We start from the raw sequence: 57,671 nt of genomic DNA, 5'->3' as shown, positions 1-57,671 counted from the left end.
CGACCTCTGGCAGGACGATGCCGGGGTTCTTCGCATCAAGACCCAGCGCCGCACGCAACCGGTGAGGTTTTGGGTGGAGTTTTTTCAGGTCGCTGGCGGCTTTGTTGGTGCCGATAAACGCGAAGATGTCGATCTTGCCGCTGGCCATCAAGGCGCTGACCGTCTCGCGGCCGCTGCCGTAGATCACGTTGATCACCCCGGCCGGGAAGCTGTCGCGGAACGCTTCCAGCAACGGACGAATCAACAGCACGCCGAGTTTGGCCGGTTTGAACACCACGGTGTTGCCCATGATCAGCGCCGGAATCAGCGTGGTGAAGGTTTCGTTCAGCGGGTAGTTGTAGGGGCCCATGCACAGAGCCACGCCCATCGGGACGCGACGGATCTGGCCGAGAGTGTCCTGTTCCAGCTCGAAGCGGCTGGAGCGGCGGTCGAGTTCCTTCAAGGCATTGATGGTGTCGACGATGTAATCGCAGGTGCGGTCGAACTCTTTTTCCGAGTCCTTGAGGTTCTTGCCGATCTCCCACATCAGCAGCTTGACCACCGCCTCACGCTGTTGACGCATACGACCCAGAAAGGCTTCGACGTGCTGGATGCGTTCGGCCACGCGCATGGTCGGCCACAAGCCCTGGCCGCGGTCATAAGCACGGACGGCGGCGTCCAGCGCGGTCAGCGCAGTGTCGGCGTCCAGCAGCGGCGTGCTGCCGAGGATCACTTGCTCGTCGCCATTCGCGCCGGTCAGGTACACCGGGCTGCGGACCTGGGCGAGCGGCCCGTCCCAGGTTTTCAGTTCGCCATCGACCAGGTACTCGCGCTGCTCGGTCTGGCCATCGAGGCGGTACTTTTCCGGGATGTCGGCGAGGCTCGGAAACAGGTTGTCGAGAATGTTGGCTGTGGTCATATCGCTACCCCCTCTGAATTGGGTCATGCACTGATGAATCGTTTTAGCAGACCTCGGCCTCGCTTGTCATGACTCATCTCAGCGTTTTGTGCCGGTGCGTGATGGCGCGCGGATTTCATGGCGCAGCGGTCATGGCCTCAGAAGCCCCCCTTGTTGGCCCCCAATGCCCTCAACCCGCCCACGCCGGGTGCCTTAGTGTTGAGCTCTGTTGATCACAACAATAAACGGTGCACCCGGCTGACCGGGCACCCCATGAGAGGAACGCCATGCGGGCACGCCGATTCAGTGAAAAGCCTAGCCTCTGTTTTGCCCTGGTGGGGCTCGTGGTGTTGCTCGCAGGGTGTGGCGAAGAGCCGAAACCCCCGGCGACGCACATTGACGCGGCTATCGCCAGGCCCGCCGACACCGAGCTGGCGCAGGTCTACGACAACAGTTGCAAGCTCTGTCACGCCAACCCGGCGGCCGGGGCACCGCTGACCGGCGACAGCAAAGCCTGGGAGCCTCGGGTGATGCAGGGCGCCGACACGCTGCTCGATCACGCGATCAACGGCTACAACGGCATGCCACCGATGGGCCAGTGCGTGCAGTGTTCAGAGGAACAGTTCCTGGCGCTGATTAGCTTCATGTCCGGCCAGCACATCCCACAATAAGAACGACAGGGTGCGATTCATGACGATGGACTTAACACGGCGTCAGTTGTTGCAACGGGCGAGTGTCATTGGCGCCTTTACCGCGCTCGGCTCCACACCGGTGCTGGCCGAACTGCTGCGCGCGCCACGGCTGATCCCCTGGCGTAACTGGTCGGGTGGCCAGAGTTGCCTGCCGGCGGCGCGGTTGGCGCCGAAGAATCTGGACGAGCTGACCCAGGTTGTACGCCAGGCTCCCGGCAAGATTCGCCCGGTGGGTTCGGCGCATTCCTTCAGCGCGCTGGTGCCCACAGACGGCACATTGCTGTCCCTGAGCTATTTCACCGGGCTGCTCGATCACGACGCGAAAACCCTGCAAGCCGAGTTCGCCGCCGGCACGCCGATGTCGCGCATGGGCACACCGCTCAAAGATGTCGGCCAGGCCCTGCAAAACATGGCCGACATCGACTACCAGACCCTCGCCGGCGCCATTTCTACTTCGACCCACGGCACCGGCAAGAACTTCCAGTCCTATTCGGCCCACGTCTGCGGCCTGCAATTAGTGACGGCCACGGGCGAGGTGCTGGACTGCGACAGCACACGTCATCCTGAAGTCTTCAGCGCGGCACGGGTGTCCCTCGGCGCGCTCGGTGTGGCGACGAAAATCCGTCTGCAAAACCGCCCCGCGTATCGCTTGAGGGAACGGCAGTGGATCGCCAGGACCGAAGAGTTGCTGGAAGACCTCGACAAGAACACCCGGGACAACCAGCACTGGGAAATGCTCGTGGTGACCCATTCCGACTACGCCTTGTCGATCGCCCTCAACGAAACCACCGACCCTGCGACACCGCCGATTCCGGCGGATGAGGAGGGCGGTAACGAATTCGTGACCTTGATCGAGAAGATCGACAAGTACGGCAGCGACTTTCCGGACCTGCGCCGCACCCTGCTCAACAGCCTGCGCCACCTCGCCAGTTTCGACGACCGGGTGGGCGACTCGTTCGACATCTACGCCAACGTGCGCACGGTGCGTTTCAACGAAATGGAATATTCAGTGCCGGCCGAGCACGGCCCGGCGTGTCTGCGCGAAATTCTCAAGCTGATTCAGGACAAGGACCTGCGCACCTGGTTTCCGATTGAATACCGCTACGTCAAAGCCGACGACATTCCCCTGAGCATGTTCGAAGGCCGCGACAGTTGCTCGATCTCGGTCCACCAGCATTATCAGATGGACCATCACAACTTCTTCGCCGCCATAGAACCGATTTTCTGGAAGTACAACGGCCGGCCGCACTGGGGCAAGTTGCACACGCTCAACGCGAAAAGCCTGCAGCCGCTGTACCCGCGTTGGCAGGAATTTATCGAGGTGCGGCAAGCGCTGGACCCCAGCGGCAAGTTCCTCAATGCGCACTTGTCATCGATTCTGGGGGTGAGCTGATGGCGGTCAATCGACGCAATTTCCTGATGGGGGCCGCCGGCGTCAGCGTGTTGATGGCGGGTGTCGGGGCCTGGCTGCGGCCGGGTGATCGAGGCGCGCCGTACAGCGATTATTTCCATACGCTGAACCGCGAGCTCAAGGAACACGGGCCGATGCGGCCGGTGATGCTGATCGATCTTGATCGGCTGGATCACAACATCGATGCGGTGATGCTGTCGGTAAAACGCGGCGGCAAGCACCTGCGCCTGGTAGAGAAATCACTGCCGGCGCCGGGGCTGCTGACCTACATTGCAAAGCGCGCGGGCACGCAGCGCTTGATGTCGTTTCATCAGCCGTTTCTCAATCATGATGCGGTGCAGTTTCCCGAGTCCGACATCCTGTTAGGCAAACCGCTGCCGGTGCGTTCGGCCGAGTTGTTTTATCAGTCGCACAAAGGGCCTTTTGATCCCTCGAAGCAATTGCAATGGCTGCTTGATACGCCTGAACGACTTCAACAGTACCTCGCGCTGGCGCAGGGATTGGGTACGCGATTACGGGTGAACATTGAACTGGATGTCGGGCTGCATCGTGGAGGTGTCAGCGATGCGGGTGTGCTCGGACCGATGCTGGCACTGATCAGCAAAAATCCTCAGCACCTGGAGTTCGCCGGCTTCATGGGCTACGACCCGTTCGCGGGCATGGGCGTGCCGGGAATACTGGGCTCGCCCGAAGAACTGTTCGCCAAGGTGATGGTGATTTACAACCGCTGCGTCGACTTCACCCGTCAGCAATATCCCGGCCTGTGGCATCAAGGACTGACCCTCAACACCGCTGGCAGCCCGAGTTATCGCATGCACGAGCATGAACAGCTCAGCACGGAGGTTTCGGTGGGGACCGCGATGCTCAAGCCGACACACTATGATTTGCCGTCGCTGGTGGAACATGTGCCGGCGGCGTACATCGCTACGCCGGTGTTGAAGAGCACGGGGGCGGTGAACATTCCGGCGCTGGATGACAAGTCCCGGTTGTTTTCGTGGTGGGACACCAATCAGCGCGAGACGTTTTTCATCTATGGCGGTAACTGGATGGCGGAGTTTGAATCGCCATCGGGGTTGCAGAGCAACGGGGTGTATGGCCGCAGCTCGAATCAGGAAATGGTCAATGGTTCGGCGGCGGTGGGGCTGGGGGTTGAGGACCAGGTGTTTTTGCGGCCGACTCAGACGGAATCGGTGTTGTTGCAGTTTGGGGATTTGCTGGCGGTTCGGGGAGGGCAGATTGTTGATAGCTGGCCGGTGTATTCCTGATGATCGTTCCCATGCTCTGCGTGGGAGCGCCTCAACGGACGCTCTGGCTCTTGATGGGCTGCGGAGCGTCCCAGGCTGCATTCCCACGCAAAGCGTGGGAACGATCAATCGTCAGAACGCATAAGGGATACTGACCTTGGCCCACAGCATTTCCCCTTCAGGCCGGTTCTCCACATCAAACTCCTTGTCCCAGCGAATCTCTGCCGTGGCGTACTGCAAAAAGGTCAGGTGCAAGGCCGGACCAATCGCGAATACCTGTCCGCGAACCCCATCGTTCACGTCTTCGCCATTGAACTGCACGGTGTGGCCGAACTGTTTGTCGTCGGTGGTTTGCTTGAGGTAGTAGCCGTTCAACCCGAGCATCAGGTTGTCGGTGATTTTGTAACTGGCCGAATAGTCGAAGTGGAAAATCTGCCCCGACTTGTAATCGGTGTCTTTGTTTTTCTCGTTGAAGCTGTACGTCGTCTTCATCGACACCTCGGTTTTATCCGTCGGCAGCCAGGTGAAGGAGAACAGCGGTTTGTAGGTATAGAAATTGTTGCTGGTGTTGGCCAGGCGATCGACGCTGTATTCGCCGGTCGGCACAGTGATTTCCAGCGCGGCAGCCAGGGTCAGGTTCGGGCCCATGTCCCACAGAATGATCGGAGCGACAGTGGTGTCACCCATGCCTTCGCGGGTGTCGTGCAAGCCGAACACCGCCACTTCCTGCTTGAGCCACGGCTGCGCAATGTAGCCCGCAAACCGGCCACCGAACACCCGCAGGGGGCTGAGGTAATCCAGGCGTGGAATCACCGCTGTGGATTCGATATCGACATCCGGCACCTTGCCGCCGAGCGAACTGATGTTGAGCTTCGTGGAGGTGTAGTGGTTGTAGTAGAGGTTGAACGCAACCATGTTGTCCGGAAGGCTGTCGGGCGACAGCGGCAACATGAAGAAACCGTCGGTGCCTGGGCCGATGTTGTCCACGCCAGCCTCGGTGGCCAGTGCCGGATGAGTGGTGAAAATGCCGGCCAGGCTGATGACCAGTAGGGGGAATCTCGTGCGGGTCGGGATCATGGGGGTACTCATTATTATTGTTAGCGGGCTGTCCTGCGTCCATACGAGGGCCGCCACATAGAAATAAGCTGTCTGCGCGGTGCCAGGCAGGGTATTGGCGGCCATTTAGGGGGACTTCTGCGGACAGCCTTTGAACCCTGTGCTAACTTCTTTCGACATAACCGGTAACAAAAATAAGAATGCAGCTCGCCCCGGAATGTATGACCCCATGCAAATGAAAGTGATTGATCCCACCTTTGAACTGGCGCTGGTGTCGCCGTTTCTCCTGCAAACCCTCGCCGAAGTCGCGAAGCAAAAAGGCATCAACCCCGACAGCCTGTGCCGAGGGCTGGGTTTTACCTTTGAAGATCTTCAGGACCCGGCGCAGCGCATTTCCTATCGGCAGGCCGTGGCGATGATTCAGCGCGCGCTCAAAGCCTTGCCCAATCAGGGCCTGGGCTTGTGGGTCGGCGCGCAGAATGTGCTCGGTACGCTGGGGTTGCTGGGGCATGTGTTGTCGCTGTGCAAGACCCTGCGCGATGCCTTTGAGCTGGGCATTCGGCATCAGCACACTTCCGGCGGGATCGTGGTGTCGAGCGTGGAGGAGGCGGGGGACCGGGTGTTTGTCGACGTTGAATGCCGCTTGCCGTTCGCCGATGTGCAACTGTTTGCGGTGGAGGAGTTTTTCGCCAGTCTGCTGGTGTACGGCCGGGCGTTGGTCGGGGCGGATTTCAAGCCGATGGCGGTGGAGTTCATGCACGCTGCGCCGGATTATTTCGGCGAATATTCACGCGTGCTGGGGCCGGACGTGCGCTTCGGCTGCTTGCAGAATCGCATGGTGATCGCGGCGCATTGGCTGGATGTTCACTTGCCCAATCACCATTCCCTGGCCTTGCGTCAGGCGGTGAAACTGCTGGAGCTGGAAGCCGCGAAAGTGCATCAGAAAATGGACTTGATCCAGGCCGTGGAACGGGCCATTGCCCGTGACCTGACCGAGGGCAGTCACATCGAGAAAATTGCCGGCGACCTGAACATGAGCAGCCGCACCTTGCGCCGCCGCCTCACCGAACACGCGCTGACCTTCGAAACACTCCTGGAACAAGTGCGACAGGCCCGTACCATGAGCCTGCTGGCCAACCCGGACATGCCCATCGAACGCATCACCGAAGTAGTCGGCTACAGCGACGTGCGCAGCTTCCGCCGCGCCTTCAAACGCTGGACCGGCATGAGCCCGAGCGCATTCCGCAACGAATCCCCAACCCTCGATCCCCTGTAGCCGCTGATGCAGCCTCGCGCTGCTCGTCAGCTGCTACAAGGGGTGCACACAAACCGTCGTGCTCCGGTTAAACTCGGTGCTCTTTTTCAAGGAGTTCATATGAGCTATTACCAGCCGGGCATTCTCGCCACCCCTGTTCCGCCTCAAGCCCGCCATATGTTCTTCGCCCTCGAATCCGCCGAAGCCTTGCCCGTCGCGCTCGACAACTTGATGCAACTGGTGGACGGGAAATCGGCTGTTGTCGGCTTTGGCGAATCGCTGGTCAAGGCGTTGCATGCTCAGATCGATGGCCTGCGTGCCTTTCCGGCATTGACCGGTGTGGGCGTCGACAACCCGTCGACGCAACACGCACTCTGGTGCTGGCTGCACGGCATCGACCGCGGTGAATTGCTCAATCGCAGCCAGGCCATCGAAGCTGCGCTGGCGCCGGCCCTGCGCCTGGTGCAGATGAACGAAACCTTCCGCCACATGACCGGCCACGACCTGACCGGCTACGAAGACGGCACCGAAAACCCGCACGACGAAGCCGCCGTCGCCGCCGCACTGTTGAGCGAAGGCGCGGATGGCCTGGTCGGTGGCAGCTTTGCCGCGATCCAGCAGTGGCAGCATGACCTCAAGGGCTTCCACGCGCTGCCGCCCCATGAAAAAGACAACATCATGGGCCGTCGTTTGAGCGACAACGAAGAACTCGACGACGCGCCAGTCTCGGCCCACGTCAAGCGCACCGCCCAGGAAAGCTTCGCCCCCGAGGCGTTCGTGGTCCGTCGCTCGATGCCGTGGATCGAAGGGGATCGCGCCGGCCTGATGTTCCTCGCGTTCGGTTTTTCCCTCGACGCTTTCGAAGCGCAACTGCGGCGCATGAGTGGTCTGGAAGACGGCATCACCGACGGTTTGTACCGCATCAGCCGCCCGATCACCGGCGGCTACTACTGGTGCCCGCCGCTCAAGGACGGTCGCCTGGACCTGCGCGCCTTGCGCATCGGCTAACCCACAGGAGTTGAACATGGACGTGGTGCGGTGGGGCATGATCGGTTGTGGCAGCGTTGCCGAGCGCAAGAGCGGGCCAGCCTTTTACAAGGCGCCCGGTTCGGCACTGGTGGCGGTGATGGGGCGGCGTCTGGAGGCCGTGACGGATTACGCCACGCGCCATGGCATCGCCCGGGTGTACACCGACGCGCAAGCACTGATCAATGACCCCGAGGTGGACGCGGTGTACATCGCCACACCGCCCGACAGTCACCACGCCTACAGCCTGATGGTCGCCGCCGCCGGCAAACATTGCTGCGTCGAAAAACCGATGTCGCTGAATGCCGGGCAAAGCCGCGAGATGCGGCAGGTCTTTGCCGACGCCGGATTGCACCTGTTCGTTTCCTACTACCGACGTTCGCTGCCGCGCTTCCAGCAAGTGCGGCAGTGGCTGGAAGCCGGGCGGATCGGCGAGGTCCGGCACCTGACCTGGACCCTCACCAAGGCCCCGTCGCCCGTCGATCTGGGTGGCGCGCACAACTGGCGCACGGACCCGGACATTGCCGGCGGCGGTTACTTCGCCGACCTCGCCAGCCACGGGTTGGACCTGTTCCAGTACCTGCTCGGCGATATCACCGACGTCGCCGGTTTCACCGCGCGACAGGCCGGGCTGTATGCCGCCGAAGATGCGGTCAGTGCTACGTGGCGGTTTGCTTCGGGGGCGACCGGCATGGGCTGCTGGAATTTCGTGGCGGATCGCCGCGAGGATCGGGTCGAGGTGATTGGCAGCCAAGGCCGGATCAGCTTTTCGGTGTTCGATGAACACCCGGTGCAGCTTCAGGCGGATGAACAGCTCAGCCTGCACATCGACCATCACGAGCACATCCAGTGGCATCACGTGCTGGGCATGAATGCACACATTCGCGGTCAAGCGCAGCACCCGGCGGTGGCCGCGGAAGCGTTGAAAACCGACTGGGTGATGGACCAGATCCTCAAACGCCGCTGAACCATCAGATTCAACTCGATCCTGTGGGAGCGAGCTTGCTCCCACAGGGAATTGGTGTGGGTCAGAATGACTTGCTGACGCTCGCCACCACGGTGGCGCTGCACAGGTCGTCGTAGCCCCAGTTGCTGGTGCATTGGCTTTTCGACAGGTCGGTGTCGATGTAGCTCAGGCCCAGCATCACACCGGCCAGTTCGTGGGTCAGTTTGACTTCCCATTCGCGGTACGAGTCTTCGGCATGGCCCGAGCTCGAGTACAGGTGCGGGTCCTTGAAGTCCATGTTGCCGTAGCGCAGTTTCAGGCCGGTGTCATACGGCAATTGGGTTTCGTAACCGACATAGCTGTACAGCGAGTTCTGCTTGCTGTCGATGCCCGGTGCATCGTCGGAGTAATAGGCGCCGAGCTTCACCCCGTAGACGCTGAGAATGCCGTAGACCTCGCTCTGGTTGAACTGGCTTTCTTTCGGGTAAGTGTATTTGAGGTAACCGATGTCGAGGTTGACGTCCTCGGTCGCTTCCCAGAGCCAGCCGCCGTAGTAGTCGACTTCCTGACGGGTCTTCAGGCCGCCGCCGAAGTCGACGTTCGAACTCCAGGCACCCACGTACAACCCCGTGCTGTGAGCCAGGGTCACACCGGCCTGCACGGCGGGGTCATTGAGTGTTTGCGAAATACCACGGGTGCGGTAGTCGCTCGCCAGGGTCAGGTCCACCAATACGGAGAAGTCGTCATTCAAGACGATGGCCTGGCTGCTCAACGGCAGCAGACTCAAGGAACCAAGGGCGAGCAGGGTGAAAGCTTTCATGAATGCAGTCCCGATATTGTGATTGTTATGGGCAGTTTTTTTGGGCAAAGCTGCGCCGAACCCCGGTCTTGAACACGGGATCGGGCAGCGGGTTACAGCGGGTTTTTATTAGAGGGTCGGTGCGTAGACTTCGCGCCCGGCAAACCAGGTTTGCAGCACTTTTGTGTCGCTCAGGGCCTTGTTGTCGACGGTGAAGACATCACGGTCGAGCACGATGAAGTCCGCTTGCTTGCCAGGAACCAGCGAACCGATCTGCTTCTCCAGACCGATGGTTCGCGCGGCATTCGCGGTGTAGGCGTAGAACATCGTTTCCCGATCCACGGCTTCTTTAATGTTCAGCACGCCCATCGGGCCGACACGGGTGATGGCCTGGGCCATGGCATTCCACGGATTGGGCGACGACACCGGCCAGTCACTGGCCCCCGCGATGGTCGCGCCTTGCTTGAGCAGCGAATGCGCCGGGTATTGATAGCGGAAGGCGAGGGCGCTGACGTAAGGCTTGATCATGTCCGTGGTGTAGTCGTCGGCCGAGGCCCACAGCAGTTGCATCGAGGCGATGACGTTCAGCGGTTTGAACCGCGCAAATTCTTTCGGGTTGACGATTTGCAGGTGGGTGATCGAGTGCGTCACGCCGCTCTGGCGATCCTTGCGCGCCTGTTCGATGCCATTCAGCGACTCCCGCACCGCGCGGTCGCCGATGGCGTGGATGTGCACCAGCCAGCCGCGCTGGTCGATGGCGCTGACCAGTTCGCCGAAATGCTTCGGATCGATCAGCAATTCGCCCTGTTTGTGCGAGTTGTTGTAAGGGTCGATCATCGCCGCGCTCTGGGCCGGGAATTCGATCACGCCGTCGGCGAAGATCTTGACGCCGGGCAGGGTCAGGTTGGGGATGCCCTGAAATTGCTGGCGAACCTTGTCCAGCGTCTCGAGATCGGCCGGTAGGCTTTTCGGGTTGGCCACCAGCAGGGCGGCGACGTGGACGCTCATGTTGCCGGTTTCGGCCAGGGCTTTATAGGCCGGCAGCACGCCGACGGTTTTTTCCGTGGGCTTGAGCGCGAACAGCGGTTCACCTGGGGCGGCATTGGCGGCGGGGTCCATCCACGCCGTGATACCGAAGCTGTTGTTGTAGCGCACGGCCGATTGGGCGGCCTTGAGCATGTCGGCGGTGCTCGGCACGGGTATTTTCGAGGACACCCGGTCCCAACCGGCGTCCACCAGGAAACCGTTGGGGGTGCCGTCGGCACGTTGGCCGATGGTGTCCGCTTCGGCGGCGGGCAATGACTTGAGCAGCGCGGCATCAATCCCGGCGCGCTTGAGCATGAAATCGTTGGCCCAGGCCGTGTGGTGGTCGCTGCCGGTGAACACCACGGGCACGTTGGCCCATTCACCGTTGTTGAATATTTTGCCCAGTGCTTCGGCCTTGGCCCAATACACCGAACTCATGCCGGCGATGGTCAACACATCGCCGTGTTTGGCCTTGCCGTCGTCACGCCAGCCGCGCAGGCGTTTTTCCAGTTCGTCGAGCTCGACCACCTCGTCTTCCATGTTGGCCGAGACCATTTCCAGGCCACCGAAAATCGCGTGGGAATGAGTGTCGATCAGGCCTGGCATCAAGGTTTTACCGCCGAGGTCGACCACTTTGGTGTCGGGCGTGATCAAGGCTTTGATCTGCGCATCGCTGCCGACTTGCAGCACCTTGCCATCCTGTACCGCCAGCGCCTGTGCCTTCGGTTGGGCACGGTCGGCGGTGAAAATCTTGCCATTGATCAGCACCAGGTCGGTGGCTGCCATGGCTTCCATCGAGGCAAAACTAACAGCGGCCATCAAGAGATTCGGGATGAATCTTTTCATTGAATGTTTCCTTGTTATTGCGTCTGATGGCCAGATTAGTGGCTGCTGGTGCGCAGCAGAACGCCTTCCTCACGAAAAACGTTTTTGCCGGAATGGAAAAAGTATGGACAAGTTGGGTGCGTTGAAAATGTTCGTGGTCACGGCGCAACTGGGCAGCTTCAGCCGCGCCGCCGAGCAGTTGGGCAAGACCCCGTCGGCCCTGACCAAAGCGGTCAACCACCTGGAAGCCGAGCTTGGGGCGCGCCTGTTCGAGCGCAGTACCCGGCGGATTCTGCTGACCGAATCCGGGCGGCTCTATCTGGAAACCGCGCGCCAGGTATTGCAGCGGCTGGAGGAGGCCGGCGAGGAAATCGAACAGCTGCAGCATGGCCTGCGCGGCAACCTGAAAATCACCGCGCCATTGGCCTATGGGCAGGCGTTTCTCGATCAGGTGTGTGGTGGCTTTCTCGAGCAATACCCGCAGATCAATTTGCAGGTGGACCTGTGCGATGAGTTCGTCAATCTGCTGGAAAGCGGCTACGACCTGGCTCTGCGCGAAGGTCACGATGACTTGCCGGGGCTGATCGCCCGCGTGGTCGGCAGTAATCGCCTGGCGCTGTGCGCCAGCCCGGCCTATCTGGCGCGCAAGACTTTGCCGGTCACCCCGCAGACCCTCGATGACCACGAATGGCTGCTATACCGCCATCCGCTGCTCAGCCGCGAATTCTGGTGGGTCGAGCGTGACGGGCAACGCCTGAGCCTGCCGCAGCCGCCCAATCCGCGGTTGCGCAGCGACAATTACGATCTGCTGCTGGCCAATGCGCTGGCCGGGCGCGGTTTGTTGCACACACCATTGTGGAGCGCCGCGCCGTACATCGCCGATGGCCGCTTGGTGCAGCTGATGGCCGACTACGACATCGACCCGGACAGCTTTGGCCCGCATATTCTGGCGGTGTACCCAAGCCATCGACGGGCGACCGCGAAGGTGCTGGCGTTTATCGATTACATCGCAGGGTTTCTGGCGTCCCGTGGCTTGAGCTGATTGATCCCGCTGCCCCTGTAGCAGCTGTCGAGCAGCGCGAGGCAGCGTTCGGTGCGGGCCGCGTTCGGACGCAGCCGTCGCAAACCCGGCAACCGGGTTCTATCAGGCAAACTGCAGACGCAGCCTCGCGTTGCTCGACCGCTGCTACAAGTCCTTGCCAGTAAAATGCCAAAAGAGTACAAATGTACTCCATGACGACTTTAACTCCCCGCCGTACCGCCATCCTGACCTTTATCCGCGACCGAATCGCGGAGCACGGTCAGCCCCCGAGCCTCGCTGAAATCAGCGAAGCCTTTGGTTTTGCCTCCCGCAGCGTGGCACGCAAGCATGTGCTGGCGCTGACCGAAGCCGGTTTCATCGAGGTCAACCCGCATCAGGCCCGTGGCATTCGTCTGCTTGGGCAACCGGCGCGCCCCGAGTTGCTGGACATTCCGGTGCTCGGCCGGGTCGCGGCAGGGGCGCCGATCGGGGCCGATGCCGAGGTGCACAGCCGTTTGCTGCTGGACCCGTCGATCTTCTCGCGGGTGCCGGATTACATGCTGCGGGTGCAGGGCGACTCGATGATCGGGGACGGTATCCTCGATGGCGATCTGGTGGGCGTGCGACGCAACCCGGAAGCGGTCAATGGCCAGATCGTGGTGGCGCGACTGGACGGAGAGGTCACCATCAAGCGTTTCGAGCGGGCCGGCGACACGGTTCGCTTGTTGCCGCGCAACCCGGCGTATCAACCGATCATCGTGCAGCCCGGTCAGGACCTCGCCATCGAAGGGGTGTTCTGCGGGCTGGTGAGGCAAGGGTGATGGGCGCCGTCGTTGCGCTGGATACGCTGTTCAATGGCGGCCAGGTCTGGAAGGGCCGGCCTGCGCCACCGGCCGTCAGCCCGCAACCCACCGGGCATGCCGCGCTGGATGCGGCGTTGCCCACCGGGGGCTGGCCGGAAGCGGCGCTGACCGAAATTCTCCTCGCCGGGCAGGGCGTCGGCGAGTTGCAACTGGTGTGGCCGGCGCTGGCGCGGTTGTCGGCGGCGGGCGAGCGCATCGTGCTGGTGGCGCCCCCTTACGTGCCGTATCCCCTGGCGTGGCAAAACGCCGGGGTCGATCTGCGCCAGTTGTCGATCATTCAGGCCCGCGAGCGGGATGCCTTGTGGGCTGCGGAACAATGCCTGCGCTCGGGCAGTTGCGGCGCCGTGCTGTGCTGGCCGCACAAGGCCGATGACCGGGCGTTGCGCCGCTTGCAGGTGGCGGCGGAAACCGGTTCGACCCTGGCGTTCGCCTACCGCTCGATCCATGAAGCCGTCAATCCTTCGCCCGCCGCCCTGCGCATTGCCATCGACGCCAGGCCCGCGCAATTGCGCGTGCTCAAGTGCCGGGGCGGCCTTGCGCGTTCGACGCCGATTGCCTTCCCCGTGGGGCATTGAGGTTGCCATGCGCTGGGTTTGTATTCTTTTCCCGCAATTGGCGCTGGACGCGGTGCTGCGTCAGCGCCCCGATCCCGATGAGCCGCTGGCGCTGCTGACCGGCCCGGCGCAGCGCCGGGTGTTGCAGGCGGTCAATGCGTCGGCGCGGGCGCTGGGCTTGCGTCCGGGGCAGTCGATGACCGCCGCCCAGGCCTTGAGCAAAGGCTTTGCCACGGCGGAATACGACGCCGCCGAGATCGAACACTGGCAACAGTTCCTGGCCGCGTGGGCCTATCGCTTCAGCTCTCAGGTCAGCGTGCATTACCCGCGTGCCGTGGTGTTTGAAATCGAGTCCAGTCTGGGCTTGTTCGGGCCGTGGCCAACCTTCGAGGCACGGTTGCGTGCCGAGCTCGGCGAGCTGGGTTTTCGCCATCGGATCGTTGCGGCGCCCAACCCGGTGGCCGCGCGGGTGTTGACCAACGTCTATGACGGGCTGGTGGTGCCGGACAGCGACGCCTTGCACTACCATCTCGGGCAGTTGCCCGTCGACCGTATCGCGTTGGAGCCCAGCGTTGCCTCGGCGTTGTCGCGCATGGGCTTGCGCACCTTGAGTCAGGTCCAGGCGCTGCCACGACAGAGCCTGGCCCGACGTTTCGAAGCCCAGGTGCTCAAGCACCTGGACGCGTTGACGGGGGCGCGCCGACTGGCCCTGGCGTTCTACCTGCCGCCGGACCGTTTCGACGTGCGCATCGAGCTCAATTTCGACGTGCAGTCCCATCAGGCGCTGCTGTTTCCGCTGCGCCGCCTGACCGGCGACCTGTCGGCCTTTCTCTGCGGTCGGGACAGCGGCGTGCAGCGTTTCGACCTGCACCTGGAACACGCCGGCCTGCCGGACTCGGTGATCAAGGTCGGCCTGCTCAGCGCCGAGCGCGATCCGGCGATGCTCTTCGAACTGGCGCGAGGGCGACTGGAACAGGTACAGGTCGAAGCCCCGGTGCGCGGTTTTCGGCTGCGTGCCGAAGACTTGCCGACCTTCGTCCCGCAGTATCAGGAACTGTTCGACGACCGCCCGCAGCAATCCTTGCCCTGGGAGCAACTGCGCGAACGCTTGCGCGCGCGACTCGGCGATGAGGCGGTGCACGGCTTGCGCTTCCAGGCCGATCACCGCCCGGAGTGCGCATGGCAGGCGCGGGTCGACAGTCAACTGTGCGCGGGGTTGCCGGGTGTGCAGCGTCCGGGCTGGTTGCTGACGCAACCGCAGGCGATCCACGAAAGCTCGACACGCATCCTCATGGGCCCGGAGCGCATCGAATCCGGCTGGTGGGACGGCGCCGATGTGCGCCGGGATTACTACCTGGTCGAAACCCGCTCTGGCCAACAGGGCTGGGCGTATCGGGCGGTGGGTGAGGGCGGTCCGCTGTGGCTGCAAGGCTGGTTCGCATGAACATCGACTACGCCGAGTTGCACTGCCTGTCGAACTTCAGCTTCCAGCGCGGAGCCTCCAGCGCCCTGGAACTCTTTCAACGGGCGAAAAAGCACGGCTATCAGGCGCTGGCGATCACCGATGAATGCACCCTGGCCGGCATCGTCCGCGCCTGGCAAGCGGCCAAATCAGTGGAACTGCCACTGATCATCGGCAGCGAAATCCGCATCGAGAACGGCCCGAAGCTGGTGTTGCTGGTGGAGAACCTTGAGGGCTACCAGACCCTGTGCCGGCTGATCACCCGCGCGCGACGCCGCACGCAAAAAGGCCAGTATCAGGTGTTGCGCGAGGACTTCAGCGAGCCGATGCCGGGGCTGTTGGCGTTGTGGGTGCCGGACACGGTCGATGACGTCGAACAGGGCCACTGGTTGCAACAGACCTTTGCCGAACGCCTGTGGCTGAGCGTCCAGTTGCATTGTGGCCAGGACGATACCCGGCGCCTGGCGGCGCTGCTGACCCTGGCCCGGGAACTGCGTATTCCCGCCGTGGCCAGCGGCGATGTGCACATGCACACCCGCGGCCGGCGCGCCTTGCAGGACACCATGACCGCGATCCGTCATCACCTGCCGGTGGCCGAAGCCGGGCTGCGCCTTCATCCCAATGGCGAGCGGCATGTGCGCAGCCTGGAGGTTTTGCAATCGATCTATCCGCCAGCCTTGCTCGATGAAACGTTGGTCATTGCCCGGCGCTGCACCTTCGACCTCGGCCAGTTGCGTTATCAGTACCCACGGGAATTGGTGCCGCAAGGTCAGACCGCCACGTCCTGGCTACGTCATTTAACGGATGAGGGCATTGCATGGCGCTGGCCCAAAGGCCCGAAAACGGCGGTGCTGACGCAGATCGACAAAGAGCTCGAGCTGATCGCCGAACTGGGCTACGAAAGCTATTTCCTGACGGTGCACGACATTGTGCGGTTCGCCCGCGACCAGCACATTCTGTGTCAGGGGCGGGGTTCTGCGGCCAACTCGGCGGTGTGTTTTGCCTTGGGCATCACGGAAATCGACCCGGATCGCACCACGTTGCTGTTCGAACGGTTTCTCTCCAAGGAGCGCAACGAGCCGCCGGACATCGACGTCGATTTCGAACACGAGCGTCGCGAAGAGGTCCTGCAGTACGTGTTTCAGCGTTATGGCCGGACCCGCGCGGCATTGACGGCGGTGGTCAGCACTTATCACGCGGCCGGCGCGGTGCGTGACGTGGCCAAGGCGCTGGGTTTGCCGCCGGACCAGATCAATGCGCTGGCCGATTGCTGCGGCCACTGGAGTGATACCGCGCCGCCCGTGGAACGGCTGCTGGAAGGCGGCTTCGACCCCGAAAGCCCGGTGCTGCGTCGGGTCTTGAGCCTGACCCAACAGTTGATCGGCTTCCCTCGACACTTGTCGCAGCACCCCGGTGGCTTCGTGATTTCCGAGCAACCGCTGGACAGCCTGGTGCCGGTGGAAAACGCCGCCATGGCCGAGCGCACGATCATTCAGTGGGACAAGGACGACCTCGACGCGGTCGGTCTGCTCAAAGTCGATATTCTGGCCTTGGGCATGCTTAGCGCCATTCGCCGCTGTTTTGATCTGCTGCGTCGCCACCGCAACCTTGACCTGAGTCTGGCGACGATCCCGTCCGAAGATTCGGCCACCTACGACATGATTGGCCATGCCGACACCATCGGCGTGTTCCAGATCGAGTCCCGGGCACAGATGTCGATGCTGCCCAGGCTCAAGCCGCGCAAGTTCTATGACCTGGTGATCGAGGTGGCCATCGTCCGTCCGGGCCCGATTCAGGGGGGGATGGTCCATCCGTACCTGCGCCGTCGCAACAAGGAAGAGCCGGAAACCTATCCCTCGCCGGAACTTGAAGCGGTGCTCAAGCGCACCTTGGGCGTGCCGCTGTTCCAGGAGCAGGTCATGCAGATCGCCATCGTCGCCGCCGACTACAGCCCCGGCGAGGCCGATCAGTTGCGGCGTTCCATGGCGGCCTGGAAACGCCACGGCGGGCTGGAACCGCACAAGGATCGGCTGGCCGCCGGGATGAAGAAAAACGGCTACACGGCCGAGTTTGCCGCGCAGATCTTCGAGCAGATCAAAGGCTTCGGCAGCTACGGTTTCCCCGAATCCCACGCTGCCAGTTTCGCTTTGCTGACCTACGCCAGTTGCTGGCTGAAATGCCACGAGCCGGCGGCTTTTGCCTGTGCGCTGATCAACAGCTGGCCGATGGGGTTCTACAGCCCGGACCAGATTCTCCAGGACGCGCGCCGGCATCATTTGCAGATTCGCCCGGTGGACGTGCGCGCCAGTGACTGGGATTGCAGCCTGGAACCGATAACCGTCGGGCAACCGGCGATTCGCCTGGGGTTGCGGATGATCAAGGGCTTTCGCGAAGACGATGCCCGGCGCATCGAAGCGGCGCGCGCGCGCGGGGTGTTTGTCGACATCGCCGACCTCGGCGAGCGTGCGCGACTGGATGCCCGCGCCCAGGAGCAACTGGCCGATGCCGGTGCGTTACGCGGGTTGGCCGGCGACCGGCATCGGGCCCGCTGGGAGGTGGCGGGGGTGCAAAAGCAACTCGGTTTGTTCGTCGGCCTGCCGAGTCAGGAAGAGGATGCCGTGGCGTTGCCCAAACCCACCGTCGGCGAAGACCTGCAAGCCGATTACGCCTGTGTTGGCACCACCCTCGGCCCGCATCCGCTGGCGTTGTTGCGCGGTGAACTGAAAGCCCGGCGCTGCCGCAGTTCGCAAGAACTGATGACGGTCGAACACGGGCGACCGGTCAGTGTCGCCGGGCTGGTGACGGGGCGACAGCGGCCGGGCACCGCCAGTGGCGTGACCTTCGTGACCCTGGAAGACGAGTTTGGCAACGTCAACGTGGTGGTCTGGCGCGACCTGGCTGAGCGGCAACGCCAGGTCCTGGTCGGCTCGCAATTGCTCAAGGTCGATGGTCGCTGGGAAAAGGAAGGTGAGGTTCGCCACCTGATTGCCGGACGCTTGAGCGACCTGAGCTCATTGCTCGACGGCATCAGCGTGCGCAGCCGGGATTTCCGCTGAATACGGAAACGTGGCTCCCACAGTGAAAAGGGGGGGGCGCAGAAGACCCGAAGAATCAGCTAACCTCTATGAAACCATTTGACGTCGGCGATGCTCGAAACAAACGGGCCGCGCCGTCTTCACACTGTCGCGATCCCTTGAGCCAGTTCATCTACAGGGACTAAGAGCCAGTCAATGCAGTTTCTAGACGAAAGCCACGGGTGTGCCGGCTGGAACGGCGAAATGGCCGGGCGCATTCGTGCGTTCGACTGGGGCCAGACCGAACTGGGCAGCCTCGACACCTGGCCTGCGAGTCTATGTAGCACTGTGCAATTGATGCTGGCCTCGCCACTGCCGCTGGTGATGCTGTGGGGCCGCGCCGGTTACATGATCTACAACGACGCCTACTCCGAATTCGCCGGTGGCCGCCACCCATACCTGTTGGGCTCCCCGGTGGAACTGGGTTGGCCGGAAGTGGCCGAATTCAATCGGAACGTGGTCGACACCTGCCTGGCGGGCGGCACCTTGTCCTACCACAATAAAAAACTGGTGCTGCTGCGCGACGGCATTCCCGAAGACGTCTGGCTCGATCTTTATTACAGCCCGGTGGCCAATGATGAAGGCAAGCCTGCCGGGGTCATGGCGATAGTGGTCGAGACGACCGAGCATGTGATTTCCGAACGCCGCCGCCAGGCCGCCGAAGATGCCTACCGCGCCGACAATGAGCGGGTTCGCCTGGCCCTCAATGCCGGTGCCTTGCTCGGCTCGTTCGTCTGGGACATCAAGGCCAATCGGCTCTCTGGCGACGAGCGTTTCGCCCGGACCTTCTCCTATCCCGCCGATCAGGACCTGACCAACCTGCCGACGGAGGTCGCCGAAGCGAAGATCCATCCCGACGACCTCAGTTGGGTACAGGAACAAGTCAATCAATCGGTCGAAACCGGCGAGCCATTTAATGCCGAGTATCGCGTCCTGCGCCCGGATGACACTTACTTGTGGGTGCAGGCGAGCGGCTGTTGCGAGTTCAATGAACAGGGCGAGCCGTTCCGCTTTCCTGGCGTATTGATCGACATCCATGAACGCAAGTCCGCCGAAGAGTCCTTGCTCAGGTTCACCCGCAACCTGGAACAGCGCGTCGCTGACGAAGTGGACGCGAGGCTGGCCGCCGAAGAACAACTGCGCCAATCGCAGAAACTTGAAGCCATCGGCGGCCTCACCGGTGGCGTGGCCCACGACTTTAATAACCTGTTGCAGGTGATCGCCGGCAACCTGCATTTGCTGGCTCGGCACGAACCGGACAACGCCAATGTGCAGCGTCGGGTCAGTGCATCCATTGCCGCGGTCGAACGTGGGGCCAAACTGTCTTCGCAATTGCTCGCGTTCGCCCGCCGCCAGCCACTGTCGCCAGCGGTGTGCATTCCACGGCAGGTCTTCGATGGTCTGGCGGAACTGCTACAAAGGGCGCTGGGGGAAACCCTGCAGATCAAAGTGAGTGCCCCGGATGATCCCTGGCATATTTTCGTGGATCGCAATCAACTGGAAAACGCCATTCTCAACCTGGCGATCAATGCCCGTGATGCCATGAAAGGAGAGGGGACCATCAGCCTGAATGCCGAGCACATCACCCTCGACCAAAAATTTTGTGCCGGCAAGGGCATCGTTGCCGGCGACTATGTGTGTGTCGCAGTGGCGGACACCGGTGTCGGCATGCCGCCGCAGGTGCTCGCGCAGGCCTTCGAACCGTTTTTCACCACCAAGGCCGACGGCCAGGGCACCGGGTTGGGGTTGAGCATGGTGTTCGGTTTCGTCAAGCAGAGTGGTGGGCACATCGAGATTTCCAGCACTGAGGGACAAGGCACTCGGGTGCAGTTGTACTTTCCGCGAAGCCTGCGACCGGCGCCCAGTGAAATCACGCAGCATAGTCCGCAGCAGCGCGGCGGCCACGAAAGCATTCTGGTGGTCGAAGACAACGAAGCAGTCCGCGCCTCGGCGGTGGAATTGTTGCGCGAAGAAGGCTACCAGGTGCTGACAGCGGCCAACGGCGACCAGGCGATGCAAATGTTGCTGGAGGGCACAGCGGTGGATCTGATTTTCACTGACGTGGTCATGCCCGGTCTGATCAAAAGCGCGGACTTGGCCGCGTGGGCCAAAGTGCAGAATCCCCCGGTGGCGGTGTTGTTCACCTCAGGGCATACCCGTGACATTATCTCGCGCAACCATCAACTGAGCCCCGACACGCATTTGCTGAGCAAACCCTACAGGCCTGAATCACTGACCCGCATGGTTCGCACGGTGCTCAATGGCTGATACACCGCCAGTGGGAAATCAACTGAGATCAACTGTGGGGGCGAGCTTGCTCGCGATTGCGGTGTGTCATTAAACATCCATGTCGACTGACACTGCACCATCGCGAGCAAGCTCGCTCCCACAGGGGATTGGTGTTTTTTCAATATCTGATTAAGGCCACTCGATGACATCCAAGCGCACCTCCAACCCTCCCTCCGGCATGGTCAGGGTGCGTGGAGCCCGGGAACACAACCTCAAGAACATCGATGTCGACATTCCGCGCGATGCGCTGGTGGTGTTCACCGGTGTCTCCGGTTCGGGCAAGTCTTCGCTGGCGTTCTCGACCCTCTACGCCGAAGCGCAGCGCCGCTATTTTGAATCCGTGGCGCCTTATGCGCGGCGGTTGATCGACCAGGTTGGTGTACCGGACGTCGATTCCATCGAAGGCCTGCCGCCGGCCGTGGCCCTGCAACAACAACGGGGCACGCCGAGCACTCGTTCTTCGGTGGGCAGTGTGACGACGCTGTCGAGCCTGATTCGCATGCTTTACTCGCGGGCCGGCAGTTATCCGCCGGGACAGGCGATGCTGTATGCCGAAGACTTCTCGCCCAACACCCCGCAAGGCGCGTGCCCGGAGTGTCACGGGTTGGGGCGGGTTTACGACGTCACCGAAGCGCTGATGGTCCCCGACCCGAGCCTGACCATCCGCCAGCGTGCGGTCGCTTCCTGGCCCACGGCCTGGCAGGGGCAGAACCTGCGCGACATCCTCGTGACCATGGGTTACGACGTCGATATCCCGTGGCGAGATCTGCCGAAAAAGCAGCGCGACTGGATTCTCTTCACCGAAGAAACACCGACGGTGCCGGTGTATGCCGGGCTCACGCCGGAAGAAACCCGCGTTGCGCTCAAACGCAAAATGGAACCGAGTTACCAGGGCACCTTCACCGGCGCCCGACGCTACATCCTGCACACCTTCACCCACTCGCAAAGTGCGCTGATGAAGAAGCGCGTTTCGCAATTCATGCTCGGCAGCCCATGCCCGTTATGTGACGGTAAACGACTCAAGCGCGAGGCGCTGTCGGTGACATTTGCGGGGTACGACATCGGTGAGCTATCGCAGATGCCGCTGCTGCAAGTGGCCGCCGTACTGAAACCGGTGGCGGCGCACAGTTACCTGGAACAGGCCGATGAGGCGGGCGACGTGTTGACCCACCGGCAAACCCGTGAGGCTCGGGAAGCGCGGGTTGCTCACGGTGCCAGCGGGCATGCCAACGCACCGGACGTGCGGCACACGCCGAATCTGTCGGTAGAAAAACGCCTGGCCGCGCAACGCATAGCTCAGGATCTGCTGGAGCGGGTCAGCACCCTGACGGACCTGGGGCTCGGATACCTGGCGCTGGAACGCAGCACGCCGACCTTGTCATCCGGAGAGTTGCAGCGCTTGCGGCTGGCGACGCAATTGGGCTCGCAACTGTTCGGTGTGATCTATGTGCTGGACGAGCCCTCGGCCGGCCTGCATCCGGCGGATGGCGAGGCGTTGTTTGAAGCCCTGCAACGCCTCAAAGCCGCCGGCAATACGCTGTTTGTGGTTGAGCATGATCTGGAAACCATGCGCCGCGCCGATTGGTTAATCGACGTCGGCCCGGCAGCGGGCGAGAACGGCGGCCAGATCCTCTACAGCGGCCCGCCGCCCGGGTTGGCCGCGGTGACGAACTCACAGACCCGTGCCTACCTGTTTGCTGAACAGGTCGCCGAGCCCCGTGCCAGCCGTAAGGCAACGGACTGGCTAAGACTGGAGGGCATCACCCGCAACAACCTGAACCACCTCAGCGTCGAGTTTCCGCTGGGTTGTTTTAGCGCCGTGACGGGCGTGTCCGGTTCCGGTAAATCGAGCCTGGTCAGTCAGGCTTTGTTGGAATTGGTCGGCGCGCATTTAGGACGGACCGCCAGCGACAACGAAGCCGAAGCGTTGAGCCTGGAGGACGATGCGCCGCAGGTCAGCGGTGGTCAGGTCACGGCCGGCCTGGCATCAATCAAGCGTCTGGTGCAGGTCGACCAGAAACCCATTGGCCGCACGCCACGCTCCAATCTGGCGACCTACACCGGGCTGTTCGATAACGTGCGCAAGCTGTATGCAGCGACGCCCGAGGCGCAGGCTGAGGGCTATGACGCCGGACAATTCTCCTTCAACGTCGCCAAGGGCCGCTGCGCGACCTGCGAAGGTGAGGGCTTTGTCAGCGTCGAATTGTTGTTCATGCCCAGCGTTTACGCGCCATGCCCGACGTGTCACGGCGCCCGCTATAACCCCGAGACACTGGCGATCACCTGGCAAGGGTTGAACATCGCGCAGGTGTTGCAGTTGACGGTGGATGAAGCGGTGGAGGTGTTCGCCGAGCAACCCGGCATTCGCCGTTCGCTGGAAGTGTTGCGGGATATCGGTTTGGGGTATTTGCGACTGGGGCAGCCGGCGACTGAATTGTCAGGTGGTGAAGCGCAGCGGATCAAACTGGCGACTGAGCTGCAGCGTAATCAGCGTGGGGCAACGTTGTATGTGCTCGATGAACCCACGACCGGTTTGCATCCACGGGACGTTGACCGGTTGCTGGAGCAGTTGAATACGCTGGTGGTCGCGGGGCACACGGTGATCGTGGTCGAGCATGAAATGCGCGTGGTGGCGCAGAGTGACTGGGTGATCGACATCGGGCCGGGGGCGGGGGATCAGGGCGGGAAGATCGTCGTGGCGGGCACACCGCAGACCGTGGCTAAAAGCAAGAAGAGCCGGACTGCGCCGTTTTTGGCTCGAGTGCTCGGTAGGGCTTGATGGGTTGATTATGCTGGCCCCATCGCGAGCAAGCTCGCTCCCACATTGGAATGTGGTTGGCTGTGGGAAGGAGCAGACTTGTAGCAGCCGGACGCAGGCTTCGCCAGCTGCTACAGGGGGACGTTGTGGCTTCTAGGTCGAGTTATTTGTCGGGGTGGGCAGCCTGGAGTTTTTTCGCCATGTCCAGGTGTTTTTCCAGGGCCGGCAGCATTTTTTGTGCGAAGCCTTTCAGCTCGGTGGCGCCCTTGACCTTGTCGTCCGTCACGGTGTTGGCTTCTTTCTTGAACAATTCGATGGTGTCTTCGTGGGCCTTCACCTGGTTGTTTGCGTACGCCGCGTCGAAGGATTCATCGCGCATGTCGAGAATTTTCTCCTTGGCCTGTTTGACCAGCGTCGTCGAGTCCGGCACCTCGATGTCATGCTTTTTCGCCAGGGCCGCCAGTTCATCGTTGGCCTTGGAATGATCGGTGATCATCATGTTGGCGAACGCCTTGACGTCGGCCGAAGCGCTTTTTTCCAGCGCCAGGCGACTGGTTTCGATCTCGGCAATGCCGCCAGCGGCTGCTTTGTCGACGAAATCATTGGAGGTGGCGGCAAATGCCGTGCCCATGCTGCTGCTCAAGGCGACGGCCAGGGCGAGGTGGCGCAGGGTGAATCCGTCCATTGGTCATTCTCCACACAGGTTTGGGTAGGCGATCCGGTGGATCGTTACTCTGTGGAGGCTGGCGTCCGGGTAAAGGTTTTATCGCATTTGCGACAGGACGACGAACGGACACCGCTGGTCTGACAGGTGGTCGACAGAACGCGTAAACCAAGGCCATTCTGATAGTTGGTGAACGCAATCGATCGCGTTTGCTACCGATCATCAAACGGAGGTGTTCCATGCCGGTGAACCACGACCTGTATCAGGACTTGAAGGTTTCAAAGGAAGAGATCCAGCAAAGACGCACCAAGGATCCGTTACTGGATTCGCTGATCAACAAATATTCCCAGGCGGACGCTGAAGTGGTGAAGGCCGAGACCGCGAAATCCGATGCGCCCAGTGATGACCAGTTGAAGAAGCTCAAGGAACATCGCTTGTTGGTCAAGGACAAGATCGTCCAGCAATTGCAGGCATCGTCCTGACGCGTCGTACCGAGCCACCGACGACCGGTGACTGAGAAGTGGAACGGCGTCAAAACCGGCACCTCGAATGTCATGAGTCATCGTTAACGACTCACTGAGAGGTGCCTTATGTCCAATCCCAGATTTCCGAGTGAAGAGCAGGGCGGGTACGACCCGATCCCGACTCATCCCGAGCCGTTGAGCCCGAACCACATCACCACCCATCCCGATAGCGAGGATGACGACCCGTTGCGCGAGCAAGAAGAAACCGCTGACGCCCCGGATCCCGAATAACCCACACAAAAAACCTGTGGCTCACACAAATCCCTGTGGGAGCCGGGCTTGCCCGCGATGGCGGCGGCACTGGTGACATGGATGTATCAGACAGACCGCCTTCGCGGGCAAGCCCAGCTCCTACCGTTTGATCGTTGTTATTGCTGGAGAGCGGTGGCGAGTGGCAAGCGCGCCATGTTTTTCGCCTTCAACGACCCGAAATACAGCCAGTCCCCATACTCGCGCACCGTTGTGATCGGCGAATAATTACCGCTGGTGCCATCCTGCAGATTGGCAATCACCTTGCCGTCCACATCCAGCCCGAGGGCAAAAGCCCGGTTTTCCACCGGTTTAGGCAGCACCGTCAGCGCTCGGACAATCATTTTGCGCACGAACGGGTGCGGCGCCGTACGGTCCAGCAGCGCGTTGCGCGGTGAGTAGAGCGCAACCCAGAACCGGTCGCGGCCGTTGAACGAGAGGTTGTCCGGCAGCCCGGGCAAGTTGTCGATAAACAGGTCGTGCGTGCCGGCTTTCGGCCCAGTCAGCCAGAAGCGGCTAATGCGGTAGGCGCCGGTTTCGTTGACCAGCACAAAGGCGTCGTCCGGCCCCAGCGTCACACCGTTGGCAAATTCGAGCTTGTCCAGCAACACATCGGTCTTGCCGGTCTGGAAGTCATACCGCAATAAACGGCCATCGCCCCCATGCTCGATGATCGCCTCGCCATCCTTGCCGTAGCCCCAACGGCTGGAGGCGTCGCTGAAATAGGCGAAATGCCCGGGTTTGTCGATCGCCACGTCATCGGTAAAGCCAAAAGGCACGCCGCCCGCCGTAGTGCTCAACGGGATTAATCGGCCTTGGGCATCCAGCGAAAGCAGCCCTTTAACGCCGTCCGCGACAACCAGCAAACCATTGGGATGGCGCGCCAGCCCCAACGGTCTGCCGCCAGTATCGGCCAGCACTTTGGTTTGTTTGCCGTCGAGGCTCGTGCGAATCAATCGGCCGTCATGCAGGCCGGTGATCAGCATGTCGTTCTCCAGCAGCAGTGCTTCCGGTCCTTCGATGTCAGCCGGGCCGACACGCTCCACGCCTTTAAGGCGTTCATTGTCGGCGTAGTCGCCGCTGGTGAGGGAGGGCGCCGGCGGCGGGTTCCAGGCCACCGGGCGGACTTTGGTCGGGAACAGCAACAGAAAGGCGCACAGGGCAATCAAGAGCAGTAACACCAGATGCCGGAACTTAATGAGTCTTCTCACACATGGGCTCCGGTGGGTGTCAATTGTTTTTGCGCCATCTCGCGCAAGGCCAGCATCGACTCGGCGGATTCACGCTCGATGCGCCGCTTGAGCAACAGTTGATTGGCAATGCGCATTGCCACGCCTGCGAACTGGTACTCCAGCGTACGGATAAACTGCGTGCCGTCACCTTCGGCGGTGCATTCGTACGTCACCACCAGCGACAATCCGTGATCGCCCCGCGCCCAGGCACTCCAACGGCGCCCCGGCAGGTATTCATTGACCTCCCAGCTCAGGTGCCCGTCGCGCCCGCCGGCCCGGATATCCTCCTCGAACCGTGAGCCGGCGTGCAGCGCCCCAGCCTGACCGTCGACCTTGAGGGACGACGGATGCCACTCCGGCCAACGGGTGACGGTACTGGCGTAGGCGAGCACGTCAATCGGGTTTCCGGCGATAACGATCTGGTGCTGCATGCGGGTCATGGGCGTTCTCGTCAAGGGGAGGGGGTCATGATCCGGTTCCCAGTAAAGGGTGCCGAACAGGTAATCCATCAGTGGAAACACGATGTTGAAGTTGCGCTCCTGCATCAGTTCGCGGCGGTGATGCAGTTCATGCAGACGGCGCATCTGGCGAATCCACGGCAGACGCGTGACCGGGTTGCCGGGCGGCAGGTGTTCGCAGGCATGAAACACTTCATAGGTCAGGTAACCGAGCACCAGACAGCCGCCAAACAAGCCGGCGACGTTGGTATCGAAGCGACCCAGCAGCCACCACAGCGGCAGGGTAATGACGACGGTATGGACCACGATCAGCCAGGCTGGAAACAAAATCACCCGCCAGTCCCGGGCGCTGTCGTAAGTCATGTGGCCGGGGGCGAAAAAGCTGTGATGGTCGCCCGCATGACGGGCGTAGAACATCCGCGCGAAGCTCTTTTTGTGATGCCCCAGGTCTCGATGAACCTTGTATACACCGAAGTTGAAGAACAACAGCGTGACCGGCACCGCCAGCCATTCCAGCGGGGTGACCTGATGCACGGTGCTCCAGAATCCGCCGATGGCCAACACCCCGAAAATGAGCACAAACGCACCGTGCAGCCATGGGTTATAGAGGGGATGTATGTCGGCGCGATAGCGGCTACGGAATGCCTGGGTGGTCTGCCTCACTGCGGTCACCTCTGCTTGTAGTTATAACCAGCAGATTAGCTGATCTCCCCGCAAAGGCTGGCGCTACTTAGAGGACACAAACGCCATGATCCGGTGCGCTCAGGTCAGTGGATTCCAGCGCTGCGACCAGTCTTCATCGGACTGGATCACTTCACGCAGCAAATCGAAGGCCCGTTGCAGGGTCGCCGAGTCGCGATCGCGCGAATACACCAGGTAAGTCGGGTAACTGAATTCCGGGGCCTTGGGCACGGCTTCCAGGACGCCGTTTTCCAGGTAACTGCGGACCACACGCGTACGGAAGTAGCCGCTGCCGCCGTTTTCGAGGATGTACTGCAACCCGAGCGGGCCGAGGTTGAAACTCAACGGGGCTTTGGCTTTTTCCGGCAGGGCTGCATCGTGCTGGCGGCGGAAGTCCGGGCCCCAGTCGATGTACACGTATGGATCGGGTTTGCCGGGCAACCGCACCAACACCAGTTTTTCTTCCAGTACCTGCTCGACTTGCAGGCGTGGCCAATACTCCGGCTGATAGACCAGCGCGGCATCAAGTACGCCCAGCTCAAGTTGCCGCAGGAGGTTTTCGCCGTCGCGGATTTCCATGCGCAGGGCGTGGCTGGGAATCTTCTCGCGCAGTTCGCCGGCCCAACTGAGCATCAACGGATTGCACAGGCTGACCTCGCCACCGATGTGCAGCACATCGCGGTAACCTTCTGGCAGCGGCAAATCCCGACGCGCCGCTTCCCAGGTCTCGACCAGTTGGTTGGCGTACACCACAAAGGCCTCGCCATTGGGCGTCAGGCGGGCGCCGGCACGGTTGCGCACGAACAGCGTGCTGCCGAGCTGGCTTTCCAGTTTCTGCACGCGCGCGGTGATCGCGGTCTGGGTGACATGGAGTTTCTCGGCCGCCGCGGCAAGGCTGCCGTGACGGACGATTTCCAGAAAGGTGCGGGCGAGGTCGATGTCCATGGGGCAGCCGGTGCGGGAGGTGCTGGCATTGTAAACAGATCCTGCCAGAACCGGCTGCTACGGGATCGCGTCGACGCAGTCGGATTAGCGGTTCTTTTCAAAACGCAAAACACGAACAGCCAAACGCGCCCCAGAATCCCTGAAAGTCACTGACCGGCGCTGACGACATCCGCGCCCGCTCATGGCTGTGCGCATGCACCGCGCAGGCACCTGCGCATTGATGAACCTGCGCGGTCATCGGCGTCAGGTGTTTCCAGTGCCCCGGCACCTTGGTAACCGGCGACCATTCCGGCACCACAGGAATCGGCGGCGGCCCGAGTTTTTCGAACTCGTGGGTGGCATGCACAATCTTGCCATCGACAATGGTCAGCACCGACTCGATCCATTTGATCGCTTCATCTTCGATGTGGAAATAGTCCGCCGACAGTGCAATCAGGTCCGCGAGTTGCCCGACTTTGATTTGACCCTTTTTGCCTTGTTCCGAGGAAAACCAGGCACTGCCGTGGGTGAACAGCTCCAGCGCCGTGTCGCGGCTCAGGCCTTGCGGGTACAGTTCCAGGCCGCCGACGGTGCGGCCGCTGACCAGCCAATACATCGACGTCCAGGGGTTGTAGCTGGAAACACGCGTGGCATCGGTGCCGGCGCCGACCGGAAGGCCTTCGGCGAGCATGCGTGCGATGGGCGGGGTGTGCTCGGCCGCCTTGGCACCGTAACGGTCGACGAAATACTCGCCTTGAAACGCCATCCGGTCCTGAATCGCAATGCCACCGCCCAAGGCTTTGACCCGTTCGATGTTCTGCGGCGTGATCGTTTCGGCGTGGTCAAAAAACCACGGCAGACCGTTGAATGGAATGTCGCGGTTAACTTTCTCGAACACGTCGAGCATGCGGCTGATGGATTCGTTGTAGGTGGCGTGTAAACGGAACGGCCAGCGTTGTTCCACCAGGTGGCGCACCACGGGTTCCAGTTCTTGCTCCATGGTTTGCGGCAGGTCCGGGCGCGGCTCAAGGAAGTCTTCGAAATCCGCCGCCGAGAACACCAGCATTTCCCCGGCACCGTTGTGCCGCAGGAAATCATCGCCCTGGCCGTAGTGTGAAGTGCTGGTCCAGTTCTTGAAGTCGGTCAGTTCTTCCTTGGGTTTCTGGGTGAACAGGTTGTAGGCGATGCGCACCGTCAGTTGCTGGTCTTTGGCCAACTGCTGGATCACTTGATAGTCATCGGGATAGTTCTGATAGCCGCCGCCGGCATCGATGGCGCTGGTGATGCCGAGGCGATTGAGTTCGCGCATGAACTGGCGGGTCGAGTTGACCTGGTATTCCAGCGGCAGTTTCGGCCCCTTGGCCAGAGTCGAATACAGGATCATCGCATTGGGGCGGGCGATCAGCATGCCGGTCGGGTCGCCGTTGGCGTCGCGCTGGATTTCACCGCCCGGCGGGTTCGGCGTGTCGCGGGTGTAACCGACCACTTTCAGGGCGGCGCGATTGAGTAGGGCGCGGTCATAGAGGTGCAGGACAAACACCGGGGTGTCGGGCGCGGCTTTGTTCAGTTCATCAATCGTTGGCAGGCGTTTTTCGGCAAACTGGAACTCGTTCCACCCGCCAACCACCCGTACCCATTGCGGCGTGGGTGTGCGATCGGCCTGATCCTTGAGCATGCGCAAGGCATCGACCAGCGACGGCACGCCTTCCCAACGCAGTTCGAGGTTGTAATTGAGGCCGCCACGGATCAGATGCAGGTGCGAGTCGTTGAGGCCGGGAATCACCGTGCGACCGTGCAGGTCGATGATGTGCGTCCCGGGGCCTTGCAGGGCCATGGCCTGGGCATCGCTGCCGACCACCACAAAACGTCCGTCCTTGATCGCGACCGCGCTGGCCTGCGGTTTTTTGCGATCGACGGTGTGCAGGCGTCCGTTGTACAGAATGAGGTCGGCGGGGGCATCGGGCATGGTTTTACTCCCTGCGAAGAGCGGGCTGATCCAGGCACCGACAGCACCTGCCGAAAGGCCTTGCAGTACACGTCGGCGGTTAAAACCGTCAGGGTCGTCAGGTGGGCTCATGGCCGTGCTCCGCGCAATGTGATCGGGGGGCAAACAGCCGATGTCTGATGCATACGGCCAGAAGGAATATAGACGGTGAATCCACAGGCGGTGTTTTCGGGGGGCGGAAAACGACGAATCCCGCCACAATGGACGGGATTCGTTGATAAGCCAGACAAGGCTCCCGAGGGCCGGGAGCCGCGGTCTTAGCCAGGGAACAGCTCGGACAGTTTCATGGCCATCATCATGTCGCCTTCAGCGCGCAGTTTGCCGCCCATGAACGCTTGCATACCGTCAGTCGAACCGTCAACGATGCCTTCCAGGGTATCGCCGTCCATCACCAGAGTGACCTGGGCGTCCGGGTTTTCGCCTTCTTGCAGTTCGCAGGTGCTGTTTTTGATGATCAGCGAGAAGTTCTTGGTGTCGTCGATGCGGAAACCGAATACCAGGTCCAGACCGGCAGCAGCGGCTGGGTTGAACTTGGCTTTCATTGCTTGTACGGCATCAGCTACGGAGGTCATGGTTCGATCCTTTCTTGGGTAATTATTAGAGCTGGGTGATTACAGCCAGGGTCACAATAGTCCGGACTCAGCGAAACGTGATGAGTTCCGGGGCCTTCAGCAGTTGCAGGTGTGCGTGACTGTTGAAGGAAGCCAGTGCCACCTCGCGACCACGGAACTTCAAGTGGTTGAGCGAGGTGTTGACGATTTGCCAGTTCAGCTCGAATGCCTGCCGGGCAGGCATTTGAGTAATAAGGTGAAGCAGGGCAGTGATGGTGCCGCCGGAGGTAAACACGGCGATTTTCTGGGTGCTGTCGGCACTTTCCAGGATGCGCTGCAGGCCGGCTTGTACGCGTTCGACAAAGCCCAGCCAGCTTTCCAGGCCCGGCGTGTCATAAGTGCCGGCGAGCCAGCGTTCGATGATCAGGGCAAAGATGCGCTGGAACTCGGCGCGGTTTTGCGCGGCGTTGCGCAGGATGTCCAGGGCCTCGGGTTCGTCTTCCAGCATGGCCGGCAGCAACGCGCGGATGACCGCGTCGGCGTCGAACTCATTGAAGGCAGGATCGATTTCCAGGGCCGGCACCGGCAGGCCCACGGCGGCGTACTGTTCCAGCGCGCTGTTGGCAGTATGTTGCTGACGGCGCAGGTCGCCCGAGAGGCAGCGATCGAAGCTGATACCCAGCTCGGCCAGGTGTTGGCCAAGGATTTCTGCCTGGCGAATACCGGTCGGCGACAGGACGTCATAGTCGTCTGCACCAAAGGAGGCCTGGCCATGTCGAATCAAATAGATACTGCCCACGTCCGCGTCATCCCGGTACGTTGAAGGTTTGGCGAGGTTATGAGGATGGCGCTGAGCTGTCAATGAAAAAACATACGCTTGTTTGAAATGGCCGTTACAGGCCTGTTGCCAGAGGTTTCACGGCTGGCCGTCGAGCTGGCGCATGGGTATGCTGGACACATCCCGCGCGTGTTTTAAGTCGCGCATCGTCATGAAGGAGTCACTGTGGAGTTTTTCACCAACTCCCATCAATGAGGTCAACCCCAGCGAATACGGGACCCTGACCATGAACCACCTTCCTTCTAAGACCTGCACTGTCACAACCCTGTCACAACTCGCTAAGCCTTGGGTCTACCGCCGACAGGGGCGATACACTCTGCGCGTTCGACTTCTCGGGTCCTGTACTGACGCTGTACAGCTCTCATTGCGCACAACGGATCGACCTACTGCTATGACCACTGCCAAACATCTGCTGACCACACTCAGGACTTTCCATTTGGATAATCCTGAGGCCACTTGGGACGAACTGAGGGAGCGCCTTAAGGAGATCGCTGAGGACGCCTTGGCCACCGGCTCAGTGTGGGACCGTGAGGACATGGGGTTGGGTCAGGTCTATTCGGATCTTCGTGATGACCTCTTGGAGATTGCCCGGACGATGCCTTTGACGGTGCCTCAAGCGAAGGCTGTGAGTGCGGGTAGTCGAGTCCTAAAGGCGGCTGAGGGACGGCTTCAAGGGGACTTGCATGGGCTCGTTAGCGTCATAGAAGAAATGAATGAGGATGCGATCATTAATAGTATTTCGCGTGCATCTCCGTCCTTATCTGTAAGGGCTCCTAATGCCTCCCTCGAAACACAGTCCACAAATGACCCTCAACGGACCTTCAGGGCGTTGGCTGATCTGTATATTAATGAGCGTAAAGGTGACCTTGCGCCCTCGACCATGAAAAACATCAAGTCGACCTGCACGGTTATCTGCACGGTACTCGGTGAGCTGGATCTGGAGCATCACACACGGGCTGACTTGGTGGCTCTCCGTGAGCAGCTCTTGGAGGGGCGTAAGCCGTCCACGGTCAATAAGGTCTTAACGACGTTGTCTACGGTCTTGGGTTGGGCTGTCGCGAACGCCTACATCTCAAAGTCATTCGATAAGAAACTTCAGATTAGTAAAGGTACTGACAGTGGGCGTCGGGCCTTTTCCTCGGACCAGATAGCGACTCTCATGGCTCACGCTAATGGGCTTCCTGCAAGCTCATGGCAGCGCTGGGCATTGTCTTTGGCGGTAGTCACAGGGGCACGTATCGGTGAGCTTCACCAGTTGACGTCTAAAGACCTCATTGAGGACGCCCAAGGTGTGTTGGTCATGGACATCAACACCAACGAGAAGAAGACCACCAAGAACAAATTCAGTGTCCGGAAGGTGCCCGTGGTGTCTGCCTATGGAGTCGACCTTAAGGCGCTCAAAGCTTTCATTGAGGCCGCCGATGGGCGACTGTTCAAGATGTCCTCCAGTGGCTTCACGTCCATGCTCAATCAGCTACTTCGGGATGTGTTGGGGACTGAGGCCAATACCGGGCGGACGTTCCATTCAATACGTCATCACTTGTCGGGCGCCATGAAGGCCGCTGAGGTTCCAGCGGGGACCGTTCAAGATATCCTCGGACATAGCTCGGGGACCCTTGCATTCGACCTTTATGGGTCCACAAGGTCCGTGCAGATGGGGAGGATGGTCGAAGCATTAGAGAAGGCCCTCAGCGAGTAAGGATTCAGGCACGATTACGTTAGGAACCTGCGCGGCTGGCGTGCCCGTTGAGACACTCGCTCAGATATTCACTGGGATTTTTAGCGAATGGCTGATGTCTGGACTGTCGCCCGAGTGATGGCGTGATGATATTGTTAAGCGGTTTACTCAAGGAGGCTTCAAATGCGTGGTACTGAGATCCGCTTTACTATGCGTAGGGGCTCGTGTTGGGGATGCAGAAACTATTTCTCAAATCTACAAGTAGACAATGGTCAGTCGAACACGGCTCTCAAAAAAAACAGCGAGATGCTGTGCTTACGGCTAAAGTACTACACAGTACTGCCCTCTGTTGCTGATGTGCTAATTTTGGATTTCTGAACCTAAAAATTATATAAAGCTCGTGTGATTTTCGCATGAACGGAAGAATGGGGATGTTTATTATGTCTAAGAGGTTTTTGGTTGTTGTCGTGGGGGGTATATTTGCTGTTGTTAGTTGCTTTGCGTCTGCTGAAAAAAATTGGATCGGTCTCGCGTCGTTAGGCGATGGTACAAAGTGGGAGGCCAAGCCCGGCTCATTTGAGTTTTCAAAAAATAAGAGTGGTCTCCCTATTGCGGTATTAACAGGAAGAGTGGTTAACCCAAAGCCATCGACTATAGATTTGCAGAAGTGGTATGTCACTGCTGGAGACTGCAAAAATAAAATGGGCAAATTGATAACTTTAAGTGTTAGTGGTGACTATCAATACGAGAATGATTTTATATATGATGGCGGAAACGTCGCCTCGTCTATTGCCCAGTTTATTTGTGATGTTGCCGCGAAAAGCATTAAAGATGCAGATGGTAAAAGTTTGTGAGCTTTCTCTTGAAATATCTCGATTGAGCAGGCCGTTGCCTCCGGCTCCCGTGTCAAAGAGCGATTGATATTGTCATTTATACAGTGCTGTTCCTAAAGGGCGCCTCTGAGAGACCTTGGCCTTAAACCCCTCACTATGGCTACAGGATTAAAAACCCTCACCTACACCGGGGCGACTCACAATCTCCCCATCGTAACCGCTAAGTCACCCTGAAGGTGATCCAGTGGGCAAGGCTCAACGTGACAGCGTGGTTCACTCCACCAGACACATGAGACCACCAAGTCGGAACCCTACGGGGTCCTCTGAGGTCCAGTTACGGGGACCATCACAACGATACTGTCTGTCGAGCCTCTGAATGGCTTGATGGACCCTTAATAGGTTTGGGCCTCCTATTACTGATCGTGTGATTACAGGGGCCTTTTACTTAAAGATCCTCTACGAGACTCTAAGAGGAATATCAGTTAGTAATCTTTGTATTCTCTCTAAGTTTAAAGACTTTAAGGGTCCTTTAAGTCCAAGGGCTCAGGTCTTCTCAGACCATGATTACAAGCAGCAGCACCATAGGGTCACTCAGCGTGACTCGTTATATGGTCTCTGAGTTCTTGGTTGCCTCAATATTGGATGCCATTTAAAAACCCTCACCTACACCGGACACACAGTCCACCTCTAAGGCCATTCGCATGGTCACTACGTCTACAGAGTCTTTCTGATTGCTCCCTGTGCCACTTGCCAGAACCCGTCATGGGGTCTCTGTGCTGGCCTGTGGATGCGAACTCAGGGAGCAATCAAAAGGAAACCATGAATATGCAAACTTCCGAACTTCTACCAATCATTATCGATGGGCACACTTTCAAGCCAAACGTCGAGGGTATGTGGAGCCTCAACGAGGTTCATCAGACCTTGAGTCTTGTCGAAGCCAAGCGCCCGTCCGAATGGCGCAATGCCGTTTCCGTAGAGTTGCGAACCTCCGGAAATTTGCGGAGCTTGGATGGTAGCGGAACTCTTGCCACTGAGCCGGGAGCAATTGCCTACGCCATGTGGGTCTCAACTGGCTTCTACCTGATGGTTGTCCATGCCTTCGTCGCCATGCGTAACAGAGCTGTCAGTGAGCTTCGCCATAAGGACGCCCTCTTAGACGCCAACATGCCCAAGGCATCGACACTCGATATGAAAGCCCGTGGTGCTGGTCTGACATGGACGGAAGCTTGCCGCGTAGCTGGAATTCAACAACCTCGACTCGCTCTGGACGTTCTGGTCTCGCTGGGCTCCTTTGTGTACCCCATAGACAACTTCGGGAGCCGTGAGGGTTCGCCACGTCCACGTAAGCAGGGCTTCGAAGTGAGTGCCTTTGTGAAGGCCTCGTCGGACTTTGGGAATCGTGAAGGCTGGCGAGTAAAACCTCGTGGTCTGGATTGGCTCCGTAACAAGGCCGAAGAGATCAACCTAAAGGTAGCCGAGACGAAGGCTCAGAAGAGCAGGGCAAAGTTAGCTGCCAAGCAATCGACAGTTAAGCGTGTGGGGCGTCCCAATGTTTCCCCACAGGTGGTCCAGCAATGAGCTACCTCGACCTACTCAACAGCCTATGTCCGACCCCAGCGTCACGCATGAAGCTCATCACCATCCGAAATCAGTGGACTGACAGCTACAAGCGCAAGGCTGTCTCTATGCTTCACCCTGAAGGTGGTCGTGTGGTAGATCAAGCGGCCCTTGAGGTTTCCTTGAAGGAGACGCACGGCGCTTACTTGGTGACCTTCATGCATAGCCTGATCGCCGCTGGTGTCCATCTGGATGCTCTGCTGATGGTGCCTTTGTCCGTACCGTTGAACCGACAACCAATTGCTTACAGCCGAGTCCTGGACCTGTCTCCTGAGTCCGCTCACATCGCTTAACGCGCTCAACTCTGAGCCGGTTGAATCCACCAGTAACACCTGCAAGACCCTCCCCCAAAGTGCCCATTAGGTCAGTCCGCCATGCTGCCCGAAGGTCCCTTGACGACCCGCAAAAGCTTCACCTCAGTCGTCGAATCAATCCCTCAAACCCAGAACATATAGACAAGCCGTGACGGCGCCGGAGTGGCTTACTCCTTGGCCTCTGGTCTTCGTCGCCCATGCGGCACGGCTTGATCTATGTGTCTATTAGGAGACACAACCCCATGAACCTGAACATCGTTAACACCCCTGATCGTCTTGAAGTTCAAGGCCAAGTCGTATCCCGAGAATATGCAGAGGGCGTGATGCTCGCTGGCCTGTTCGCTATGGCTGGCAAGAACGACATCAAAGTCACCGAGATCGTCCGTCAGTACCGTGATGCTGGTCTGAGTACCACCGCGTTTCCCGTAGAGACTCGTCGAGCCCTGATGGTCCTCGCAAAGGAAGACCAACAGGAAGCCACACGGGTCGCTGAGGCTACATGGTTCGCTGAACGTGCCAAGGAACAGGTCCCGCCGACTCCCCTTGAGGCTGCCCGTAAGCGTGCTGAGCGTGATGCCCAGAGTGAGCGGATTCGCCGTATGGGCCAAGAGACCCGAGCTGCCCGAGGTGGCGGCGCATGGTCATCCTTTCCCGACTTTGACTGACCCCTCAGCGTCCTCTTCACGAACCCCTTCAAGACAACTGATTCAGGAGTAAATACCCATCATGAAACGCGATCAATACGAAGCACCTAACGCCTATACCGTGTCCCAGAGCGAAGGCTCTACCCGTATTCAGTTCACCCACGCCAACCGCATTAAGGAAGGCATGGCGACAGACACCAGTGTTTACGCTCAGGTCTTCTCTGAGGCCCTTGACGAATACTTCAACGATGGTGACTGGAAAGCTGAGGCGATCAATGCGATCCCTTGTGAGTTCCGTCCGGCCAAGACTGAGCCGACTGCTCAACAACTGGTCGTGATGCAGAACCGTTCGGTTACCTTCGACCCTCGTACCAGCATCTACGGTGACAAGTCAGAGTTCACCAATGGTCAGGCCATCGTCGGTGACGTGATTTTCACGGAACCCTGTGACAAGGCGGCATTGTTCTCTTTCCGTACCACCTTCTTGGACGCCCATATCATTGCGGGTTGGTCCGGTGAAGGTCTGGCCCAGACTGGCAAGAAGCTGCTGGACGACTTTGAGCTGACCTGTGGCGGTGTCATTGCGGGCATCTTAAAGGACGCTCAGTCCACCGAGATCAAAACCTATGCGGGTCCATTGAGCGCCACTCCGCGTGAACGTGCAGAGGACATCGTGGACGCCTTGACCATGAACCTGAACCTTGCCGTAGGTCGTGACCTTGAGTCCTTCGTGCTGCTGATGCCTGTGGCCTTATCGGCTGTCCTGAACCGTGCCGCTCAGCGTGCTGGCCATGACGACCTTGAGGACTACTTGGGGACCCGCACTCAGTTCTACTCGGGTGAAGACCATGGCGTGTTCATGCTGCCTCTGGGGTTCTCCTCGTTGTCCTTCCGTGAGGGTGTCAACGGTGACATCTGGAAAGTAACGACCACTCGCAATCCGGGCATTCAAGGCTGGGACCTTGAGGTCACCGGTGTGGCTGACGTTATCGCTCAGGGCAAAGTCCGTCTGAAGCTGGCCAACCCTGCCGACCCTACAGAGAAGTTCCAGACCGAGACGGTGAGCTTCCCGCTAATCACTCGTGTGGTCTTCGCTGCTGAGTAACACCACCATCAAGAACCATTGTGGTCCCTTCACGGGATCGCGTGGGTCTCGTGGGAAGCCTCCAGCCCATTAAGGTTTGAGGTTCATCCGCTGCAATCCGGGCGCTTGAGGCTTCACCACGACACCTACCGAAATACGCATCACACCAAGAGGAGCCCTTACGATGGTCCATATGAAACTGTGGGCCGTCGTGAAGGCTGTCCTATTGTCCAGAGCGTTCTGGAAGCTTGTCGGCATCCTTGGGGCGACCTTTGGGATCGCTAACGCTGAGGTCGTCTCTGAGGCCCTTGGTGAGCTGATCGCTGAGGTCTATGCGGTCGCTTGAGGGACCTTAGAGGATGATGGAAATATAGAGAAAATTTCTCTGAACTGACCTCAGTAAGAAAGGACCTGCAAAAACCCCCGTAGGCCCTCGCGCCTGAGCTTATCGCCTGCCCGCAAGGGGTCATCATCGCCTGCACATGCGCGCCTCTTTGAGTTGGTCCGCTGTGGTCTCCAGATGGTGTGCGATTTGGGCGCTGATAGGTCGATGGTCTGAGGCCATAGGCCATGCCATGAGTGTCACAACAGCGCCACAAACTGTCACCAATGAGTTAGACATTGATCGCCTCGAACCCATATGATGAGCCTTTAATGCCTCATTGGAAGCCTTATGGAGTTTTTCACCGAGTACGCCAGCTTTCTGGCCAAGACCGTGACACTGGTGATCGCCATTCTGGTGGTCCTGGCCAGTTTTGCGGCCTTGCGCAGCAAAGGTCGACGCAAGGCGGCCGGCCAGTTGCAAGTCAGCAAGCTCAATGATTTCTACAAAGGGCTGCGTGAACGCCTGGAGCAAACCTTGCTCGACAAGGATCAGCTCAAGGCCCTGCGCAAGTCCCAGGCCAAATCCGAGAAAAAGCAAAAGAAAACCCCTGAGGCCAGGCAACGGGTATTCGTGCTGGATTTCGACGGCGACATCAAGGCGTCTGCCACCGAGAACCTGCGCCACGAGATCACCGCGCTGCTGACGCTGGCCACGCCCAAGGATGAAGTGGTGTTGCGCCTGGAAAGCGGCGGCGGCATGGTTCACAGTTACGGCCTGGCGTCCTCGCAACTGGCGCGGATCCGCAATGCCGGCGTGCCATTGACCATCTGCATCGACAAGGTTGCGGCCAGCGGCGGCTACATGATGGCGTGCATCGGCGAGAAGATCATCAGCGCGCCGTTCGCCATCCTCGGCTCGATCGGTGTCGTGGCGCAGTTGCCCAACGTCAATCGCTTGCTGAAAAAGCACGATATCGATTTTGAAGTGCTCACCGCCGGCGAATACAAACGCACCCTGACCGTGTTTGGCGAAAACACCGAGAAGGGGCGCGAGAAATTCCAGGAAGACCTGGACATTACCCATCAGTTGTTCAAGAACTTCGTCGCGCGCTATCGCCCGCAACTGGCCATCGATGAAGTGGCCACCGGTGAGATCTGGCTCGGTGTCGCCGCCCTCGACAAACAACTGGTCGACGAACTCAAGACCAGCGATGAGTACCTCGCCGAACGGGCAAAAAATGCCGAGCTCTTTCACCTGCACTATGCCGAGCGAAAAAGCCTGCAAGAGCGTATTGGCATGGCGGCCAGCGGGTCGGTCGATCGCGTTTTGCTGACCTGGTGGAGCCGTTTGACCCAGCAACGCTTTTGGTAACCGTCAGCGCAGCTTCGCTCTAAAAAAAGCCGGGACTTAGCTCCCGGTTTTTTTTGCCTTCAGAACGGTCGCAATCCTTCCTGAAATGGCGAAATCTCCTAACCCGTCTGTCGACCCGCTCCTGCATCCGATGGAATGGCGGCTGGCTAGGGTGGTGTTCCAAATGTTCGCAATGGAATGCACATGCCCAATCTCAATCAAGACAACGTTGCCGGCCCGCCAGGGATGCGTGACGAGCTCATGGCCGCCGTGAACATCGCGTTGCCACAAACCCCAGACCAATTTGGCGCACGTTTGATCAAGGAAAAGTGGGGGACGGACATTGATCCCCAAACCTGCTTGCTGGCCACCCTCGATTACAACTACAAGGGACATCCTGCGCAGGATGGCATTCAGCAGGGCCAAGTGGCGAGTTCACAATCGCTACTGCAAGCGCTGCTTTCCAACTATCAAACCGTGGGCGATGGACGTTTTGCCGAAAGCGCTTTCGGCTTTTACGCGCCGCCGGACATCGGGCCGTCGGTTCGAATCGTGCAAAACGTTGACGAGTTCGCTGACCGCGGCAGTGGCAATCACCAGAGCTATGAAGGCATTTATCGCCAAACCATCCCGCAAGCCTATGGGCCGTTGACGCAAGTCCCCATTAAACCGGCTGACTTCAAGAGATGGGTCTGGGCGCTGGATTTGCAGGGCTTGTACAAGACGTATCTTGATCACGCCTGGCCGTCCGATGAGGCGCTCGTTGCGCCGCAACCCTATGCGCTGAGAACCTCGGTCAAAGCGGCATTTGTCATGACCGCCGCGCTGCAACGGCATGAACAAAGCCTGAGTAAAAAGGGCCTGGAGCTGGCCATGCAGGCTGCAGGTTTGCCGGTGGATCAGGCATGGGAATCACTGACTATCGAACCGCTGCAAGCACCGACCCTGATCCCCTCCACGGTCACGGCGGGGCGTCTGAAGCTGTACCGCTATACAGCGACCGATATCTGGACTTTTCGTCTCACCGCCAGCCCTCGGGTATTGATGTACATCCCGGGTAACTCTTCACCCCTGCATGACTTCGCTGATGTGTCGCAATTGCACCGATGGGTGGTTGCACAGAGCAAGGCCAGCGCAACCAGGCAAGCGCTGGCCGCTCACTTTGCCGACGACGATCGACAGGATGGAACCTTCCATGCCGGTGTTTTGACGGCGCTGGATGGAATGGCCATCTACCCGCATGAGCACTGGCTGACAAAAAATGCCGGCTTCTTTAACAATGATGGTTATTGGGAGCCTGCCGAATATATCGGCTTCGAGGATCAGCCCCCCGCGACCGATCCGTTTGCACAGTTGGTTTCGACCATGAAACAGGCTGCGTGGGAAAGCGTCAAAACCATCCGGGATGACGCTCAAGTCAATCGAGACAATTTGAGTGCTGTTGTCGAGCCGGTCGTGCAATGGATCAACCGGTTTGGACCCCTGGCCCTGTTTCTGCCGGGGGGAGAGGGGGTGCTGGCGCTGGCCGGGCTCATCGATGCCGGTTATGGACTGGATCAGGCTGTGAACGGCGAAACGCCGAACCTGCGCAAAGAGGGCGTGACGCGCACGGTATTTGGCTTGCTCAACGCGCTGCCGCTGGCAGGTGCGGCAGCAGATGTCAGTGTTGGAAGGGCTGAGGCCGAGGCCGTCAAGACAAGTGAACACACCGCCATCGTCATGCCGGCGACAAAGAGTGTGACAGCAGCGCCTTCCGGTCTGTCCCGACTGGAACTGATTCGCGGGATCGGCCCCCCAGTGGCGTCATTCAGCGATGAAGTCCTGGCGCAAATCGGCAAGGTCAGCACGGTAGACGACGACATGCTGCGCTTGATGAACGCCGGGCGGCCACCGACGCCTTTACTGGCTGACACGATCAGCCGTTTCAAGCTCGATCTGGAGCTGCGCTCGGCCGGGCAAACCGAGCTGTTCAACAGTCGATACGCCGCGCTGCAGCAGTCGGAGCACGAATGGGTCCGGCTGTTTCAGCGCCAATACCCAGGGCTTCCCAAAAGCGCCATTGAGCAAATGCTCGACCGTTATGGCATAGACATCCGCGCGACGCCCGACGTTGTGGAGATCAGGCAAGTGTTCAAACGCCTGGACAGCAAAGCACGTCAGTACCAGCAGCATGTGCGCCTGAACCGGGCCTACGAAGGCCTTTACCTTGGGGCAGTCGTCAATGCCGAGACGGACACTCTGGCATTGCATTCACTGTCGCATCTACCGGGATGGCCCAAAGATCTTCGAATAGACATTTTTGACCGTTCGCCTGCTGGCCGGGTGCTGGACCGCAGTGGTCCGCTCGATGCCGCTCATTGTCGAAGCATCATCAGGGTGAGGAATCGGTATCAGCGACAAGGCGTGCAATCGGACTTTTACGAAGCTGTCCTCGGGATCCTGTCAGATGACGAACGTTCGGCGTTACACCTGACATCTGATGATCCTGTCAGTGAGTTGAGCCTCAAGATTGGCGCGGTGGCACTGCCTCGCTCGCAAACCCTGCTCGGATTACAACGGATGGACAGCGGGCTGACGTTCGAGCCTCAGGGCTTGCGCGGCGGAGGTTATCCGTCGACGCCTCAAGGCGAAGCCATGACCCACGAGATGATGAGGTTGCAACTCAAGGAGATTTATCCCGACTTCACCTCAGCGCAGGCTGATGAAGTACTGCAACGTGTGGGCAACAATACGCAGGCTTATATCGATGGGTTGAAGCAACAGCTACAACAACTCAACACCGATTTAAGCGGTTGGATCGACCAGGTTGCCGATGGCGTCAATGACATGGATCTTCCGTTTCTGGCGATTGGCGATGCCGAGGCAGCGAATATGAGCCCTGCGCAAATTGCGGCCCATAACGTTGACCTTTTCATGGATGAGTTGGAGGACGAACGATCGCTCAGGAAAGAGCTCGCCGAGGAATTGGTCGCCCTTTGGCAAAAGCGCGGAGACGCGCCACATGCCACGCTGGATATGAACTTTGAGAACTATCACCGATTACCCACGATGAACGTCAGGTTCGACGATGTGACCCAGTTACTGATGCGAGGTTTTCATCTGACAGAGCAGGACAGTTTGAACGGGTTTCTGGAGTGTTTTGCGAACCTTGAAGTGTTGGACCTTGAAAGCGTGGACTTGCGGAACTACTTCGTGGCCGGCGATGCTGGTCGCGCTTTGCCGCCCGCCATCGAACAAATGGCACCTCTTCGCTCGCTGAACTTGCGTGGCACACAGCTGGTACTCACTGACAGTGCCGCTTCACAACTGCGTGACCTGACTCATTTGCAAACGCTGGACTTGAGTGACAACCCCTTGGGCGTGCCGCCATTGGTGATGGGCATGAACGATCTACGTCAGCTCAACCTGAGAAACACTCAAATCACCCGATGCCCGATCGGTATCAAGGATGAGCCCTATCTGACGTCTCTGGATTTACGGGATAACCAGATCACCCGGATACCGCCAGCAGTCATAAACCAGGCAGTCGCAGATGATCGTGTGTTGCTCTTGGGGAATCCACTGACAGACGAAGACACGCTGCGCCGATTGGTCAGCCATCGAGAGGAAACCGGCATCAATTTATGGCTCAACGCCCCCGGCGCTGGCTATGGCTCGCCGAGTGTATGGTTGCGAGACTACGACGACGCGTTGCAACAGTCCCGACAGGCCCTTTGGCAACGACTGGCGGGCAAACCTTCCGGCACCCGGTTTTTAGCCGTCATCGACAGGCTGAGTCTGACGGCCGACTTTCAAGTCAGTTATTGGTCACTGCAGGCGCGGGTCTGGCGATTGTTGAACGAGGCTGATGCGTCTGAGGAAATGTGGACCCGATTAAGTCGCAGCAGCGGACGCTTTGAACATCCGATGGCGGCTTTCAGGGCACTGGAGGAGCGTGCCAATCTTTGACGTAAAGCGGGAGGGGAACCTTGAACCCCGAAAGGGGTTCAAGGTTTGACCATCAGCGGCGACGGAACAGCGGCAGCGGTTCGTCGGTGGCGGCCTGGTACGTCACTGAGAAGTCCTTGAGACCTTCCAGGGCTTCGTACGGGTCTTTATCGGGGCGCACTGCAAACGCGTCGAAACCGCAGCGGCGCATGTAAAACAACTGATCGCGCAGTACATCGCCAATCGCTCGCAGTTCACCTTTGAAACCGTAACGGTCACGCAGCAGGCGAGCATTGGAGTAGTTGCGGCCATCGGTGAACGCCGGGAAGTTCAAGGCAATCACCTTGAACTGATCCACGTCGTCACCGATTTCTTCAGCTTCTTCGTCGGCATCCAGCCAGACGCCCAGGCCGCCATCGCGGGCCTTGAGCATACGGCTGTGTTCGCGCCACAGCTGCAACGGGACGATCAGGTCATCGCAGTTGCTGATCTCGTCGATGTTGAAGTCCTTGGGCAGCAAGTGCCAGGTTTCGTCGACGACTTCGTTGTTCTTAATGATTCGCTGCATAGACGCGCTCCTTGAAGAGGTCGATGCCAATACGCTGGTAGGTGTCGATGAACCGCTCGTCTTCGGTACGTTGTTCGATGTACACGTCGATCAGCTTTTCGATCACATCAGGCATGGCTTCCTGGGCGAAAGACGGGCCGAGGATTTTACCCAGGCTGGCGTCACGGCTGGCGCTGCCACCGAGGGACACCTGGTAGAACTCTTCGCCTTTCTTGTCCACCCCGAGGATGCCGATGTGGCCGACGTGGTGGTGACCACAGGCATTCATGCAACCGGAGATGTTCAGGTCCAGTTCACCGATGTCGAACAGGTAATCCAGGTCGTCGAAGCGACGCTGGATCGATTCGGCAATCGGGATCGACTTGGCGTTGGCCAGCGAGCAGAAATCACCGCCAGGGCAGCAAATGATGTCCGTCAGCAAGCCAATGTTCGGTGTGGCGAAACCTTGCTCGCGCAACTCGCCCCACATCGCGAACAGTCGGGACTGTTCCACGTCGGCCAGGATGATGTTCTGTTCGTGAGACGTGCGCAGTTGACCGAAGCTGTAACGATCGGCCAGGTCGGCCACCGCGTCGAGCTGCTTGTCGGTGATGTCGCCCGGCGCTACACCGGTTGGCTTCAGGGACAGGGTCACGGCCACATAACCCGGCTTCTTGTGCGCCAGGGTATTGCGCGTGCGCCAGCGGGCAAAGCCCGGGTGCTGCTGGTCGAGCTCGGCCAATTCGGCGGTCTGGTTGTCCAGGGCCTTGTAGTCGGGGTCGACAAAATGCTTGGCGACGCGATGCAGTTCGGCCTCGGTCAGCGTGGTCTGGCCACCGCGAAGGTGTTCCATTTCCGCGTCGACTTTTTGCGCGAAGACTTCAGGCGTCAGCGCCTTGACCAGAATCTTGATCCGCGCCTTGTACTTGTTGTCGCGACGGCCATAGCGGTTGTAGACCCGCAGGATGGCGTCGAGGTAGCTCAACAGGTCTTGCCACGGCAGGAACTCATTGATGAACGCGCCCACCACCGGCGTACGGCCCAGACCCCCACCGACCAGTACACGGAAGCCCAGCTCGCCGGCAGCGTTGTGCACGGGCTCAAGGCCAATGTCATGCACTTCGATGGCGGCGCGGTCAGATGTCGAACCGTTGACCGCGATCTTGAACTTGCGCGGCAGATAGGCGAATTCCGGGTGGAACGTGGTCCACTGGCGGACGATCTCGCACCATGGGCGCGGATCGATCAGTTCATCGGCGGCGACGCCGGCGAACTGGTCGGTGGTGACGTTGCGCAGGCAGTTGCCGCTGGTCTGGATCGCGTGCATCTGCACGGTCGCCAGTTCAGCCAATATGTCCGGAATGTCTTCCACGGCCGGCCAGTTGAACTGTACGTTCTGCCGGGTGCTGATGTGGGCATAGCCCTTGTCATAGTCGCGGGCAATCTTGGCCATCATGCGTACCTGACGCGAAGTCAGTTGGCCGTAAGGCACCGCCACACGCAACATCGGCGCGAAACGCTGGATGTAAAGCCCGTTTTGCAGGCGCAGGGGGCGGAATTCTTCTTCGCTCAGCTCGCCTGCCAGATAGCGTCGGGTCTGATCACGGAACTGCTTGACGCGGTCCTCGATGATCCGCTGATCGTATTCGTCGTATACGTACATATAAGTCCTGTTCTCAGGCTTGGGTCGCTCGGATACAGCTGCGTTTTTGTGCTTGGCGGAGTCCGAAAGAACCTCTGCAATTCTGCGCGCACGGCCGCGCTCTCCCTACGGAGCCGGGGCAAGATACCAGTTTGCAGTTATGCGCAAAAGTGATGTTTGAGTATATGTAAAGAACCAAAACGACTAATAAGAGCTGTGATGACTAAACCCTTATTTGTGGTGCGGGCAATCGTCGTCTTTACTGTGGTCGAGTCTTTATGCAATCACCGATAAAACCGACAAGAGGCGATGCAATGAGCAACCCTACCAAAGCGACAAAACCTGATAGCACGGTCGATGCTTGGGCGATTCTTTTCCTGATCATTTTGGTCGTGGGCACGGCAGTGTTCTGGGTCAGCCATCAATAACCGACCCCGTCCGGGCCCGGTTCCGACGATTGTCGGACAAAAACCGGAATAAACGCCGTATTACGGAACTTCACTGGCTATAATGCGCGGCGATTTTCCGGGGGCTCGGACGTTAATGTTGAAGTTTTTCTACGCCATTGTGCTACTGCTTGGCACGGTCTACGGACCGGTTGCGCGTGCGGAATCGGTGTTGTTCCTGAGCCCTGGTACCACCCAGGAAGCCTTCTGGGTCAGTTACGCGCAATTTATGCAGGCCGCCGCCAGAGATTTGGGGGTTGATCTGCGAATTCTTTATGCCCAGCGCATGCCCGAACTCACGGTGGCGCAAGCCCGTCAGGCGCTGCAAGGTCCCGATCGCCCGGACTATCTGATGTTCGTCAATGAACAATATGTCGCCCCACAGATCCTGCGCCTGGCCCAGGGCAGTGGTGTAAAGCTGTTCATGGTGAACGCGTCGCTGACGGCCAACCAGCAGAGCCTGTTGGGTGAGCGCCCCGATCACCTGGGCAGCCTGGTGCCCAACGACGAGGAGGGCGGTTACCTGATGCTCAAGGAGCTGATCCGTCAGCATCCACCGGCAACGCCCGGCAAGCCTATCGAGCTATTGGCATTTTCCGGCCTGAAAATCACTCCGTCTGCGCAATTGCGCGAGCAAGGGATGATGCGCGCATTGGCCGAGCATCCTGAAGTGCGTTTGCGCCAATTGGTCTATAGCGGGTGGACCCGGGACCGCGCCTATGAGCAGGCCAAGTTGTTGTTCCGGCGTTATCCGCAGATATCTCTGGTGTGGTCAGCCAATGATGAAATGGCGTTTGGTGCGATGCAGGCGTTTGAGGAGAGCGGTGGAAAACCCGGAAAAGACGTGTTGTTTAGTGCCGTCAACACCTCTCCCGCCGCCTTGCAGGCGATGATTGATGGACGCCTTAGCGTGCTGCTGGGCGGTCACTTCACTTTAGGTGGTTGGGCGCTGGTGGAGTTGCATGATTATGACCAGGGCGTTGATCTTGATCTGTACGGTGGCCGCCACCGGCTGATCCCGCTGTTGCAACTGATCGACAAGACGCAAGCCAAACGCCTGCTGGCGTTGGGGGCCACACCTGACTATGGCGTGAACTTCCGTCGACTCTCGGCCAAAGGGCGGCCGACCACCTATCGCTACCCGTTCAGCTTGCAAACACTGATGCGCTAAACCCCGGCCAGATGCAGCACCAGTTGCACGATGCCGTACAGGGTCAAGGCAAACACGGTCGTGAACAAAATCCCCAGAATCACAAAATGACTCGGTTTACCGTGGGTGAAATCCCGGGCCCGGTTCTTCCCGCTCTGTACCCCGAACGCCGCCGCCATGACGCTCTGCAGCATCTGCCAGAAGGTCGGCGGCTTGTTGTCTGCTGGATCGTCCATAAACCCCTCGTCACGTGTGTGTGAGCCGTAAGCATAGACCTACGGACAGCACAAACAACTGTGGGAGCGAGCCTGCTCGCGAAGAGGTCGTGTCAGTCGACATTAATATCGCCTGGTCCACCGCCTTCGTGAGCAGACTCGCTCCCACAGGGGATCACGGTTCGCCACCGTATTGTGGCCCGTCGGTTGGTTAGTTGTCGTACCCGAGGTTCGGGGCCAGCCAACGTTCGGTCACGCTCAACTCCTGACCTTTGCGCGAGGTGTAGCTCTGCACCTGATCCTTGTCGATCTTGCCCACGGCGAAGTACTGCGCCTGCGGGTGAGCGAAGTACCACCCGCTGACGGCTGCCGCCGGGAACATCGCGTAGTGCTCGGTGAGGAATACGCCGCTGCGACCGGCCTTGAGCTCTTCGGCTTCGGGGTCCAGCAGTTTGAACAGCGTGGACTTCTCGGTGTGATCCGGGCACGCGGGGTAGCCCGGAGCAGGGCGGATGCCGGTGTATTGCTCTTTGATCAGCGCCTCGTTGTCGAGCGTTTCGTCCTTGGCGTAACCCCAGTAGTCTTTACGGACTTGTTGGTGCAGCCATTCTGCGCAGGCTTCGGCCAGGCGGTCGGCCAGGGCTTTGACCATGATCGAGTTGTAATCGTCGCCAGCGTCCTGATAAGCCTTGGCCACTTCTTCGGCGCCGATGCCGGCGGTGGTGATGAACCCGCCCACGTAGTCGGTGACTTCACTGTCTTTTGGCGCGACGAAGTCGGCCAGGGAGAAGTTCGGCTTGCCGTCGGTCTTGATGATCTGCTGGCGCAGGTGATGTAGCTTGGCAATCGCCTTGCCGTCGTCGCCGTAGACTTCGATGTCATCGTCGCGCACCTGGTTGGCCGGCCAGAAGCCAAACACCGCGCGGGCACTGATCAACTTTTCATCGATCAGCTTGGCGAGCATTTCCTGGGCATCGGCATACAGCGAGGTGGCGGCTTCACCGACCACTTCGTCTTGGAGGATGCGCGGGAATTTGCCGGCCAGGTCCCAGGAGATAAAGAATGGCGTCCAGTCGATGTACTCGGCCAGAACCTTCAGGTCGATGTTGTCCAGCACCTTGGAGCCGGTGAACGTCGGTTTGACCGGTGCGTAAGTGCTCCAGTCAAACTGCGGCTTCTTGGCGATCGCAGCCGGGTAGCTCAGGCGCTCGGTGCGCGCGCTGCGGTTGGCCGTGCGCTCGCGAACGTCGATGTATTCCAGGCGGGTCTTCTCGACAAACGCCGGTTTCAGCTCCTTGGACAGCAACTGCGTCGCCACGCCCACGGCGCGGGAGGCGTCCGTCACGTAGATCACCGCGTCGTTGCTGTACTTGGGCTCGATCTTCACCGCCGTGTGCGCTTTGGAGGTGGTCGCGCCACCGATCATCAGCGGCAGGTGGAAGTCCTGACGCTGCATTTCACGGGCGACGTGGACCATTTCATCCAGCGAAGGCGTAATCAGGCCCGACAGGCCGATGATGTCGCACTTCTGCTCCTTGGCCACTTGCAGGATTTTCTCCGCCGGGACCATCACGCCGAGGTCGACAATGTCGTAGCCGTTACAGCCCAACACCACGCCGACGATGTTCTTGCCGATGTCGTGCACGTCGCCTTTCACCGTTGCCATCAGGATCTTGCCCTTGGCTTCCGGTTTGTCGCCTTTTTCCAGTTCGATGAACGGGATCAAGTGGGCCACGGCCTGCTTCATTACGCGGGCGGATTTCACCACTTGCGGCAGGAACATTTTGCCGGCGCCGAACAGGTCGCCAACGATGTTCATGCCGGACATCAGCGGGCCTTCGATCACTTCGATCGGTCGGGCGAACGACTGGCGCGACTCTTCGGTGTCTTCAACGATGTGCGTGGTGATGCCCTTGACCAGCGCATGTTCCAGGCGCTTGTTGACCGGCCAGCCGCGCCATTCTTCGGTCTCGGCTTCCTTGACACTGCCATCGCCCTTGTACTTGTCGGCGATGGCGAGGAGGGCGTCGGTGCCTTCCGGGGTGCGGTTTAGGATCACGTCTTCGACGGCGTCGCGCAGCTCTTGCGGGATCTGGTCGTAAATCTCCAGCTGACCGGCGTTGACGATACCCATGGTCAGGCCATTGCGGATCGCGTACAGCAGGAACACCGAGTGGATCGCTTCACGCACCGGGTTGTTGCCTCGGAACGAGAACGACACGTTGGACACACCACCCGAGGTCAGCGCGTACGGCAGTTCGTCGCGGATGTAAGCGCAAGCGTTGATGAAGTCCACAGCGTAGTTGTTGTGTTCTTCAATACCGGTGGCCACGGCGAAGATGTTCGGGTCGAAGATGATGTCTTCCGGCGGGAAGCCGACTTCGTTGACCAGAATGTCGTAGGAGCGTTTGCAGATTTCTTTCTTGCGCGCTTCGGTGTCGGCCTGGCCGGCTTCGTCGAAGGCCATGACGACCACCGCGGCACCGTAGCGCTTGCACAGTTTGGCGTGATGGATGAACTGCTCGACACCTTCTTTCATGCTGATCGAGTTGACGATGCCCTTGCCCTGGATGCATTTCAGGCCGGCCTCGATCACTTCCCACTTGGAGGAGTCGATCATGATCGGGACGCGGGAGATGTCCGGCTCGCCGGCAATCAGATTGAGGAAGGTCACCATGGCCTTCTTCGAATCGAGCATCCCTTCGTCCATGTTGATGTCGATTATCTGGGCGCCTGCTTCGACCTGCTGCAGGGCGACTTCCAGGGCTTCGGTGTAGTTGTCTTCGCGGATCAGGCGGGCGAACTTGGCCGAGCCGGTGATGTTGGTCCGCTCACCGACGTTGACGAACAACGAGCTGCGGTCGATGGTGAACGGTTCCAGGCCCGACAGGCGGCAGGCCTTGGGGATTTCCGGAATTTGACGCGGTGCGTAACCGGCTACGGCCTTGGCGATGGCTTCGATGTGGCCAGGGGTGGTGCCGCAGCAGCCGCCGACAATGTTCAGGAAACCGCTTTGAGCGAACTCCTCGATGACCTTGGCAGTGTCCACCGGCAGTTCGTCGTACTCACCGAACTCGTTCGGCAGACCGGCGTTCGGGTGCGCGGAAACATGGGTGCCAGCCTTGTTCGACAGCTCTTCCAGGTACGGACGCAATTCGCTGGCACCGAGGGCGCAGTTCAAACCGACCGAGATCGGCTTGGCGTGAGCCACGGAGTTCCAGAACGCTTCGGTGGTCTGGCCGGAGAGGGTACGGCCGGAGGCGTCGGTGATGGTGCCGGAAATCATGATCGGCAACTCGATGCCGAGCTCCTCGAACACGCCTTGCACGGCAAAGATCGCGGCTTTGGCGTTCAGGGTGTCGAAGATGGTTTCGATCAGGATCAGGTCGGCGCCGCCTTCGATCAGGCCCTTGGTGGATTCGGTGTAGTTTTCCACCAGCTCATCAAAGGTCACGTTGCGGTAACCGGGGTTGTTCACGTCCGGGGACAGCGAGCAGGTGCGGCTGGTAGGGCCAAGCACGCCAGCGACGAAACGTGGCTTGTCCGGGGTTTCCAGGGTCTTGGCGTCAGCCACCTTGCGGGCCAGGCGTGCGCCTTCTACGTTTAACTCATACGCCAGGCCCTGCATGCCATAGTCGGCCAGGGAAATCTGGGTGGCGTTGAACGTGTTGGTTTCCAGAATATCGGCGCCGGCATCCAGGTAGGCTTTCTCGATACCCCCAATCACATCCGGGCGAGTCAGCACCAACAGGTCGTTGTTGCCTTTGACATCGCTTGGCCAGTCAGCAAAGCGTTTGCCACGGTAATCCTGCTCTTCGAGCTTGTAGCTCTGGATCATCGTGCCCATGCCGCCATCGAGAATCAGGATGCGCTCTTTGAGGGCGTGCTTGAGAGCTTGAAGGCGAACACTGCGATCGGACATTTGGACTACTCGGAAAGACCATGACGAAGGGGCGGGATCATAGCAAACCTGTGCGCTTTTAGAGCATCACCCGGTTTTGCATGAATATCGTTCATGTTGGTATGGGTATCTGACCGGTAGAATCGCCGCGATTTTTCATGATTGGGACCAGGGATATGTCGTATCGCGTCATCACCAGCATTTTCATGCTGCTTTTAAGCTGGGGCGCCGCGGCGCAAGGTCCGGCCATGTCCTCTGCGATTTCCTACAGCCGCGACATCCAACCGATCTTTACCGAAAAGTGCGTCGCCTGCCATGCGTGCAACGATGCCCCCTGCCAGCTCAACCTGGGCAGTGGCGAAGGGGCGGCGCGGGGCGCCACGAAAGTCACGGTCTACGACGGCGACCGCAGTACCGCTGCGGCACCGACGCGGCTGTTTTACGACGCGTTCGGCAAGCACGCCTGGCAGCAGAAGGGCTTCTATCCGATGCTTGACGCCCAGGGCAGTCAGGCCGCGTTGATGGCACGGATGCTGGAACTGGGCCACAAAACCCCATTGCAACCCAACATCAAATTACCGCAAGACATCGTTCTCGGTCTGAACCGGGAAAACATGTGCGCCACGCCCGCAGAGTTCGACAATTACGCCAGTTCCCATCCCAAAGAGGGCATGCCGCTGGCGGTCACCGGCCTGACCGATCAGCAATATCAGACGTTGCAGCGCTGGCTGGCGTCGGGTGCGCCGATCGATGAGGTGGGGCTGGTGCCAAGCGCAAAAGAAGCACAGGAGGTGGTGCAATGGGAAAACCTGCTCAACGCGCCCGGCTCCCGGCAAAGCCTGGTGGCGCGCTGGTTGTTCGAGCACTGGTTTCTTGCGCATATCTACTTCAAGGACGGCGAACCCGGGCATTTCTTCCAGTGGGTGCGTTCGCGCACGCCCACCGGCCAGCCGATTGACCTGATCAACACCCGGCGCCCGAATGACGACCCGGGCACTCAGGTGTTTTACCGCCTGTGGCCGGTGCAGGGCGTGATTGTGCAAAAGACCCACATCACCTACCCGCTGAGTGCGGCGAAGATGGCGCGGGTCAAAAGCCTGTTCTATAGCGGCGACTGGCAGGTCAACGCCTCGCCAGGTTACGGACCTGAACGGCGGGCCAATCCGTTCGCTACCTTCGAGGCGATCCCGGCGCAGGCGCGCTACCAGTTCATGCTGGATAACGCCGAATACTTCGTGCGCACCTTTATTCGTGGCCCGGTCTGCCGTGGCCAGATCGCCACGGACGTGATCCGCGATAACTTCTGGGCGCTGTTCCAGGCCCCTGAACACGACCTCTATATCATCGATCCCAACTACCGCGGCCAGGCGACGCCGTTGCTGGCCATGCCTGGCCAAAACGATGATGTCGGCAGTGTCTTGAGCCTGTGGCATGACTACCGCGACAAGCGTAACGAGTACGAAGCACTGCGTCGGGACAGCTACGCCGATGTACCGGCACCGAGCTGGTCGGCCTTGTGGGCGGGGAATGACAACGCGCTGTTGAGCATCTTCCGGCACTTTGACAGTGCATCGGTGAACAAAGGCCTGATCGGCGATGTGCCGCAAACGATGTGGCTGTTCGACTTCCCGTTGCTGGAGCGTACCTACTATCAATTGGCGGTGAACTTCGACGTGTTCGGCAACGTTTCTCACCAGGCCCAGACCCGTTTGTACTTCGACCTGATCCGTAACGGCGCCGAGCAGAACTTCCTGCGTCTGATGCCGGCGGACTCCCGGGACGCCTACCTTGACGATTGGTACCAGAACAGCGGCAAGTTCAAGATGTGGCTGGACTATGAGTCCATCGATGACGACAAACCCACTGCGTTGAAACTCGACGAGAAGGACCCCAAGCGCGACTTCGCCCAACAGTTGCTGGTCCGTTACGGCGAGCTCAATGCCACCCCCGACCCGATCAACCGCTGCGACGGCGCCTATTGCTCGCGACCGAACATCGACCCGGCCTTGCAGGGCGCCGAACAGGCCTTGAGTCGCCTGACATCGAGGCCGGCGGCGGGCTTGAAGGTCATCGACCAGTTGCCGGAAGCGACGATGTTGCGCATCGAAACGACGAGCGGCAAGCGCGAGGTCTACAGCCTGCTGCGCAACCGTGCGCACAGCAACGTGGCGTTCCTGTTGGGTGAATCGTTGCGCTACCAGCCGGGGCTGGACACATTGACGATTTTCCCGGGCGTACTCAGCAGTTACCCGAATTTCATCTTCAACATCCCGGCCGACCAGGTGCCGGCGTTCGTCGATGCAATGGAAAACGCCAAGGACGATGACGGCTTCGAGAAAATCGTCGAACGTTGGGGAATTCGCCGCAGTCATCCGCAATTCTGGTTCTATTTCCACGACCTGAGTCGCTATGTCCACGAGACCGATCCGGTGGAAGAGGGTGTGCTGGACATGAACCGCTACCAAAACCTCTGACTCACCGCGACACCCCCTGTGGGAGCGAGCTTGCTCGCGATGGCGTCGGATCAATCAACATTTATGCTGACTGTCAGGACGCTATCGCGAGCAAGCTCGCTCCCACAGGGGATCAGGGATCAGGGGATCGTCGGAATCTTTCCCGACAAAAATACTAGGACTTTGTGCGGCGCGTTGATTGGCGTAAACTGCGCCCAAGCCTGCGAGGAGTTTCCATGACCGCTATAACCATTACCGACGCCGCCCACGATTACCTGGCTGACCTGCTCTCCAAGCAGAACACCCCGGGCATCGGCATCCGCGTCTTTATCACCCAGCCTGGCACCCAGTACGCCGAAACCTGCATTGCCTACTGCAAGCCGGGCGAAGAAAAACCTGAAGACACGGCGCTGGGGCTCAAAAGCTTCACCGCTTACATTGACTCGTTCAGCGAAGCCTTCCTGGACGATGCGGTGGTCGACTACGCCACTGACCGCATGGGCGGCCAGCTGACCATCAAGGCGCCAAACGCCAAAGTACCGATGGTCAACGCCGACAGCCCGGTCAATGAGCGCATCAATTACTACCTGCAAACCGAAATCAACCCGGGGCTGGCGAGCCACGGCGGTCAGGTCAGCCTGATCGATGTCGTTGAAGACGGCATTGCCGTGCTGAAATTCGGTGGCGGTTGCCAGGGCTGCGGCCAGGCGGACGTGACCCTGAAAGAAGGCATCGAGCGCACGTTGCTTGAGCGTATTCCTGAGCTCAAGGGTGTGCGTGACGTGACTGACCACACGCAGAAAGAAAACGCCTACTACTAAGGTGTTCGCTGCGACATGAAAAACGGCGCCCCGTGAGCGCCGTTTTTTTATGGGTGAAATTCAGTGGCCCCATCGCGAGCTTGCTCGCGATGGGGCCCTATGGGCGATAGAGATGCGCATGCCCCGCACGATACAGCGACGACTCGCTGAACTGATCACTCCCCAACACCCGTCCCACCAGAATCAACGCCGTGCGCCGAAACCCTTTGGCCTCGACCTTCCCGGCAATGTCCTCAAGCGTTCCCACCACCCAATCCTGATCCGGCCACGTCGCCCGGTGGATCACCGCAATCGGGCAGTCCGCGCCGTAATGCGGCAGCAGCTCAGCGAGGATTTTCTCCAGATGATTCACGCCCAAATGAATGGCCATGGTCGCCCCATGCTGCGCCAGGCTGCCCAGTTCCTCGCCCGGCGGCATGGCGGTCTTGTCGGCATAGCGGGTCAGAATCACGCTTTGCGAGATGTCCGGCAAGGTCAGTTCAGCCCCTAAAAGCGCTGCACACGCCGCGGTCGCCGTCACGCCAGGAATGATTTCAAACGGAATGTCGAGTTCACGCAGGTAGCGAATCTGCTCGCCAATCGCGCCATACAGGCTCGGATCGCCGGAATGCACCCGCGCCACGTCCTGACCGTTGGCGTGGGCGGTTTTGATCAGATCAATGATCTGCTCCAGGTGCAATTCAGCGCTGTTGACCACCTGTTCGGCGCGATGGCCTTCCAGCACGGCTGCCGGCACGAGTGAGCCGGCATAGATGATCACCGGGCAGCTGCGAATCAGCCGTTGGCCTTTGACCGTGATCAGTTCCGGGTCGCCGGGACCCGCGCCAATGAAGTAGACGGTCATCGTCGTTTCCTGTGAAAAAAGAGGCCGGGCAACGCTTCAGATGAAGATTGCTCATGATCGAATGCGCGATTATCGGGGATTTTACGCAGCGCCGGCCAATGCCAGGGTTGCTTGCGCGTATTTTTGTCGGCAGATCAGCAGTTTTACCGGAGCCTGAGCCAGCTGTTCGGCCAGTGCCAGGGCGGCACTTTCCGCTACGCCGTAGCAGCCGGTGCGTTCGAACGCGATGTCGGAACGATGGCTGAGGCTGGTGTGATATCCAGCCAATTGTTCACTGCTGAAGAACATCAACGGCAGTGCGAGTTGTTCCGCGAGTTCGATCAGGCCAGGCTCATCGCGCTTCAGGTCAATGCTGGCGAGTGCCTTTATCTCATGAAGCCCGATTTGATGAGCCTGTAGCGCCTGATCCAGCAATGCCCGCAGCGTGCTCGCGGGGCAGCCGCGCTGGCAGCCCAGGCCGACCACTAGCGTCGGCGCTGTGCTGGCATCAGTCATGCGTGGTATTGGCCATCGCTTTTGCGGCGGAACAACCAGGCGCTGATCAGGCCCAGGGCCAGCCAGAACGCTACGTTGGTCAACTGCGAAGCGATGTTGAATTGAGCTTCCAGGGCTTGCGGCGCGAGCATCGAATGCACTTCCGGTTGTGGCGCGCCAATCACGTGCGGAACGGCCAGAATCGCCACGCCCAGCACTTTCATCAGCCAGTGACGGCTGAACACAATCAGCGCGATACCGACAGCGGTTGAAGCAGCAGTGCCGATCCACCAGATCTGCCGTTGCGCCAGATCCGCCGCAACGGTGCCCGGCAGTTCAGGCGGCAGGCCCAGGGTCGGTGCGAGGACAAACGTTGCATAACCGGCCAGACCCCAGAGCAGGCCTTGAGACGTTTTAGTCGGTGCACGCAGGGTGTAGAGGCCGGCGAGCATCAGGGCGAAACCAACGGCCACCACCAGATTGCCGCCAGTGGTCGACAGCACGCGCTGCCAGCCGTCTTCCGGCTCCCAGGCTTCGGCGTCGTGGGTGTGCGCGGCCATGGCGCCTTCGGCGTGTTCATGGGGTTGAACCACTGCGGGCTCGGCTTTCTCGTAGGTTTCCGCTTGAAGAATCAGCGGTGCGACCCAGAAGCTTTGCAGCAAGGTCAGCAGCAGGGCGGCCAGCAGCCCGGTAAACCCTGCGGTTTGCGCAATACGCTTGATCATGTCGAGAGCTCTCAATGGCACGGGAACGCAGAGCTGTGACGGGTATCGTGTGCAGCGTTGTGCACCGCTTCGATGTGCGAGAAACCGGCGAAATACACCAGGCACGCGCCCAGGATCGACGCGCAGATGGCGGCAGTCAGGCGTTGGGTCAGGGTAGACGTGGTGCTGGCGGTGCTCTTATCGGCGTTGCTGGCGGTGCTGTTGATGATCGACATGGCGCATCCCTCTGGTCTGTCAGCGGGTGAATAGAGCGCATGGAAAACCCCTGCGAGCCGGGCACGCAGACGTTCAAACAGCGCCCGCCCACCGCGGGTTTGTTGTTCAGTGACCGTAACGGTCACTGGGTGTTGCGGGCCGGTCTCCGGGCTCACGAGGGGCGCAGGCTTTCGCCTTGACCTGCAAGCATCACCTTCCCATGCCGAACTGCTGGCACAGTGGATTTGATGCTTCGCTCGCTTACCGTTGCGGGGGCAGCACCGGACTGACATGGCTTTGAGTAAAGCACATGATTCACCGGTTTCCCGTTTCACCCTGTGAAGGGCACCCGTAACAAGATGCGTAGGAGAGCATGGGCGGGGGATTCGCGTCAATTGGCAAGGGTTCTCAACTTGGGACCGTGTCGACGCCATAGCGTCCTAATGGCCGCCACAAGACATTGACCCGCCCCAGCGCGATGCGTAGCCTTGCGCTTTCGAGGTTCTTCGGCGTTTGCCGAAGCTAAGAAGGGAACGCGGTCAATGCCGCGGCTGCCCCCGCAACTGTGAACGGTTCAGTTTCTGCCATGCCACTGCATGCGCCAGCCATGGCGCGAGCGGGAAGGCGCAGAAACCGCCAGTCAAACGACTGGCCAGCCGTCAGCCAGGAGACCTGCCTCGACACAGATTCTGACTTTCAACCGGGCGGGGTGATCCGGTGGCGAAATCTTCCGCGCAGCGTGTGCTGCTGCGGTCGTCGTCCCGTATGCCCGCCACCTTGCCAAAGGGCATCCGATGAAAACACTGGCCAAACTCCCCGTCACCATCGTTACCGGCTTCCTCGGCTCGGGCAAAACCACCTTGCTGCGGCACATGCTCGACAACGCCCAAGGCCGTCGCATTGCGGTGATCGTCAACGAGTTCGGCGAGCTGGGCATCGACGGCGAAATCCTCAAGCAGTGCTCCATCGGCTGCACCGAAGAAGAAGCCAACGGTCGCGTCTACGAACTGGCCAACGGCTGCCTGTGTTGCACCGTCCAGGAAGAATTCTTCCCGGTGATGCGCGAACTGGTGGCCCGTCGCGGCGACCTCGATCACATCCTCATCGAAACCTCGGGCCTGGCCCTGCCAAAGCCGCTGGTCCAGGCCTTCCAGTGGCCAGAAATCCGCAGCGCCTGCACCG

Annotated in this window: 46 protein-coding genes and 2 riboswitches (2 of these 48 only partly in view); of the genes, 27 read left to right on the top strand and 19 right to left on the bottom strand. The window is 59.8% G+C overall.

Annotated elements, in window-relative coordinates; genetic code table 11:
- A protein-coding gene (locus tag H8F22_RS11730; protein WP_027923734.1) for an NADP-dependent glyceraldehyde-3-phosphate dehydrogenase crosses the window boundary here: on the bottom strand, positions 1–898 show its 5' portion. It extends 728 nt beyond the left edge of the window; only the first 898 of its 1,626 coding nucleotides appear in the window; it begins with the start codon at positions 896–898; its stop codon lies beyond the left edge, outside the window.
- 266 nt (positions 899–1,164) lie between these two features.
- Here H8F22_RS11730 and H8F22_RS11725 point away from each other — a divergent pair, with 266 nt between their 5' ends.
- The 3 genes from H8F22_RS11725 (at position 1,165) to H8F22_RS11715 (ending at position 4,245) form a co-directional block, all read left to right on the top strand.
- Positions 1,165–1,548 (top strand): c-type cytochrome, encoded by a 384-nt coding sequence (locus H8F22_RS11725; protein ID WP_194940188.1) that lies wholly within the window; start codon positions 1,165–1,167, stop codon positions 1,546–1,548.
- 19 nt (positions 1,549–1,567) lie between these two features.
- Positions 1,568–2,962, top strand: coding sequence for a D-arabinono-1,4-lactone oxidase (locus H8F22_RS11720; protein WP_059182831.1), 1,395 nt, complete (start codon positions 1,568–1,570; stop codon positions 2,960–2,962).
- A gap of 74 nt (positions 2,963–3,036) precedes the next feature.
- Positions 3,037–4,245 carry a DSD1 family PLP-dependent enzyme gene (locus tag H8F22_RS11715; protein WP_194940389.1) on the top strand — a complete coding sequence of 403 codons (1,209 nt, stop codon included), beginning with the start codon at positions 3,037–3,039 and terminating at the stop codon, positions 4,243–4,245.
- A gap of 111 nt (positions 4,246–4,356) precedes the next feature.
- Here H8F22_RS11715 and H8F22_RS11710 read toward each other — a convergent pair whose 3' ends face one another.
- A complete protein-coding gene (locus tag H8F22_RS11710; protein WP_194940187.1) occupies positions 4,357–5,301 on the bottom strand; it encodes a SphA family protein in 945 nt (314 codons plus the stop codon).
- A 208-nt stretch (positions 5,302–5,509) separates the two neighbouring features.
- On the opposite strand from H8F22_RS11710, the gene H8F22_RS11705 reads away from it, so the two are divergent.
- The 3 genes from H8F22_RS11705 to H8F22_RS11695 all read left to right on the top strand — a co-directional run bounded on the left by H8F22_RS11705 (position 5,510) and on the right by H8F22_RS11695 (position 8,528).
- Positions 5,510–6,556, top strand: a complete 1,047-nt coding sequence (locus H8F22_RS11705) for an AraC family transcriptional regulator (protein ID WP_059182833.1) — start codon at positions 5,510–5,512, stop codon at positions 6,554–6,556.
- A 99-nt stretch (positions 6,557–6,655) separates the two neighbouring features.
- On the top strand, positions 6,656–7,543 hold the full coding sequence (locus H8F22_RS11700) for a Dyp-type peroxidase (RefSeq protein ID WP_027923740.1): 888 nt from the start codon (positions 6,656–6,658) through the stop codon (positions 7,541–7,543).
- A 16-nt stretch (positions 7,544–7,559) separates the two neighbouring features.
- Entirely contained in the window at positions 7,560–8,528 is a 969-nt protein-coding gene (locus tag H8F22_RS11695) for a Gfo/Idh/MocA family protein (protein ID WP_194940186.1), read from the top strand.
- 61 nt (positions 8,529–8,589) lie between these two features.
- Here H8F22_RS11695 and H8F22_RS11690 read toward each other — a convergent pair whose 3' ends face one another.
- Both H8F22_RS11690 and H8F22_RS11685 read right to left on the bottom strand, forming a co-directional pair.
- Complete coding sequence (locus H8F22_RS11690) at positions 8,590–9,327, bottom strand: TorF family putative porin (RefSeq protein WP_027923742.1); 738 nt, start codon at positions 9,325–9,327, stop codon at positions 8,590–8,592.
- Positions 9,328–9,435: 108 nt separating this feature from the next.
- Entirely contained in the window at positions 9,436–11,178 is a 1,743-nt protein-coding gene (locus H8F22_RS11685; protein ID WP_027923743.1) for an amidohydrolase, read from the bottom strand.
- A gap of 103 nt (positions 11,179–11,281) precedes the next feature.
- Here H8F22_RS11685 and H8F22_RS11680 point away from each other — a divergent pair, with 103 nt between their 5' ends.
- From H8F22_RS11680 to H8F22_RS11650, 7 genes are all read left to right on the top strand, one after another.
- Positions 11,282–12,199 (top strand): LysR family transcriptional regulator, encoded by a 918-nt coding sequence (locus H8F22_RS11680; RefSeq protein ID WP_027923744.1) that lies wholly within the window; start codon positions 11,282–11,284, stop codon positions 12,197–12,199.
- A gap of 182 nt (positions 12,200–12,381) precedes the next feature.
- Positions 12,382–12,999, top strand: a complete 618-nt coding sequence (gene lexA, locus H8F22_RS11675) for a transcriptional repressor LexA (RefSeq protein WP_027923745.1) — start codon at positions 12,382–12,384, stop codon at positions 12,997–12,999.
- Entirely contained in the window at positions 12,999–13,616 is a 618-nt protein-coding gene (gene imuA, locus H8F22_RS11670; protein ID WP_027923746.1) for a translesion DNA synthesis-associated protein ImuA, read from the top strand. Before lexA ends, imuA begins: the two co-directional genes overlap by 1 nt.
- A 7-nt stretch (positions 13,617–13,623) precedes the next feature.
- Entirely contained in the window at positions 13,624–15,039 is a 1,416-nt protein-coding gene (locus H8F22_RS11665; RefSeq protein ID WP_027923747.1) for a Y-family DNA polymerase, read from the top strand.
- Positions 15,036–18,113, top strand: coding sequence for an error-prone DNA polymerase (locus H8F22_RS11660; protein ID WP_194940185.1), 3,078 nt, complete (start codon positions 15,036–15,038; stop codon positions 18,111–18,113). The genes H8F22_RS11665 and H8F22_RS11660 overlap by 4 nt, the downstream gene beginning before the upstream one ends.
- 174 nt (positions 18,114–18,287) lie before the next feature.
- Entirely contained in the window at positions 18,288–20,399 is a 2,112-nt protein-coding gene (locus H8F22_RS11655; protein WP_194940184.1) for a hybrid sensor histidine kinase/response regulator, read from the top strand.
- 163 nt (positions 20,400–20,562) lie between these two features.
- Positions 20,563–23,199 (top strand): excinuclease ABC subunit UvrA, encoded by a 2,637-nt coding sequence (locus H8F22_RS11650; protein ID WP_027923750.1) that lies wholly within the window; start codon positions 20,563–20,565, stop codon positions 23,197–23,199.
- A 142-nt stretch (positions 23,200–23,341) separates the two neighbouring features.
- Here H8F22_RS11650 and H8F22_RS11645 read toward each other — a convergent pair whose 3' ends face one another.
- Entirely contained in the window at positions 23,342–23,863 is a 522-nt protein-coding gene (locus H8F22_RS11645; protein WP_027923751.1) for a DUF4142 domain-containing protein, read from the bottom strand.
- Positions 23,864–24,081: 218 nt separating this feature from the next.
- Between H8F22_RS11645 and H8F22_RS11640 the strand changes: the two genes are divergently transcribed.
- Together H8F22_RS11640 and H8F22_RS11635 are read left to right on the top strand one after the other, a co-directional pair.
- Positions 24,082–24,324 (top strand): DUF465 domain-containing protein, encoded by a 243-nt coding sequence (locus tag H8F22_RS11640; RefSeq protein ID WP_027923752.1) that lies wholly within the window; start codon positions 24,082–24,084, stop codon positions 24,322–24,324.
- 108 nt (positions 24,325–24,432) lie between these two features.
- Positions 24,433–24,597, top strand: a complete 165-nt coding sequence (locus tag H8F22_RS11635) for a hypothetical protein (protein WP_194940183.1) — start codon at positions 24,433–24,435, stop codon at positions 24,595–24,597.
- 137 nt (positions 24,598–24,734) lie between these two features.
- Here the strand turns inward: H8F22_RS11635 and H8F22_RS11630 are convergent, their stop codons facing one another.
- The 6 genes from H8F22_RS11630 to H8F22_RS11605 form a co-directional block, all read right to left on the bottom strand.
- On the bottom strand, positions 24,735–25,826 hold the full coding sequence (locus H8F22_RS11630) for an SMP-30/gluconolactonase/LRE family protein (RefSeq protein WP_059182839.1): 1,092 nt from the start codon (positions 25,824–25,826) through the stop codon (positions 24,735–24,737).
- The gene (locus H8F22_RS11625) at positions 25,823–26,968 is read right to left on the bottom strand and encodes a sterol desaturase/SRPBCC family protein (protein ID WP_194940182.1); all 1,146 of its coding nucleotides are present in this window, start codon (positions 26,966–26,968) and stop codon (positions 25,823–25,825) included. The genes H8F22_RS11630 and H8F22_RS11625 overlap by 4 nt, the downstream gene beginning before the upstream one ends.
- Positions 26,969–27,067: 99 nt before the next feature.
- Positions 27,068–27,931 (bottom strand): LysR family transcriptional regulator, encoded by an 864-nt coding sequence (locus tag H8F22_RS11620; RefSeq protein ID WP_194940181.1) that lies wholly within the window; start codon positions 27,929–27,931, stop codon positions 27,068–27,070.
- A gap of 97 nt (positions 27,932–28,028) precedes the next feature.
- Positions 28,029–29,876: an amidohydrolase gene (locus tag H8F22_RS11615; protein WP_027923756.1), complete on the bottom strand. Its 1,848-nt coding sequence runs from the start codon at positions 29,874–29,876 to the stop codon at positions 28,029–28,031.
- A 296-nt stretch (positions 29,877–30,172) separates the two neighbouring features.
- A complete protein-coding gene (locus tag H8F22_RS11610) occupies positions 30,173–30,487 on the bottom strand; it encodes an SCP2 sterol-binding domain-containing protein (protein ID WP_027923757.1) in 315 nt (104 codons plus the stop codon).
- Positions 30,488–30,554: 67 nt separating this feature from the next.
- The gene (locus tag H8F22_RS11605; RefSeq protein WP_027923758.1) at positions 30,555–31,265 is read right to left on the bottom strand and encodes a histidine phosphatase family protein; all 711 of its coding nucleotides are present in this window, start codon (positions 31,263–31,265) and stop codon (positions 30,555–30,557) included.
- 430 nt (positions 31,266–31,695) lie between these two features.
- Between H8F22_RS11605 and H8F22_RS11600 the strand changes: the two genes are divergently transcribed.
- From H8F22_RS11600 to H8F22_RS11565, 8 genes are all read left to right on the top strand, one after another.
- Positions 31,696–33,003, top strand: a complete 1,308-nt coding sequence (locus tag H8F22_RS11600) for a tyrosine-type recombinase/integrase (RefSeq protein ID WP_194940180.1) — start codon at positions 31,696–31,698, stop codon at positions 33,001–33,003.
- Between the two features lie 392 nt (positions 33,004–33,395).
- The gene (locus tag H8F22_RS11595) at positions 33,396–33,836 is read left to right on the top strand and encodes a hypothetical protein (protein ID WP_194940179.1); all 441 of its coding nucleotides are present in this window, start codon (positions 33,396–33,398) and stop codon (positions 33,834–33,836) included.
- Positions 33,837–34,640: 804 nt separating this feature from the next.
- Positions 34,641–35,393: a hypothetical protein gene (locus H8F22_RS11590; RefSeq protein WP_228758756.1), complete on the top strand. Its 753-nt coding sequence runs from the start codon at positions 34,641–34,643 to the stop codon at positions 35,391–35,393.
- On the top strand, positions 35,390–35,725 hold the full coding sequence (locus H8F22_RS11585; RefSeq protein WP_194940177.1) for a hypothetical protein: 336 nt from the start codon (positions 35,390–35,392) through the stop codon (positions 35,723–35,725). Before H8F22_RS11590 ends, H8F22_RS11585 begins: the two co-directional genes overlap by 4 nt.
- Positions 35,726–35,988: 263 nt before the next feature.
- Positions 35,989–36,411 carry a hypothetical protein gene (locus H8F22_RS11580; RefSeq protein WP_194940176.1) on the top strand — a complete coding sequence of 141 codons (423 nt, stop codon included), beginning with the start codon at positions 35,989–35,991 and terminating at the stop codon, positions 36,409–36,411.
- Between the two features lie 61 nt (positions 36,412–36,472).
- A complete protein-coding gene (locus tag H8F22_RS11575; RefSeq protein ID WP_194940175.1) occupies positions 36,473–37,495 on the top strand; it encodes a hypothetical protein in 1,023 nt (340 codons plus the stop codon).
- A gap of 652 nt (positions 37,496–38,147) precedes the next feature.
- On the top strand, positions 38,148–39,170 hold the full coding sequence (gene sohB / locus H8F22_RS11570; protein ID WP_027923759.1) for a protease SohB: 1,023 nt from the start codon (positions 38,148–38,150) through the stop codon (positions 39,168–39,170).
- 183 nt (positions 39,171–39,353) lie between these two features.
- The gene (locus H8F22_RS11565) at positions 39,354–43,097 is read left to right on the top strand and encodes a dermonecrotic toxin domain-containing protein (RefSeq protein ID WP_194940174.1); all 3,744 of its coding nucleotides are present in this window, start codon (positions 39,354–39,356) and stop codon (positions 43,095–43,097) included.
- Between the two features lie 52 nt (positions 43,098–43,149).
- Here H8F22_RS11565 and H8F22_RS11560 read toward each other — a convergent pair whose 3' ends face one another.
- A complete protein-coding gene (locus H8F22_RS11560) occupies positions 43,150–43,644 on the bottom strand; it encodes a DUF934 domain-containing protein (protein ID WP_027923761.1) in 495 nt (164 codons plus the stop codon).
- A complete protein-coding gene (locus H8F22_RS11555) occupies positions 43,628–45,286 on the bottom strand; it encodes a nitrite/sulfite reductase (protein WP_027923762.1) in 1,659 nt (552 codons plus the stop codon). The genes H8F22_RS11560 and H8F22_RS11555 overlap by 17 nt, the downstream gene beginning before the upstream one ends.
- A 522-nt stretch (positions 45,287–45,808) precedes the next feature.
- Here H8F22_RS11555 and H8F22_RS11550 point away from each other — a divergent pair.
- Positions 45,809–46,882: an ABC transporter substrate-binding protein gene (locus H8F22_RS11550; RefSeq protein WP_059182843.1), complete on the top strand. Its 1,074-nt coding sequence runs from the start codon at positions 45,809–45,811 to the stop codon at positions 46,880–46,882.
- Here H8F22_RS11550 and H8F22_RS11545 read toward each other — a convergent pair.
- Both H8F22_RS11545 and metH read right to left on the bottom strand, forming a co-directional pair.
- Positions 46,879–47,097, bottom strand: coding sequence for a DUF2970 domain-containing protein (locus H8F22_RS11545; RefSeq protein WP_027923764.1), 219 nt, complete (start codon positions 47,095–47,097; stop codon positions 46,879–46,881). The two genes, H8F22_RS11550 and H8F22_RS11545, sit on opposite strands and share 4 nt — an antisense overlap.
- Positions 47,098–47,287: 190 nt before the next feature.
- Positions 47,288–50,998, bottom strand: a complete 3,711-nt coding sequence (gene metH, locus H8F22_RS11540; protein ID WP_027923765.1) for a methionine synthase — start codon at positions 50,996–50,998, stop codon at positions 47,288–47,290.
- A 155-nt stretch (positions 50,999–51,153) separates the two neighbouring features.
- On the opposite strand from metH, the gene H8F22_RS11535 reads away from it, so the two are divergent.
- Together H8F22_RS11535 and nfuA are read left to right on the top strand one after the other, a co-directional pair.
- On the top strand, positions 51,154–53,451 hold the full coding sequence (locus H8F22_RS11535; protein WP_027923766.1) for a fatty acid cis/trans isomerase: 2,298 nt from the start codon (positions 51,154–51,156) through the stop codon (positions 53,449–53,451).
- 215 nt (positions 53,452–53,666) lie between these two features.
- Positions 53,667–54,251, top strand: coding sequence for a Fe-S biogenesis protein NfuA (nfuA, locus tag H8F22_RS11530; RefSeq protein ID WP_007946504.1), 585 nt, complete (start codon positions 53,667–53,669; stop codon positions 54,249–54,251).
- A gap of 97 nt (positions 54,252–54,348) precedes the next feature.
- Here nfuA and cobM read toward each other — a convergent pair whose 3' ends face one another.
- From cobM to H8F22_RS11510, 4 genes are all read right to left on the bottom strand, one after another.
- A complete protein-coding gene (gene cobM / locus H8F22_RS11525; RefSeq protein ID WP_027923767.1) occupies positions 54,349–55,095 on the bottom strand; it encodes a precorrin-4 C(11)-methyltransferase in 747 nt (248 codons plus the stop codon).
- An 81-nt stretch (positions 55,096–55,176) separates the two neighbouring features.
- On the bottom strand, positions 55,177–55,590 hold the full coding sequence (locus tag H8F22_RS11520; RefSeq protein ID WP_027923768.1) for a cobalamin biosynthesis protein: 414 nt from the start codon (positions 55,588–55,590) through the stop codon (positions 55,177–55,179).
- Positions 55,587–56,294, bottom strand: coding sequence for a CbtA family protein (locus H8F22_RS11515; protein ID WP_027923769.1), 708 nt, complete (start codon positions 56,292–56,294; stop codon positions 55,587–55,589). Before H8F22_RS11515 ends, H8F22_RS11520 begins: the two co-directional genes overlap by 4 nt.
- Before the next feature lie 11 nt (positions 56,295–56,305).
- Complete coding sequence (locus H8F22_RS11510; protein ID WP_027923770.1) at positions 56,306–56,509, bottom strand: CbtB domain-containing protein; 204 nt, start codon at positions 56,507–56,509, stop codon at positions 56,306–56,308.
- A 120-nt stretch (positions 56,510–56,629) separates the two neighbouring features.
- Positions 56,630–56,857: riboswitch (cobalamin riboswitch) on the bottom strand.
- Between the two features lie 114 nt (positions 56,858–56,971).
- Positions 56,972–57,183, top strand: a riboswitch (cobalamin riboswitch).
- Positions 57,184–57,283: 100 nt separating this feature from the next.
- On the opposite strand from H8F22_RS11510, the gene cobW reads away from it, so the two are divergent.
- A protein-coding gene (gene cobW / locus H8F22_RS11505; protein ID WP_194940173.1) for a cobalamin biosynthesis protein CobW crosses the window boundary here: on the top strand, positions 57,284–57,671 show its 5' portion. Its footprint extends 674 nt past the window's final position; only the first 388 of its 1,062 coding nucleotides appear in the window; the start codon lies at positions 57,284–57,286; the stop codon falls past the right edge of the window.

Source organism: Pseudomonas mucoides (genome assembly GCF_015461845.1).
Lineage (GTDB): Bacteria > Pseudomonadota > Gammaproteobacteria > Pseudomonadales > Pseudomonadaceae > Aquipseudomonas > Aquipseudomonas mucoides.
Note: the sequence above shows the minus strand (reverse complement) of the source record. Positions and strands in the feature narration are given on the sequence as shown.

Bases quoted from the DNA above. Each gene is read 5' to 3' on its own strand.
- H8F22_RS11690 (WP_027923742.1), bottom strand. From the start codon at position 9,327: ATGAAAGCTTTCACCCTGCTCGCCCTTGGTTCCTTGAGTCTGCTGCCG.
- nfuA (WP_007946504.1), top strand. From the start codon at position 53,667: ATGACCGCTATAACCATTACCGACGCCGCCCACGATTACCTGGCTGAC.
- metH (WP_027923765.1), bottom strand. From the start codon at position 50,998: ATGTCCGATCGCAGTGTTCGCCTTCAAGCTCTCAAGCACGCCCTCAAA.
- lexA (WP_027923745.1), top strand. From the start codon at position 12,382: ATGTACTCCATGACGACTTTAACTCCCCGCCGTACCGCCATCCTGACC.
- H8F22_RS11560 (WP_027923761.1), bottom strand. From the start codon at position 43,644: ATGCAGCGAATCATTAAGAACAACGAAGTCGTCGACGAAACCTGGCAC.
- H8F22_RS11620 (WP_194940181.1), bottom strand. From the start codon at position 27,931: ATGGACATCGACCTCGCCCGCACCTTTCTGGAAATCGTCCGTCACGGC.
- H8F22_RS11680 (WP_027923744.1), top strand. From the start codon at position 11,282: ATGGACAAGTTGGGTGCGTTGAAAATGTTCGTGGTCACGGCGCAACTG.
- cobM (WP_027923767.1), bottom strand. From the start codon at position 55,095: ATGACCGTCTACTTCATTGGCGCGGGTCCCGGCGACCCGGAACTGATC.
- H8F22_RS11660 (WP_194940185.1), top strand. From the start codon at position 15,036: ATGAACATCGACTACGCCGAGTTGCACTGCCTGTCGAACTTCAGCTTC.
- H8F22_RS11725 (WP_194940188.1), top strand. From the start codon at position 1,165: ATGCGGGCACGCCGATTCAGTGAAAAGCCTAGCCTCTGTTTTGCCCTG.
- H8F22_RS11615 (WP_027923756.1), bottom strand. From the start codon at position 29,876: ATGCCCGATGCCCCCGCCGACCTCATTCTGTACAACGGACGCCTGCAC.
- H8F22_RS11700 (WP_027923740.1), top strand. From the start codon at position 6,656: ATGAGCTATTACCAGCCGGGCATTCTCGCCACCCCTGTTCCGCCTCAA.
- H8F22_RS11705 (WP_059182833.1), top strand. From the start codon at position 5,510: ATGCAAATGAAAGTGATTGATCCCACCTTTGAACTGGCGCTGGTGTCG.
- H8F22_RS11610 (WP_027923757.1), bottom strand. From the start codon at position 30,487: ATGACCTCCGTAGCTGATGCCGTACAAGCAATGAAAGCCAAGTTCAAC.
- H8F22_RS11590 (WP_228758756.1), top strand. From the start codon at position 34,641: ATGCAAACTTCCGAACTTCTACCAATCATTATCGATGGGCACACTTTC.
- H8F22_RS11635 (WP_194940183.1), top strand. From the start codon at position 24,433: ATGTCCAATCCCAGATTTCCGAGTGAAGAGCAGGGCGGGTACGACCCG.
- H8F22_RS11555 (WP_027923762.1), bottom strand. From the start codon at position 45,286: ATGTACGTATACGACGAATACGATCAGCGGATCATCGAGGACCGCGTC.
- H8F22_RS11510 (WP_027923770.1), bottom strand. From the start codon at position 56,509: ATGTCGATCATCAACAGCACCGCCAGCAACGCCGATAAGAGCACCGCC.
- imuA (WP_027923746.1), top strand. From the start codon at position 12,999: ATGGGCGCCGTCGTTGCGCTGGATACGCTGTTCAATGGCGGCCAGGTC.
- sohB (WP_027923759.1), top strand. From the start codon at position 38,148: ATGGAGTTTTTCACCGAGTACGCCAGCTTTCTGGCCAAGACCGTGACA.
- H8F22_RS11665 (WP_027923747.1), top strand. From the start codon at position 13,624: ATGCGCTGGGTTTGTATTCTTTTCCCGCAATTGGCGCTGGACGCGGTG.
- H8F22_RS11520 (WP_027923768.1), bottom strand. From the start codon at position 55,590: ATGACTGATGCCAGCACAGCGCCGACGCTAGTGGTCGGCCTGGGCTGC.
- H8F22_RS11515 (WP_027923769.1), bottom strand. From the start codon at position 56,294: ATGATCAAGCGTATTGCGCAAACCGCAGGGTTTACCGGGCTGCTGGCC.
- H8F22_RS11685 (WP_027923743.1), bottom strand. From the start codon at position 11,178: ATGAAAAGATTCATCCCGAATCTCTTGATGGCCGCTGTTAGTTTTGCC.
- H8F22_RS11720 (WP_059182831.1), top strand. From the start codon at position 1,568: ATGACGATGGACTTAACACGGCGTCAGTTGTTGCAACGGGCGAGTGTC.
- H8F22_RS11710 (WP_194940187.1), bottom strand. From the start codon at position 5,301: ATGATCCCGACCCGCACGAGATTCCCCCTACTGGTCATCAGCCTGGCC.
- H8F22_RS11550 (WP_059182843.1), top strand. From the start codon at position 45,809: ATGTTGAAGTTTTTCTACGCCATTGTGCTACTGCTTGGCACGGTCTAC.
- H8F22_RS11575 (WP_194940175.1), top strand. From the start codon at position 36,473: ATGAAACGCGATCAATACGAAGCACCTAACGCCTATACCGTGTCCCAG.
- H8F22_RS11595 (WP_194940179.1), top strand. From the start codon at position 33,396: ATGAACGGAAGAATGGGGATGTTTATTATGTCTAAGAGGTTTTTGGTT.
- H8F22_RS11545 (WP_027923764.1), bottom strand. From the start codon at position 47,097: ATGGACGATCCAGCAGACAACAAGCCGCCGACCTTCTGGCAGATGCTG.
- H8F22_RS11580 (WP_194940176.1), top strand. From the start codon at position 35,989: ATGAACCTGAACATCGTTAACACCCCTGATCGTCTTGAAGTTCAAGGC.
- H8F22_RS11535 (WP_027923766.1), top strand. From the start codon at position 51,154: ATGTCGTATCGCGTCATCACCAGCATTTTCATGCTGCTTTTAAGCTGG.
- H8F22_RS11645 (WP_027923751.1), bottom strand. From the start codon at position 23,863: ATGGACGGATTCACCCTGCGCCACCTCGCCCTGGCCGTCGCCTTGAGC.
- H8F22_RS11695 (WP_194940186.1), top strand. From the start codon at position 7,560: ATGGACGTGGTGCGGTGGGGCATGATCGGTTGTGGCAGCGTTGCCGAG.
- H8F22_RS11565 (WP_194940174.1), top strand. From the start codon at position 39,354: ATGCCCAATCTCAATCAAGACAACGTTGCCGGCCCGCCAGGGATGCGT.
- H8F22_RS11650 (WP_027923750.1), top strand. From the start codon at position 20,563: ATGACATCCAAGCGCACCTCCAACCCTCCCTCCGGCATGGTCAGGGTG.
- H8F22_RS11585 (WP_194940177.1), top strand. From the start codon at position 35,390: ATGAGCTACCTCGACCTACTCAACAGCCTATGTCCGACCCCAGCGTCA.
- H8F22_RS11655 (WP_194940184.1), top strand. From the start codon at position 18,288: ATGCAGTTTCTAGACGAAAGCCACGGGTGTGCCGGCTGGAACGGCGAA.
- H8F22_RS11600 (WP_194940180.1), top strand. From the start codon at position 31,696: ATGACCACTGCCAAACATCTGCTGACCACACTCAGGACTTTCCATTTG.
- H8F22_RS11640 (WP_027923752.1), top strand. From the start codon at position 24,082: ATGCCGGTGAACCACGACCTGTATCAGGACTTGAAGGTTTCAAAGGAA.